This is a genomic window from Hamadaea sp. NPDC051192, from assembly GCF_040682475.1.
In the GTDB taxonomy this organism is placed as follows: Bacteria; Actinomycetota; Actinomycetes; order Mycobacteriales; family Micromonosporaceae; genus Hamadaea; species Hamadaea flava.
Window position 1 is genome coordinate 1 of sequence record NZ_JBFBAZ010000065.1, and the last position, 42,971, is coordinate 42,971.

At 70.0% G+C, this 42,971-nt stretch carries 37 protein-coding genes; 23 read left to right on the top strand and 14 right to left on the bottom strand.

The genetic code is table 11. The features are described 5' to 3' along the window. The first annotated feature begins 148 nt into the window (after positions 1–148). The 7 genes from AB0M47_RS25080 to AB0M47_RS25110 all read left to right on the top strand — a co-directional run bounded on the left by AB0M47_RS25080 (position 149) and on the right by AB0M47_RS25110 (position 9,506). Positions 149–937: a DUF4097 family beta strand repeat-containing protein gene (locus AB0M47_RS25080; protein ID WP_363418218.1), complete on the top strand. Its 789-nt coding sequence runs from the start codon at positions 149–151 to the stop codon at positions 935–937. 3 nt (positions 938–940) lie between these two features. Continuing rightward, on the top strand, positions 941–1,525 hold the full coding sequence (locus tag AB0M47_RS25085) for a PadR family transcriptional regulator (RefSeq protein WP_363418220.1): 585 nt from the start codon (positions 941–943) through the stop codon (positions 1,523–1,525). Positions 1,526–1,611: 86 nt separating this feature from the next. Beyond that, entirely contained in the window at positions 1,612–2,310 is a 699-nt protein-coding gene (locus AB0M47_RS25090) for a response regulator transcription factor (protein ID WP_253760466.1), read from the top strand. A gap of 19 nt (positions 2,311–2,329) precedes the next feature. Then, positions 2,330–3,871: a HAMP domain-containing sensor histidine kinase gene (locus AB0M47_RS25095; RefSeq protein WP_363418222.1), complete on the top strand. Its 1,542-nt coding sequence runs from the start codon at positions 2,330–2,332 to the stop codon at positions 3,869–3,871. A gap of 78 nt (positions 3,872–3,949) precedes the next feature. Further along, positions 3,950–5,335 (top strand): trypsin-like peptidase domain-containing protein, encoded by a 1,386-nt coding sequence (locus AB0M47_RS25100; protein ID WP_363418224.1) that lies wholly within the window; start codon positions 3,950–3,952, stop codon positions 5,333–5,335. A 222-nt stretch (positions 5,336–5,557) separates the two neighbouring features. Beyond that, on the top strand, positions 5,558–8,194 hold the full coding sequence (locus AB0M47_RS25105; protein WP_363418226.1) for a glycosyl hydrolase family 18 protein: 2,637 nt from the start codon (positions 5,558–5,560) through the stop codon (positions 8,192–8,194). A 112-nt stretch (positions 8,195–8,306) separates the two neighbouring features. After that, the gene (locus tag AB0M47_RS25110) at positions 8,307–9,506 is read left to right on the top strand and encodes an ABC transporter ATP-binding protein (protein WP_363418228.1); all 1,200 of its coding nucleotides are present in this window, start codon (positions 8,307–8,309) and stop codon (positions 9,504–9,506) included. A 14-nt stretch (positions 9,507–9,520) separates the two neighbouring features. Here AB0M47_RS25110 and AB0M47_RS25115 read toward each other — a convergent pair whose 3' ends face one another. Beyond that, positions 9,521–10,255, bottom strand: coding sequence for an extracellular solute-binding protein (locus AB0M47_RS25115; RefSeq protein WP_363418230.1), 735 nt, complete (start codon positions 10,253–10,255; stop codon positions 9,521–9,523). Next, a complete protein-coding gene (locus AB0M47_RS25120; protein WP_363418285.1) occupies positions 10,252–10,641 on the bottom strand; it encodes a helix-turn-helix domain-containing protein in 390 nt (129 codons plus the stop codon). The genes AB0M47_RS25115 and AB0M47_RS25120 overlap by 4 nt, the downstream gene beginning before the upstream one ends. A 59-nt stretch (positions 10,642–10,700) precedes the next feature. Between AB0M47_RS25120 and AB0M47_RS25125 the strand changes: the two genes are divergently transcribed. Next, complete coding sequence (locus AB0M47_RS25125; RefSeq protein ID WP_363418232.1) at positions 10,701–11,528, top strand: patatin-like phospholipase family protein; 828 nt, start codon at positions 10,701–10,703, stop codon at positions 11,526–11,528. Here AB0M47_RS25125 and AB0M47_RS25130 read toward each other — a convergent pair. Beyond that, a complete protein-coding gene (locus tag AB0M47_RS25130; protein WP_363418234.1) occupies positions 11,509–12,102 on the bottom strand; it encodes a DUF308 domain-containing protein in 594 nt (197 codons plus the stop codon). The genes AB0M47_RS25125 and AB0M47_RS25130 overlap by 20 nt on opposite strands. A gap of 63 nt (positions 12,103–12,165) precedes the next feature. Here AB0M47_RS25130 and AB0M47_RS25135 point away from each other — a divergent pair, with 63 nt between their 5' ends. Then, positions 12,166–12,528: a hypothetical protein gene (locus AB0M47_RS25135; RefSeq protein ID WP_363418236.1), complete on the top strand. Its 363-nt coding sequence runs from the start codon at positions 12,166–12,168 to the stop codon at positions 12,526–12,528. On the opposite strand, the gene AB0M47_RS25140 is transcribed toward AB0M47_RS25135, so the two are convergent. After that, positions 12,515–13,501 (bottom strand): helix-turn-helix domain-containing protein, encoded by a 987-nt coding sequence (locus tag AB0M47_RS25140; RefSeq protein ID WP_363418238.1) that lies wholly within the window; start codon positions 13,499–13,501, stop codon positions 12,515–12,517. The two genes, AB0M47_RS25135 and AB0M47_RS25140, sit on opposite strands and share 14 nt — an antisense overlap. 71 nt (positions 13,502–13,572) lie before the next feature. Here AB0M47_RS25140 and AB0M47_RS25145 point away from each other — a divergent pair, with 71 nt between their 5' ends. The 4 genes from AB0M47_RS25145 (at position 13,573) to AB0M47_RS25160 (ending at position 19,477) form a co-directional block, all read left to right on the top strand. Then, positions 13,573–14,025 carry a rhodanese-like domain-containing protein gene (locus AB0M47_RS25145; RefSeq protein ID WP_363418240.1) on the top strand — a complete coding sequence of 151 codons (453 nt, stop codon included), beginning with the start codon at positions 13,573–13,575 and terminating at the stop codon, positions 14,023–14,025. An 85-nt stretch (positions 14,026–14,110) separates the two neighbouring features. Continuing rightward, positions 14,111–17,971: a hypothetical protein gene (locus AB0M47_RS25150; RefSeq protein WP_363418242.1), complete on the top strand. Its 3,861-nt coding sequence runs from the start codon at positions 14,111–14,113 to the stop codon at positions 17,969–17,971. A gap of 21 nt (positions 17,972–17,992) precedes the next feature. Next, complete coding sequence (locus AB0M47_RS25155; RefSeq protein WP_363418244.1) at positions 17,993–18,391, top strand: SHOCT domain-containing protein; 399 nt, start codon at positions 17,993–17,995, stop codon at positions 18,389–18,391. A 48-nt stretch (positions 18,392–18,439) separates the two neighbouring features. Further along, positions 18,440–19,477, top strand: a complete 1,038-nt coding sequence (locus tag AB0M47_RS25160) for an FHA domain-containing protein (protein ID WP_363418246.1) — start codon at positions 18,440–18,442, stop codon at positions 19,475–19,477. A 142-nt stretch (positions 19,478–19,619) separates the two neighbouring features. Here AB0M47_RS25160 and rocD read toward each other — a convergent pair whose 3' ends face one another. The 3 genes from rocD to AB0M47_RS25175 form a co-directional block, all read right to left on the bottom strand. Beyond that, a complete protein-coding gene (rocD, locus tag AB0M47_RS25165; protein WP_363418248.1) occupies positions 19,620–20,819 on the bottom strand; it encodes an ornithine--oxo-acid transaminase in 1,200 nt (399 codons plus the stop codon). Next, a complete protein-coding gene (ddaH, locus tag AB0M47_RS25170; RefSeq protein WP_363418250.1) occupies positions 20,816–21,628 on the bottom strand; it encodes a dimethylargininase in 813 nt (270 codons plus the stop codon). Before ddaH ends, rocD begins: the two co-directional genes overlap by 4 nt. Positions 21,629–21,759: 131 nt before the next feature. After that, a complete protein-coding gene (locus AB0M47_RS25175; RefSeq protein ID WP_363418252.1) occupies positions 21,760–22,830 on the bottom strand; it encodes an AI-2E family transporter in 1,071 nt (356 codons plus the stop codon). 185 nt (positions 22,831–23,015) lie between these two features. On the opposite strand from AB0M47_RS25175, the gene AB0M47_RS25180 reads away from it, so the two are divergent. The 3 genes from AB0M47_RS25180 (at position 23,016) to fabG (ending at position 27,358) form a co-directional block, all read left to right on the top strand. After that, positions 23,016–24,689 (top strand): carbohydrate binding domain-containing protein, encoded by a 1,674-nt coding sequence (locus AB0M47_RS25180; RefSeq protein ID WP_363418254.1) that lies wholly within the window; start codon positions 23,016–23,018, stop codon positions 24,687–24,689. 329 nt (positions 24,690–25,018) lie between these two features. Then, positions 25,019–26,518 (top strand): sugar transferase, encoded by a 1,500-nt coding sequence (locus tag AB0M47_RS25185; protein ID WP_363418256.1) that lies wholly within the window; start codon positions 25,019–25,021, stop codon positions 26,516–26,518. Between the two features lie 93 nt (positions 26,519–26,611). Then, positions 26,612–27,358 (top strand): 3-oxoacyl-ACP reductase FabG, encoded by a 747-nt coding sequence (fabG, locus tag AB0M47_RS25190; protein ID WP_363418258.1) that lies wholly within the window; start codon positions 26,612–26,614, stop codon positions 27,356–27,358. Between the two features lie 62 nt (positions 27,359–27,420). Here the strand turns inward: fabG and AB0M47_RS25195 are convergent, their stop codons facing one another. Together AB0M47_RS25195 and AB0M47_RS25200 are read right to left on the bottom strand one after the other, a co-directional pair. Then, entirely contained in the window at positions 27,421–29,391 is a 1,971-nt protein-coding gene (locus AB0M47_RS25195) for a peptidoglycan recognition family protein (protein ID WP_363418260.1), read from the bottom strand. A 141-nt stretch (positions 29,392–29,532) separates the two neighbouring features. Continuing rightward, on the bottom strand, positions 29,533–30,138 hold the full coding sequence (locus AB0M47_RS25200) for a TetR family transcriptional regulator (RefSeq protein WP_363418262.1): 606 nt from the start codon (positions 30,136–30,138) through the stop codon (positions 29,533–29,535). Between the two features lie 81 nt (positions 30,139–30,219). On the opposite strand from AB0M47_RS25200, the gene AB0M47_RS25205 reads away from it, so the two are divergent. Beyond that, positions 30,220–31,710, top strand: coding sequence for an MFS transporter (locus AB0M47_RS25205; RefSeq protein WP_363418264.1), 1,491 nt, complete (start codon positions 30,220–30,222; stop codon positions 31,708–31,710). A 1-nt stretch (position 31,711) separates the two neighbouring features. Here the strand turns inward: AB0M47_RS25205 and dtd are convergent, their stop codons facing one another. From dtd to AB0M47_RS25230, 5 genes are all read right to left on the bottom strand, one after another. Beyond that, the gene (gene dtd, locus AB0M47_RS25210) at positions 31,712–32,134 is read right to left on the bottom strand and encodes a D-aminoacyl-tRNA deacylase (protein WP_253760512.1); all 423 of its coding nucleotides are present in this window, start codon (positions 32,132–32,134) and stop codon (positions 31,712–31,714) included. Between the two features lie 61 nt (positions 32,135–32,195). After that, positions 32,196–32,705, bottom strand: coding sequence for a hypothetical protein (locus AB0M47_RS25215; protein ID WP_363418267.1), 510 nt, complete (start codon positions 32,703–32,705; stop codon positions 32,196–32,198). A 137-nt stretch (positions 32,706–32,842) separates the two neighbouring features. Continuing rightward, positions 32,843–33,445 (bottom strand): TetR family transcriptional regulator C-terminal domain-containing protein, encoded by a 603-nt coding sequence (locus AB0M47_RS25220; RefSeq protein WP_363418268.1) that lies wholly within the window; start codon positions 33,443–33,445, stop codon positions 32,843–32,845. 37 nt (positions 33,446–33,482) lie between these two features. After that, on the bottom strand, positions 33,483–34,688 hold the full coding sequence (locus AB0M47_RS25225) for an MFS transporter (protein WP_363418270.1): 1,206 nt from the start codon (positions 34,686–34,688) through the stop codon (positions 33,483–33,485). 43 nt (positions 34,689–34,731) lie between these two features. After that, complete coding sequence (locus AB0M47_RS25230) at positions 34,732–35,883, bottom strand: helix-turn-helix domain-containing protein (RefSeq protein WP_363418272.1); 1,152 nt, start codon at positions 35,881–35,883, stop codon at positions 34,732–34,734. A gap of 82 nt (positions 35,884–35,965) precedes the next feature. Here AB0M47_RS25230 and AB0M47_RS25235 point away from each other — a divergent pair, with 82 nt between their 5' ends. From AB0M47_RS25235 to ctaD, 6 genes are all read left to right on the top strand, one after another. Continuing rightward, positions 35,966–37,045, top strand: a complete 1,080-nt coding sequence (locus AB0M47_RS25235; RefSeq protein WP_363418274.1) for an FAD-dependent oxidoreductase — start codon at positions 35,966–35,968, stop codon at positions 37,043–37,045. After that, positions 37,042–38,550, top strand: coding sequence for an NAD(P)/FAD-dependent oxidoreductase (locus AB0M47_RS25240; RefSeq protein ID WP_363418276.1), 1,509 nt, complete (start codon positions 37,042–37,044; stop codon positions 38,548–38,550). The genes AB0M47_RS25235 and AB0M47_RS25240 overlap by 4 nt, the downstream gene beginning before the upstream one ends. Next, positions 38,547–39,437 carry a dihydrodipicolinate synthase family protein gene (locus AB0M47_RS25245; protein ID WP_363418278.1) on the top strand — a complete coding sequence of 297 codons (891 nt, stop codon included), beginning with the start codon at positions 38,547–38,549 and terminating at the stop codon, positions 39,435–39,437. Before AB0M47_RS25240 ends, AB0M47_RS25245 begins: the two co-directional genes overlap by 4 nt. Further along, on the top strand, positions 39,427–40,428 hold the full coding sequence (locus AB0M47_RS25250; protein ID WP_363418280.1) for a proline racemase family protein: 1,002 nt from the start codon (positions 39,427–39,429) through the stop codon (positions 40,426–40,428). Before AB0M47_RS25245 ends, AB0M47_RS25250 begins: the two co-directional genes overlap by 11 nt. Positions 40,429–40,539: 111 nt before the next feature. Beyond that, a complete protein-coding gene (locus AB0M47_RS25255) occupies positions 40,540–40,878 on the top strand; it encodes a hypothetical protein (RefSeq protein WP_363418282.1) in 339 nt (112 codons plus the stop codon). Positions 40,879–41,058: 180 nt separating this feature from the next. Further along, entirely contained in the window at positions 41,059–42,750 is a 1,692-nt protein-coding gene (gene ctaD / locus AB0M47_RS25260; protein WP_363418284.1) for a cytochrome c oxidase subunit I, read from the top strand. Positions 42,751–42,971: the final 221 nt, after the last annotated feature.

Consider the following 42,971-nt stretch of genomic DNA (forward strand, 5'->3'; position numbering starts at 1 on the left):
CCCCGTTGATCATGGAGTTAACTGTGGTCTCGACGGTGTGTCGACGCCGGAAACTCCATGATCAACGCCTCGGAGCGAGGGAAAGGGGAGTCGCGATATATCGCGAGTTGGGTTAGTGTGGGCCTCGGGTACGGCGAAGGGGGTCCCGGTGACGCAGTGGACGGTGCAGGATCCACAACGGATTCAGCTGGACGGCGAGGTCGACCGCATCGACGTCAACCTCGTCATGGGCAAGGTCAGCATCGTCGGCGTACCGGGGGCGGCGCGGATGGAGGTCAAGTCCGTCGGCAAGAAGCCGGTGGATGTCCTGCACGACGGCCGTCGGCTCAAGATCTCGCACGGCTGGCGGAAGCGGTGGCCGTTCTACTGGTGGCTGTTCCATCGTCAGTACAACTGTGAGATCACCGTGGCGGTGCCGCCCGAGGTGGTCGCCTCGGTGACGGTGGTGTCCGGCCGCGTGTCGGTGGCGGGCCTGTTGACCAGCACCGACGTCGACGTCACGTCGGGCCGGGTGAGTCTGCTGGGGCTGGCCGGGCGGACGCAGGCCAAGCTGGTCTCGGGCCCGGTCGAGGCGCTCGGCGTGGCAGGTGAACTCGTGATGGAGGCCGTGTCGGGCTCGCTGACGCTCGCCCAGTCGGGGGCGGATCGCGTACAGGCGACGACGGTCTCCGGTTCGATCACCTGTGACCTCGATTCGACGACGCCGGCCGACGTCCGGCTGAACACGACGTCCGGGTCGATCACCATCCGCATCCCGGCGGAGGCGGATCTCGACGTCCGGCTGGACACGACGGCCGGCTCGATCACGACGGTGTTTCCGCTGGACCGGCAGGGCAAGCATTGGGCGGGCAGTGCCCGGGGGCGGCTCGGCGCCGGCAGCGGGCGGCTGAGCGCCACGACGACGAGCGGCAGCATCGCCCTCCTGGCGGGGGAGTGACGGATGCCGCCGATCTTCTCGCACGGCCGGCTGCGGCTCTACCTGCTCAAGCTGCTCGAGGACGGGCCGAAGCACGGCTACGAGCTGATGCGGCTGCTGCAGGAACGGTTCCAGGGCCTGTACGCGCCCAGCGCCGGGTCCATCTATCCCCGGCTGGCGAAGCTGGAGGAGGAGGGCCTGGTCAGCCGGGTCGCCGAGGGCAACCGGATGGCGTACACGCTGACCGGGGCCGGCCGGGCCGAGCTGGAACAGCGGGCCGGCGAGATCGCGGTGATCGACCGGGAGATCCAGTCGTCGGTGGACGACCTGTCCGGGCTGGCAGATCAGATCCAAGCCCAGATCAGCGGCGGGTTGAAGGACATCCGGCGGCAGTTGCAGGAGCAGACCCGGCAGGTGAAGTCGGGCGTACGCGTGACGCCGAAGCGGGAGCCCGCGCCGGAGAACGAGGCGCTGCTGCGCAAGCTTGACGAGTTCGCCGCCGAGGCGCGTACGCTCATCACCCGGGCGCGGCCGGTGACCGCACAGGCGAAGGCGGTGACGGCCACTCTCGACGCGACCCTGCGAACCCTCCGCGAGCTGCTGCGATAACGGCGTACAGCGGGTTCTCAGATTCTTACAGATTCCTCTCAGCCAAAGCGCAGGCACCGCGCAGCGTTCCTGGGTTCAATGGGGTCATGAACTCCGCCCAGGTCGAGGCCAAGCTGCTCGTCGTCGAGGACGACCCCAACATCGTGGAACTGCTGAGCGCGAGCCTGCGGTTCGCCGGGTTCGAGGTGCGTACGGCCACCAGCGGCAGCGCCGGCGTCACGGCGTTCAAGGAGGCGCGGCCGGACCTGGTCGTGCTCGACGTCATGCTGCCCGACCTCGACGGGTTCGAGGTGATCCGGCAGATGCGCTCGGACGGCGTGCGTACGCCGGTGGTGTTCCTGACCGCCCGCGACGCGACGGAGGACAAGGTACGCGGTCTGACCCTGGGCGGCGACGACTACGTGACCAAGCCGTTCAGCCTGGAGGAGCTGACCGCGCGCATCCGCGCCGTGCTCCGGCGTACGGCGGGCGAGCCGGCGTCGCCGAAGCTGACCTTCGCCGACCTCTCCCTCGACGAGGAGACGCACGAGGTCTACCGGGGCGGCAAGCTCATCCAGCTCTCGCCGACCGAGTTCAAGCTGCTGCGCTACCTGATGCTCAACCCGAACCGCGTGCTGTCCAAGGCGCAGATCCTCGACCACGTCTGGAACTACGACTTCCGGGGCGACGACAACATCGTCGAGTCCTACATCTCGTACCTGCGGCGCAAGATCGACACGGTGCAGCCGCGGCTCATCCAGACGTTGCGGGGCGTCGGCTACGTCCTGCGCAAGCCCGCGATGTGATCGGGCCCGTGACCCTTCCATGAAATTCGCCGCCGGGCTGCGCCACCCCATCCGCACCAAGCCGTTGCGCGTCAAGCTCATGGCGACCGTGCTCGCCTTGCTGGTCGCCGCGATGTCGCTGATCGCGGTGGCCAGCGTGACGGCGTTGCGCCGCTACCTCATGGCCGATCTGGACAGCGGGCTGATCACGCAGTCCGACGTCGCCGCCGAGCAGTTCAACCAGCACGGCGGCAAGCAGAGTCTGCCGCCGTCGTTCTATGGCACGACGTCGTCTCCCAGCGGTGGGTGGTTGCCGCCGGACAACATCTCCGACTACTACCGAGACGCCGACCTGCCCATGCTGCCCAGCGTCAGTGATGCTCAGAAGGATCTTCGCGAGCCGTTCACGGTCAGCTCGACCGGCACGGCCAAGCGCTGGCGGGTGGTCGCGACGAAGCTCGACAACGGGCAGATCCAGTTGATCGCGCAGTCGCAGTACGGCATCGATCACGCGGTGCAGCGGCTGATCACGATCAACCTCTTCGGCGGGATCTCCGTCCTGCTGTTCGCCGCCACGATCGGGGCGGAGCTGATCCGGCGGAGTATGCGGCCGCTGTCGCAGATCGAGAAGACGGCGAGCGCCATCGCCGCCGGCGACCTGTCGCAGCGCGTACCAGATCCAGAACCGGAGAATCCGCGGCCGGTGACCGAGGTGGGCTCGTTGGCCCGGTCGCTGAACACGATGCTCGCGCGGATCGAGACCGCGTTCACCGCGCAGGCCGCGTCCGAGGCGGCCGCACGGGCGGCCGAGCAGAGCGCGCGGCATTCCGAGGAGCGGATGCGACGGTTCGTCGCGGACGCGTCGCACGAGCTGCGCACGCCCCTCACCACGATCCGAGGGTTCGCGGAGCTGTACCGCCAGGGTGCAGTGAGCACGCCGGAGCAGACCGCCGAGGTGGTGCAGCGGATCGAGAACGAGGCCTCGCGGATGGGCCTGCTCGTGGAGGACCTGCTGCTGCTCGCGCGGCTCGATCGCGAGCGGCCCCTCAAACTCGCGCCGGTCGAGCTGCGCGTCCTCGCCGCCGAGGCGGTCGAGGCCGCGCGGGTGGTCGCGCCCGATCGTCAGGTGACGCTGTCCACGGCGCCCGATTCCGGGCATCTAGTGGTACGCGGAGACGACGCGCGGTTGCGGCAGGTGATCGGAAATCTGCTGAGCAATGCTTTGACCCACACTCCAGCGGGTACGCCGGTGATCGTGCGGCTGGCCAGCGACCCGACCGACGGGCCGACCGGGACGGCGATCGTGGAGATCCACGACCGTGGTCCGGGCCTGACGCCCGAGCAGCAGGAACGGGTCTTCGAGCGGTTCTACCGAGCCGATCCGGCCCGGACCCGCCGCGCGGACGGGACGGTCAGCACCGGCCTGGGTCTCGCCATCGTGGCTGCCTTGGTCGCCGCACACGAGGGTGTCGTGGAGGTGGAGTCGCAGCCCGGCGTCGGGGCGACGTTCCGCGTACGCCTTCCGCTGGTCGAAACCGACGACACGGGGCATGAAGAGGATGAAACCGAACAAGACTCGTAAAGTGCATCAGACAGGTTCACAGTTGAGTTTCAGCTTCGGCCAAGATGAACGTAAGAAATATCCGGAAGAATCATTGACATGAGCGACCCGCAGAGCAACTCCGAGCCGGCTGACCGGCAGAACCCGAACCCGTTCGCCGGCGCCGCCGACGCGTCGGCTGAGCGCCCGGCGACGCCCGAGCAGCCCTCTGCGGACCAGGCCGCGTCGGTCCCGCCGGCCGCCGCGCCCGCAGGGCAACCGGCTTACTCGCCACCTACGTACGGCAACTACCAGACCGCGCCGCAGCCGGCTGTCGTCGGCGCGCCGCCGGTCTCCGGTACGCCGGCCGGCTCGTACGGCCCCGACCCGCTGCGGCGGGAAGGCGCGCCGACGACTGGTCCGATGTGGATGCCGCCCGGCTCGAACCTGCCGCCGGGCTCGCCGTTCGGCGCCTCGCCGCCGCCGTCGAAGTCGCGCCCGTTCCTGAAGGTAGTGGCCGGGGTGGCCGCGGCCGGCGTGATCGCGATCTGCTCGGCGGTCGCCGGTGGCGTCGTCGGCGCGGCCGTGGTCGACAAGAACCCGGTCAGCACCACGACGGTCAACGCCGCGCCGGCGATCGACCGCTCCTCGCTGGCCGACATCGCGGCGAACGTGACGCCGAGCGTGGTCGCCATCAAGACCAGCTCCGGCGAGGGTTCCGGCGTGGTGTTCACCGCCGACGGCTACATCGTGACGAACAACCACGTCGTCGCGACCGCCTCCGGGAACACCGTGACGGTCAGCTTCTCCGACGGCACCAAGACCACCGGCACCATCGTCGGCACCGACGCCCGGTACGACCTGGCCGTGGTCAAGGTGAACAAGACCGGCCTGACGGCGGCCAAGTTCGGCAAGTCCGGCGACGTCCGGGTGGGCGACACCGTGCTGGCCATCGGCAGCCCGCTGGGCCTGGAGGGTTCGGTCACCGAGGGCATCATCAGCGCCAAGGACCGCACCATCACGGTGCAGAACTCGACGATGTCCGGCCTGCTGCAGACCGATGCCCCGATCAACCCGGGCAACTCGGGCGGTGCGCTGGTCAACACCAACGGCGAGGTCGTCGGGATCAACTCGTCGATCGCGACCGACGGTTCCAGCGAGGGCAACATCGGCATCGGCTTCGCGATCTCCAGCGACCGGGTGTCGGCGGTGGCCAACCAGCTCATCAAGGGTGAGAAGGTCAACCACCCGTACCTGGGCGTGAAGGCTTCCGACAACGAGTCGGGCGGCGCCAAGCTGACCGAGGTCGTCGCGGGCGGCGCGGCCGAGAAGTCCGGGCTGAAGGCGGGCGACGTGGTCACCAAGTTCGGCGAGTCCGTCGTGAACGACGCCGACGATCTGGTGAACGCCGTCGGTTCGCACAACCCGGGCGAGCAGATCACTGTGGCCTACACACGGGACGGAGCCACTAAGACGACAACCGTGACGCTGGGTTCGACGTCTTAACATCAAGCGCCGCGTCACGAGCGCGGTTCGCACAGCGCGTTACTCCTCCTCCCCATGTGGCGGCGGGTGACGGTAGGGCCGAGGGGGTTGGCCCGCCGTCACCCGCCGCTCTCTCTTGTTCATATCTGAGTTCGTCTCTTGCGTGACCGGGGCCACAACGTGTCTACTCTTAGCAAAGTTTGCTAACAGTTAACCGCTGCTGGCTCCTCAGGAGGCCTCCTCATGCGTAGAAGACCCCTGTTCCACCTGCTCACGGCGCTGGCGACGGGGGTGGCCGCGACCGGCCTCGCCCTCGCGGCCGTGGGCACCGCGCACTCCGCCACCGACCACGCCGCCTGTCGTCCGGACGGCCTCTACACCACGCCCGGGGTGGCCGTGCCGTACTGCGCGGCGTACGACACCAACGGGCGCGAAGCGATGGGCACCGACCACCCGCGCCGCATCATCGGCTATTTCACCGGCTGGCGGACGGGCAAGGACGGGACGCCGGCGTACCTGGTCAACCAGATCCCGTGGACGAAGATCACCCACATCAACTACGCCTTCGCGCACGTCGACGGGACGAACAAGATCTCCGTCGGCACGCCGACCGCGGCCAACAACGCCGCGACCAACATGACCTGGCCGGGCGTCGCCGGAGCCGAGATGGACTCCAGCTACTCCTACACCGGTCACTTCAACCTGCTGAACAAGTACAAGAAGGCCAACCCGAACGTGAAGACGCTGATCAGCGTCGGGGGTTGGGCCGAGACCGGCGGGTACTTCGACGACAACGGCAACCGCGTCGACTCCGGCGGCTTCTACCGGATGACCACCAACGCGGACGGGTCGATCAACACCGCCGGCATCACGACCTTCGCCGACTCGGTCGTGACCTTCCTGCGGACCTACGGCTTCAACGGCGTCGACATCGACTACGAGTACCCGACGTCCAACAACGACGCGGGCAACCCGCTCGACTTCTCGCAGGCCAACGCGCGGCGAGCCGGGCTGAACAAGTCGTACCAGACGCTGATGAAGACGCTGCGGGAGAAGCTCGACAACGCGGCGGCGGCCGACGGCAAGTACTACATGCTCACCGTCGCGGCGCCCGCCTCGGGCTGGCTGCTGCGCGGCGAGGAGGCGTACCAGACCACGCAGTACCTGGACTACATCAACATCATGTCCTACGACCTGCACGGCGCGTGGAACAAATTCGTCGGCCCGAACGCGGCGCTCTACGACAACGGCGACGACGGCGAGCTGGCGGCGGCCGGGGTCTACGGGGCGTACCAGAACATCGGGTATCTCAACACCGACTGGGCGTACCACTACTTCCGCGGAGCCGTCCAATCAGGACGGATAAACATCGGCGTCCCGTACTACACCCGGGGCTTCCGAAACGTCACCGGCGGCACCAACGGCCTGTGGGGCACGGCGGCGAAGACGGCCAACTGCCCCGTCGGCACGCAGAGCCCCTGCGGCGACGGCGCGGTCGGCATCGACAACCTCTGGCACGACCTCGACACCAGCGGCAACGAGGAACCGGCCGGCTCCAACCCGATGTGGCACGCGAAGAACCTGGAGAACGGGATCACCGGGGACTACCTCACGGCGTACGGGCTGACCCCGGCGACCGACCCCGACGACACCATCACCGGCACGTACGCCCGCAACTACTCGACGGCTCTCGTCGCGCCCTGGCTGTGGAACAACACGAAGAAGGTCTTCCTGTCGACCGAGGACGAGCAGTCCATCGGCACCAAGGCGGACTACATCGTGAACAAGGGCATCGGCGGCATGATGATCTGGGAACTCGCCGGCGACTACGCGTACGACTCGGGCAAGGGCGAGTACTTCATGGGCAACACCCTGACCAACCTCGCCTACGACAAGTTCAAGACGGCGTCGGCGTACGGGGCGGCCCGGGCCAACTCCGCGATGCCGACGACCACGCTGGACGTCGACGTGTCGCTGACCGGGTTCGCCCTCGGCGACGCGAACTACCCGATCAACCCCGAGGTCGTCCTCAAGAACAACTCGACGGTGACCATCGCGGGCGGCTCGAAGCTGGAGTTCGACTACGGCACCTCCGCGCCGGGCAACATGTCGCAGCAGTCCGGCTGGAGCATGTCGGTGACGGCCGGGCATACCGGCAGCAACATCGGCGGGCTGAAGGGCGACTTCCACCACGCCACCGTGACGATCCCGAGTTACCTCTCGATCGCACCGGGCGCGTCGGCGGAGTTCACCTTGAACTACGTCCTCCCGATCGCCTCGCCGTCGAACTACAAGCTGACGATCGGCACCACCACGTACGCCTTGAGCGTCGACCGGGCCCGGGGCGGGACGACCGCCTCGCCGACGGCCACCACCTCGGTCAGCCCGACGACGAGCACGAGCGCCAGTGCCAGCCCGTCGACCTCGACCGGCACGTGCACCGCGGCGGCGTGGGTCGCGACGCAGGCGTACAACGGCGGAGCGGTGGTCTCCTACAACGGCCACCAGTACACCGCCAAGTGGTGGACGCAGGGCAACCAGCCGGACCTGAACACCGGGGACGGCAAGCCGTGGACGGATAACGGGGCCTGCTCCGGCGGCACCACGTCGCCGTCCCCGTCGGTATCCGTGTCGCCTTCGGCGTCGGTGTCACCGTCCACTTCGCCGTCCACGTCGCCCAGCGCGTCGGCGTCGGCCTCGCCCAGCGCGAGCGTCTCGCCGACGGCGACCGGCAGCTACCCGGCCTGGACGGCGGGAACGCTCTACACCGCGGGCGCCCGGGTGACCTACGGCGGCAAGACCTATCAATGCCGGCAGACGCACACCGCGCTCGTCGGCTGGGAGCCGCCCAACGTTCCGGCGCTCTGGCAGGCCGTCTAGTCACGGTCGGCGAACAGTTGCGGCCCGGGTGCGAAGTCCACTTGCACCCGGGCCGTCGCCGGTTCACGATGTTGCTGCGTTAATAGTCCGGCAATCAGACGGTGAGCGGGCTGTGATCGAGACTCGGGAGCTGACCAAGGCCTACGGGCGCCGCGTCGTGGTGGACGCGGTGTCGATGGCGGTCGGCCCCGGAGAGTTCATGGTCGTGTTAGGACCATCGGGCTGCGGCAAGTCGACCATTCTGCGGATGATCGCCGGGCTGGAGGACCCCACCAGTGGTGAGGTCGTCCTCGACAACCGCGTCGCCAACCAGCTGTCCGCCCGTGATCGCGGCGTGGCCATGGTCTTCCAGGACTTCGCGCTCTACCCGCACCTGACCGCCCGCGAGAACATCGCGATGCCGCTGCGGATCGCGCACGCGGGCGCCCGATCGCTGGCCGACGACATGCGCCGGGTGGAGCAGGTCGCGGGCTACTTCGGGGTGGCCGACCTGCTCGACCGCAAGCCGGGTCAGCTCTCGGGCGGCCAGCGGCAGCGCGTCGCGGTGGCTCGGGCCATCGTCCGTGACCCCCGGGCCTTCCTCCTCGACGAGCCGCTGTCGCAAGTGGATGCTCACCTGCGCCAGCAGCTGCGGCGGGAGATCGCCCGGCTGGCCCGCCGGCTGCGGGTCACCACCCTCTACGTCACGCACGACCAGCAGGAGGCGCTGGCCCTCGCCGACCGGATCGTGGTGCTCGAAAGCGGCCGCGTCCGCCAGATCGGCACGCCGCAAGAGATCAGCTCCGATCCCGCAGACGTCTTCGTGGCTGGGTTCGTCGGGGCGGCCCGCACGACTCTGGTGCAGGGCGCGGTCTACACCGATCGCCGGGGCAGCTCCGTGCTGGATCTCGGGGAGCAGGCGCTGAACTCCGATCGCGTTCTCCCAGGGCATCACACGGACCGGGTCATCGTCGCGCTGCGGACAGACGCGTTGCGGCCGGTGCCGGTGGACGCCGAGGGCCCGGTGCTGCGGGGCACGGTGTCGTTCGTCGAGGATCTCGGCGCCGAGTTGCTCGTCCACGTCGCGACCGGTCTGGTCGGCGTGCCCGCCGCGTACGCCTCGCCCGACGCCCAGCGCTCGGGCGGCCGGGTGGCGCCGCACCAGCGCCGGCCGCTGGACGATCTCGAAGAGCCCTTCGGTGAACTGGTCGTCCGCGCTCCGGCCGGAACCCGGCCACGAGTGGGCGAGGCGTTCGCGGTGGAGGTCGACCTCGACCGCGTCTTCCTCTTCGACCGCGCCGGCGGCCGTATCCGCGTCGAAGCCGAAGCCTAGGGCCGCCGAGCTGGTCAGGGCTGGGTGAAGCCGAGGTCGGTGAACTGCGTACGCCCCTCGGCGCCGGTGAGCAGGTCGACGAAGGCGGTCGCGCCGGCCGGATTCGGGCTGCCGGACAGCGTCGTGGCCTGGAACTCCTGGGCCGTCTCGGCGGCTTCCGGGAAGTCGACCGAGTCGACCTGGCCGATGGCTGCGAGGGCGTCGGTCCGGTAGACCAGCGCCGCGTCGACGTCGCCGAGGGTCAGCCGGTCCAGGGCCTCCTTGATGTCGGCGACCTCGACCGGCTTGGCCAGCTTCACCGAGGCCTGGCTGAGCGCCTGCTGCGACGCCGTCCCGCAGGGCACCGCCGCCTGGCACACCGCCACCTTCACGGCGGCGAGGTCGGCCAGCTTCGCGATCTTCAGCGGGTTGGCCGGGCCGACCGCGATGACGAGCTGCGTACGCCCCAGCGACTTCGGCGAGACCTTGGCGACGGTGGCGACGGTGGCGGCCGGGGCGACCAGCACGTCGACCGCGGACAGCTGCGACGTGGCGCGTTTGCCGGCGGCGTACCCGATCACCACGTCGGTGCCGGGATGGGCCTGCTCGAAGGTGGTCTCCAGGGACTGCAGGATCGGCGCGAGCGCGGGATCGGCGACGACCGCGATCTTGCCGCCGTTGTCCCGGTCCGGCGTGGGCGGCTTGCCGCATCCCACGACCAGGCTCGCAGTGGCCAGGAGCGCGGTGATCACCGCGATCGCCCGCCTCATGCGCGTTCCACCACGACGGTCGTCGACTTGACCACGGCGACCGCCAGCGAACCGACCTCGAGGCCCAGTTCGTCGACGGCCTCCCGGCTCATCAAGGAGACCACCCGGAACGGGCCGGCCTGGATGTCCACCTGCGCCATCACCGCGTCCTTCACGATCGACGTCACGATGCCCCGCAAGCGGTTGCGGGCTGACGACTGTCCCGCGCGTTCGTCCGGGTCGCCGCCGAGCGACCGGGCGAACTCCGCCAGGCTCCGGCCGGGGATCATCCGGTGGCCCTGGGGGTCGCGAGTCGCCGGGAGGCGACCGCCGTCGACCCAGCGGCGTACCGTGTCGGCGCTCACGCCGAGCAACTCGGCCGCCTCGCCGATGCGGAAGTCGGTCACGTCGGGCGACTCTACCGGGCTCACCTTCGTGCCGCTCACCTGCGTGTACGGTGATCTTTATGGGATGCACGGCGTTCGTGCTGGGCGGCGGTGGGGTGCTGGGCGCGGTCGAGGTCGGCATGCTGCGCGCCCTGGCTCGCGCCGGGATCACGCCGGACCTGATCGTCGCCACCTCCATCGGCGCGATCAACGGCGCGATGGTCGCGGCCGATCCCACTCCCACCGTCACAGACCAACTGGTACGCCTCTGGGCGGCGCCCGAGATGGGCGAGGTGTACGGGGAGTCCATTCCCCGGCAACTTCGCCGGTTCGCCACGCGTACGCATCTGCACTCGCCGCTGCCGTTGCGGCGGCTGCTGGAGAAGGCGTTGCCGGGCAAGTTCGGGGAGTTGCGCGTACCGCTGCATCTGGGCGCGGTGAGCATCGAACGGGCCGCCGAGTCCTGGTTCTCGACCGGTCCGCTGCTGCCGGCGGTGATGGCGGCGGCGGCCGTTCCCGGCCTGCTGCCCCCGGTGGACCTCGACGGCGAGCACTACGTCGACGGCGGGATCGTCAACTCACTTCCGATCGCGCAGGCGGTCGAACTGGGCGCACAGGACATCTACGCCCTGCATGTGGGCCGGTTGGACAAGCCGCTCTCGCCGCCGCAACGGCCCTGGGAGGTCGCGCAGACGGCGATGGAGATCGGCCGGCGTGCTCGGCTCGCCCGGGACCTCGCGGCCGTGCCGGACGGGGTCTCGGTGCACGTCCTGCCGGTGGGGGAGGGCAACGACCGGGACGACAACCCGTGGGCGTACCGGGACGCGGCGGGGTTGCGCCGGCGGGTCAGCGCCGCGTACGCGGCGAGCCGGGACTACCTCGCCGAGCTCAGAAACCCTCCTCGATGACGTGGTACGCCGGGTCGTTGTCGGCCGCCTTGGCCGCCTTGCCGGCCTGCCAGGCGATGTAGAGCTGCACGAAGCCGATCACGATCAGCCAGATCGCGGTGATCCACACCAGCACGATCAGGGTGATGCCCGGCCAGAACAGCACGACGACACCGAGGGCCACGTTGATCAGGCCGAGCAGGATCGCGCCGAGCTTGGCGCCGCGTCCGCGTACGCGGGTGAAGCCGGAGACGATCTCGGAGACCCCGCTGAAGATCCAGATCAGGCCGATGAGCAGCGCGATGAACTTCAGCGACGCGTGCAGGTTGGCCAGCACCACGATGCCGGCGACGACGTAGATGACGCCGGCGAGGGCGCTGAAGCCCCGGCTGGCTCCGCCGAGTTCCCGGCCGGTGGCCGCGTCGGCGAGCCGGACGATGCCGAGGACGACGAGCCAGATGCCGAGCAGCGCGGCCAGCACGAGCAGGGTGCGGTCCGGCCAGATGAGCAGCACGATGCCCAGCAGGATGGCGACGACCCCGCCGATCAGGCTCAGCTGCCGCCAGGTGGACAGGACGGCGCTGCGTTCGTTCATAAAGCGAAGATATATCGCTGAATTCCCGCGAAGTGGACAATCCGCAGTATTTACCATTTCGGGATGGAGTCGGTCGAGTTCGTGGTCCTCGAGTTCACCGATCCCCAGCCGGGCGCGGACTTCGTCGCCCGGCTGCGCCGGATCGCCGCCGAGCAGGGTTTCCAGGTCGTGGACGTGCTCGTCGTGGCCAAGGCGCTCACCGGCGAGGTCACTCTGCTCGAAGAGCCCGGCGCCGAATTGATCCGCGATGTCGACGTCGACGACGTCGTCGCCGAGGTGGTGCCCGGCACCAGCGCCGCCCTGCTACTGCTCGCCCACTCCTGGCGCGTCGGTACGCGTACCGCGCTGCGCGAGGCGGGTGGCCGCGTGGTGCTCGCCGAACGGCTGCCCGCGTCGGCCGCCGACCACCTCGTCAGCGGCGCGTGAAGGCCCGCCGGTACGCCGACGGCGAAGTCCGCATCGAGCGCCCGAAGTGGTGCCGGAAGGTCACCGGGCTGTCGAACCCGACCGCCGCCGAGACCTGCTCGATCGGGGCGTCGCCGACCTCCAGCAACGGCAGGCTGGCCTGCACCCGGCGATCGATCAGCCACCGGATCGGGGTGGTGCCCGTCTGCCGGGAGAAGTTGCGCAGGAAACTGCGCTCGGACATGCGCGCCCGCTGCGCCATCGCGCCGACCGTGATCGGCTCGGCGAGGTGGTCCAGCGACCAGGCCATCGCGCGGGCGATCCCGTCGTCGTCGGTCACGTCGCGGACGCCGACCTCGATGAACTGAGCCTGGCCGCCGTCACGGTGGGGCGGCAGCACCAGCCGCCGGGCGACCGTGTTGGCCACGGCGGCCCCGTGATCGCGGCGGACGATGTGCAGCAGCAGATCCAGTCCGGCCGCGCTGCCGGCGCTGGTCAGCACCGGACCGTTGTCCACATAGAGCACATCCGGGGTCACCTCGACCTCCGGATACCGCTGCGCCAGGAGTCCGGCGTACCGCCAGTGGGTGGTGGCTTGCCGTCCATCTAGGACACCGGCACCGGCCAGGGCGAAGGCGCCCGAGCAGATCGACACGAGCCGGGCGCCTCGCGCGTACGCCGAACGCAGGGCGGCGGTGAGTGCCGGGGACGGCTCTGTGCGTACATCTGGAACTCCCGGAATGATCACGGTGTCGGCGGCAGCCAGCGTGTCGAGACCATGCGCGGCGAGGATGCTGAAACCCCCCACGACCGGGAGCGGGGCCGCCTGCTCGGCGCAGACGGAGAGCTCGTACCAGTCGATGTCGAGTTCGGGCCGGGGCAGGCCGAAGACCTCGACCACGCAGCTCAGCTCGAACGGCGCCATCCCCGCGAAGGCCAGGACGGCGACCTGGTGCCGGGGCCGGTCGTCAGGCGGGGCCAGCTCGATCAGCATGGCGGAATGTTAGCGCACAGCGGCGATACCGCCACTTCTGCGCGCGAAGGATCATCGGCAGGATTCTCGGCATGAGTGCAGTGCTGAACACCCCGCCCGCCGCCCCCGACGTCGCCGCCGCCCACTTCGCCGCCCGGCTGACCTTCGAGGCCGACGTCTCCGACGTCCACACCGACCTGCCGCTCGGCACCTTCGTGCTGGTGGACTCGCGCTCGATCGACGCTTGGGAGCAGGGCCACATCCCCGGCGCGGTGCACCTGCCGACCGCCGCCATCGCGACCGAGGCGGCCGGGCTGATCGACCGGGACAAGGTCGTCGTGACCTACTGCTGGGGACCGGGCTGCAATGGCGCCACCCGCGCCGCGCTCGCCTTCGCCCGGCTCGGCTACCAGGTCAAGGAGATGATCGGCGGCTATGAGTACTGGGTACGTGAGGGCTTCGGCACCGAGTCGCTGCTCGGCAAGCGGAGCAACGAGATCGACCCGCTGACCGCGCCGGTGACCGGGGTCTCCTGCGCCTGCTGAGTACCTCGGGAAAAGCTGAAAGCGCATCGCGAATGAGCTGTTTCGCTCAAGACCCGAGTACGCCCCGGTTGCGACCATCGCTGGCATGACGTCCTATCCGTGCCCGGCCTGCCTGACCGAAGCCTCGCTCGAGTCCGGCTGTCCCGGCTGCGGCCGCCCACCGGACCCGATCGCGGCCGAGGTCATCCAGCTCGACACGCAGATCGTGGAGCTGACCGCGCAGGCCGAGCGCGCCCGGCTGGCGTACGCCGACGTTTCGACCCAGCTCCAGGTGGCCCGGCAACGGCGGGCCCGGCTCGCGGCCCAGGTCTGGGCGCAGGCCCGGCCCGCTCCGCCCGTTGCGCCCGCCCCGCCAGTTGCGCCGGTCGGCCCGGGGGTTCCGGTCCAGCCTTCGGGTCGGCCGTCGGCTGCCGCTGGCGGTCCGGTTGTTCCCGGTGTTCCCGGTGTTCCGGCTGTTTCCGGTGTTCCGGCTGTTTCCGGTGTGCCGGCTTTTTCCGGAGTGCCGGCCGCGCCGGCTGTCCCGGCTGGGCAGCCGGTTCCGAGTCGGCAGCCGGCGGCGGCTCGGCCGGAGGCCTCGACGCAGACGGTCAAGAACATCCTGTTCGTCCTGGGCGGCATCCTGATCGGCATCGCGGCGATCGTGTTCACCGCGTTCGCCTGGGGCACCTTCGGGATGGCGGGCAAGGCGGCGATCCTGGCCGTCTTCACCGGCGTAGCGCTGACCGTGCCGCTGCTCGCCCAGCGCCGCGGCCTCCGCGGCACGGCCGAGACGTTCGCGGCGATCGGGCTGCTGCTGGTCATCCTCGACGGCTACTCGGTTTGGAACGTCAACCTGCTCCGCGTCCATGACTTCTTCTCCGGCTGGACCTACATCGGCCTGGTCGCCGCGGCGACGGCCTCGATCTCGCTCGGCTACGCCTGGCTCACCCGCCTGTCCGGCCCGGCCGTCGGCGGCTTCCTGCTGGCTCAGCCCGCGCTGCCGCTGCTCTTCGTCGACGTGGCCGACGGGCGTACCGGGGGATTCGCGCTGGTCTTCGCGACGGTCGCGGTCGGAAACCTGCTCGCCGTCTTCAGTCTGCGCCGGTTCGCGGGCCGCTCGCTCGCCGTGGTGCTCCAGATCCTCGCCTGGCTCGGGTACGCCGTAAGCCTGCTGGTCGCGCAGACCCTCGCGTTCGTCCGGCTGGCCGTCGCCGCCCCGATCGGTTCGGTCCTCGCCGGAGCGGCGTTGCTGCTCCTCGTCGGGGCAGTCGCGGTGGCCGCCGGTCCGGTGGCGCGCCTGCGCCCGCTGACCGTCACCGGGGTCGCCTGGTTCGTCGTGCTCGTCCTGATCGCCCAGGCGCGGATCGCTCGGGTGGTCGACGGCCACCTGCTGCTGTGGACGTCGGTATGCGTACTGGTGTTGGCGGCGCTCGGCCACCTCGTCCGGGTGGTGTCCCGGGCCGCCGCGCTGGGCGTGGTCATCGGGACCGCGATCGGTGGCGGTGTGGCGGCGCTGTTCGCCGGCACCTTCGCGGCGTGGACCGGGCTGGTGTCGCTCGGCGTCGACGCCCGGACGGCCCCGTACGACTGGGCGCTGCCGGTGTCGATCGCGCTGCTCACGCTGACCGCGGTCGTGTCGGTCCTGCCCCGGCCCTCGGTCGCGACCGCGGTCGCGGCGGCCGGCCTGGTGCCCCTGGCCCTCGCCGTCCCGGGACGTCCGCCGGTCACCGACTGGCTGCCGGCCGTCGCCGACCTCACCGCCGTCGCCGTGCTGCTCACCGCCGTCCTCATGCAGCGGCACCTGGCCGTCCGGCTCGTCGCCGGGATCGGCGCCTTCGGGCTGTCGGCGCACGCCGTGCTCAGCTCGTTGGCGTACCCGCCGCAGGCGGCCTGGACGCTGGGTGCCGTCCTCGTCCTGGCGCTCGCCACGGCAGTCGCGGCCCGGCCGGGGGACCGTACGCCGGGAGCGGTGAGCCTCGCGGCGGCTCCGCCGCTGCTCGTCCTGCTCGCCGCCGCGACCGCGAACGCGTCCGGCGTCTCCGACGCCGCCGTGCTCCACACGGCCGCGCTCACCGCCCTGATCCTGCCCGCCTTCGGGTGGCTGCTGCGCCGAGTCGACGCGTACGCCGTCGTGCTGAAGTGGGCCGTCTTCGGCACGGTGCTCGCGACCGTCTTCGGCGCGGTCCTCGCCGTTCCCGGGGACGGCTGGAGCAAGTCGCTGTACGTCGCCTTCGGGCTGCTGGCGCTCGCCCTCCTCCCCGCCGCCGGCTCTTCCCCCGCCGCTCCCGCCGCCGCGGGCTCTCCCGCCGCCGGCTCGCCGGCTGCCGCGGGCTCTTCTGCGGCCGGCCCGGGTTCCGGGCAGATCACGGATATGCCTGCTTCCGAGGGCCAAGATTCGACGCAGATCCCTGATCCGCTGCAAACAGGCCGCAGCGGGGCGTGGGTACCGAATGCGGTGGGGGTGACTGCGGAGCGCATCGTCGGCTGGGCGCTGCTGGCGGTCGCGCTGCTGCTGGCCCGGCCGCCGCTCGGCGTACTCGTCGAGTCGTATCGCTGGCTCGGTGAGGGGTGGGCGTCGGCGCCCGCCGGCTCCGGTCTCGCACCTGGTGACGGAACCGTCGTCGTCGGTGGTGACGTGCTCGCGTTCGTGGTGCTCGCGCTTGCTCTCGGCGTACAGCTCGGGTGGCGGGCGGCGGTGTCGGTCGCACCGATTCCGGCCGTTCTCGCGCTCGTCTGGCTCGACGTACGCTGGCCGGGCGTACCGCTGATCATGCTGCTCGCCGGGCTGGCCCGGCTCGTCCGCACCGGCCTGACCAAGCGGCCGACCGCCGTCGACGCCCTCATCGCGGCGTACGCGGCGATAATCGCGGGTTCGGGGTTGGCCGCGTTGTCCGCCACGAGCTGGTCGTCGATCCTCGGCCTCTCCCTGGCGACGGCGGCGTTCGTCGTGCTCGGCGGTTGGGGCGGCGCCGCCGGGGTTCGCTGGGTGGCCTGGCCGCTGGCCGGGATCGCCTGGACCGGGCTCGCCGCCGTCAGTGCGAACGCGGCCCACCTGCCGCCGCGTCCGACCGGCCTGGTCGTCCTCGCCGCCGCCGCGGTCCTCGTCGCGGTCAGCTTCCTCCCAACCCGGCCCGAAGTACCGACCCGCCCCGGAGCACCGACCCTCCCCGGAGCACCGACCCTCCCCGGTGCACCGATCCGCCCGGAGACGCCGCCGGGCCAGACCGCAACGGCCCAGACCGCAACGGCCCAGACTGCGGCGGCCCAGACCGCAACGGCCCAGACCGCAACGGGCCAGGCCCGGCCGGGCCGGGAGGTGCGGGCGCTGGAACCGCTGGCCCACCTCGTCGCCGCGCTGCTGCTGCTCTCGGCGTACACCATCCCGAGTCCGGCGATCCACGTCGCGAAGGTCTATCTCGGCTGGGGGCTCGTCGTAGGGGCCACCGTGCTGACCCGGCGACTCCCCGTTCTCCGCGCCGCCGTGGCCGCTGCGCTCGAACTTCTCGCGCTCTGGTCGCTGCTGTGGGCGTACGACATCAAGGCGATCGAGGCTTATTCCCTCCCGCTCGCGCTGATCGCGGTGCTGGTGGGCCTGCTGGCGATGCGCCGTGACCCGAGCCTGTCGAGCTGGCTGGGCTACGGCCCGGCGCTGGCGGCGGGGTTCGGGCCGACGCTGCTGGCGGTGCTGCCGGGGGAGGGCGACCCGGTGCGGCGGGTGGCGCTCGGCGTGGCCGGGCTGGCCGTGGTGCTGGCGGGGGCGATGCGGCGGCGGCAGGCGCCGGTCGTGATCGGCGGGACTGTGCTGGTGTTGCTCGCGCTGCACGAGCTGACCCTGTATTGGACCCGCCTGCCGCTCTGGCTGCCGATCGGCGTCGGTGGAGCGATTCTGCTCGCCCTGGCGATCACCTATGAGCGACGACTTCGGGATCTTCGGGTGCTTCGCACAAAGCTGGCATCTTTCCGATGAAAAGTCGGCAAAATGAATGCCATGGACTTCTGGGATACGTTTTGGCTTTTGCTGATCTTCATCCCGCTCCTGCTGGTCTGGGGCTTCGCGCTGGTGGACATCTTCCGGCGCGACGACCTGGCGGGCTGGCTGAAGGCGCTCTGGGTGGTCGTCGTGGTGATCGCGCCGTTCTTCGGCACCCTGGTCTACCTGATCTTCCGTCCGCCTGGCGCGACGCCCGACGAGCGCAAGGCGATGGACGAGGCGAGCCGGGACTTCGTGGAGAAGTACGCCCCGACCGATTCGGCCCAGCAGCTCGCCCTGCTGTCGGACCTGCACGACCGGGGCAAACTCAGCGACGACGAGTTCAACGCGGAGAAGAGCCGGGTCCTGGCGCACGACCCGAAATACCAAGGGCAGCACCAGTCGGCCTCTTCTTGACAAGTACCGCATCTGGCCGCTGCTGGCGCTGGCCAGTAGGGTTCCAGCATGCGGTTTGAGGTAAGCCATGTCCTGGATGCGATCGAGCGCCGCCTCACCACTGAGCCGGCGCTCGCTCGCGGTGTGCTGGACCTGGCGGAAGTCGTCCGCTACGTGGACCTCGACGGCGGCCGCCCGGCCACCCTCCTCCGCCTGGGGATGGTGGTCGACGCGCTCGCCCGCCACCTCGCCGAGGAAGGCATCCAGGTCTACTGCGTGGTCGACAAGCAGCTGCTCTCCGACCTCGATCAACCTTCCAGCGAGCGGATGGTAATCCGGCGCTGGGCCGACGACGGGCACGTGGAGGTCGTGCAGGGCGCCGGGATGCGCGTACGGGAGTTGAACGAGGTCGCCGGGCTGCCGATCATCTCGCGCAACCTGCCCGGATTCGCGGCGCTGCCCGGAGCGGGCGGCGCCGTCATCACGGTCCGTGGTCCGGTTCCGACCGCCCCGTCCGATCTCGGCCGTCGCCTGATGTCCCGGCGGTGGCGCTGCCCCGACCCGGAATGCGCGCTGTTCGCGGGCATGCGCGTGGCCGTGGGCCAGCCGCTGCCCAAGCTCCGGGGCAACCCGCTCTGCCCGCGCCACGACCTGCCGCTGGCCGACACCGGCCCCGCGCCGGCTCAGGACGTCCTGGCGGTACGCGTCAACGGCGTGATCAAGCAGCGTTTCCTGGTGACCGGGGCCGGACCGGTGACGGTCGGGCGCGCCCCCGAAGGCAACTGGGACAGCGACAGCCGGTCGATCGTCCTGGGCCCCTGGCTCGACGAAGGCGGCGTCAAGGCGGTCAGCCGCAACCACGTCGTGGTGGCGTTCGACCACTCCGGGCTGTCGGTCAAAGACGTCAGCATGAACGGGGCCTGGGTCTACCCGGGCGGCGACAAGATCACGCCACGGCAGCCCCGGACGCTCGGGCCGGCCGAATACATCGAGCTCTACCCGGGTGTGGAGATCGGGCGGCCGGGGAGCCTCGCCGCCGGCACCGGAACCGTCGGTTCCGTCCTGGTGGACGCCCCCACGATGTCCTTCCGCCTACCCCCCTCCTAACCCCCTCCCCGCCACTCGCCCTCCGCGCGACCGCCCGCTATCCCCGTTGATCATGGAGTTAACTGTGGTCTCGACGGTGTGTCGAGGGGGCAAACTCCATGATCAACGAGGCGGACGGTGGCGGGAGGGGAAGGGGAGGGCGTCAGGCGATGACGGAGTGGAACTGCTCCAGCGCCCAGTCGACCTCGTCGGCCGTGATGGTCAGCGGCGGCGCGAGCCGGATGGTCGAGCCGTGCGTGTCCTTGGCGAGTACGCCGCGCTCCATCAGCTGAACGGACGCGTCTCGCCCGGACATGAGCGCGGGGTCGATGTCGACACCGGCCCACAGGCCGCGGCCGCGTACTTCGGTGACGCCGTCGCCGATGAGCTTGGCGAGCCCGGTGTGCAGCCGCTCACCCAGTTCGCGGCTGCGCTCCTGAAACTCCCCGGTACGCAGCAGGTCGATCACGGCGATGCCGACCGCGCAGGCCAGCGGGTTTCCGCCGAAGGTGGATCCGTGTTCGCCCGGCTTGAGGACGCCTAGGACGTTCTGGTCGGCCGCGACCGCGCTCACCGGGACGATGCCGCCGCCGAGCGCCTTGCCCATGATGTACATGTCAGGTACGACGGCTTCGTCGTCGCAGGCGAAGGTGTCCCCGGTACGCCCGAGGCCGCTCTGGATCTCGTCGGCGAGCATCAGGACGTTGTTGCGCGTACACAGCTCCCGGACGCCGGGCAGGAATCCGGCCGGGGGCACGAGGACGCCGGCTTCGCCCTGGATCGGCTCGACGAGGACGCCGACGGTGTTCTCGTCGATCGCTGCTTCCAGCGCCGCGAGGTCGCCGTACGGGACGAGCTGGAAACCGGGCGTGTAGGGCCCGAAGTCGTCGCGTGCGTCGGGGTCGGTCGAGAACGACACGATCGTCGTCGTCCGCCCGTGGAAGTTGCCCTCCATCGCGATGATCTTCGCCTGCCCCGGGCGTACGCCCTTGACGAGGTAGCCCCACTTGCGGGCGACCTTGATCGCGGTCTCCACCGCCTCCGCGCCGGTGTTCATCGGCAGGATCAGGTCCTTGCCGGTGAGGTCGGTGAGCTTCTGGCAGAACTCCGCGAACTGGTCGTGGATGAACGCCCGGCTGGTCAGGGTGACCCGGTCGAGCTGGGCGTGCGCGGCCGCGATCAGCGCGGGATGCCGGTGGCCGAAGTTCAGCGCGGAGTAGCCCGCGAGGCAGTCGAGGTAGCGCTTGCCGTCGACGTCGGTCACCCAGGCGCCCTCGGCGTCGGCGATCACGACGGGCAGCGGGTGGTAGTTGTGCGCGGTCCAGCGTTCGGCGGCGGCGACGGCTTCCGAGGTCTTGCTCATGAACGCAGCTCCAGGGTGCAGCACTTGGGGCCGCCGCCGGCGAGCCGCAGCTCGCTGACGTCGACTCCGATGGTCTGGTATCCAGCCTGCTCCAGGGCGGCGGCGAGCGCCACCGCCTGCACCGGCAGGACGACGGTTTCGCCGTCGCTGACCGCGTTGAGGCCGAGCACCTCGGCGTCGGCGACGGTCGCGATGACGGCGTTCGGGAACAGCTGGCGGAGCACGGCCTGGCTGCCCGGCGAGAACGCCTCAGGCAGGTACGCCACATTCACCGGCTTGCCATGATCGCCATGCGACAGCACTGCGAGAGCGGTGTCGAGGTGGTAGAACCGCGGGTCGACGAGCTGCAGGGTGATGACCGGGCGGCCGAACAGCTCCTGGACCTCCGCGTGGGCGGCGTGCGAGGTGCGGAATCCGGTTCCGGCCAGGATGTAGTCGCCGGCGAGCAGGATGTCGCCTTCACCCTCGTTGATCGCCTTCGCCTCGGTGACCTCGAAGCCCGCGCTCCGGAACCAGTCGGCGTACGCCGGACCCTCGTCGGCGCGCTCGGCGTCGCGGAACTGCACGGCCAGCGCCTTGCCGTCGACGACGGTTCCGCCGTTGGCGGCGAACACCATGTCGGGCAGTCCGGGCAGCGGGTCGATCTCCTCGATCTGGTGGCCGAGGCTCTCGTAGACCCGCTTCAGCTCGGTCCACTGCGAAATGGCCAGGGCGGTGTCGTACGGGGCGGCGGGATCCATCCAGGGATTGATCCGGTAGGTGACCGCGAAGTGGGTCGGTCGGCACATCAGGTAACGGCGTGTCGGCATGCGAACCAAGTTAGGCCGGTTGAGCAGCGCAAACCAGGCGCGAAGGTTGCGTACGGCGCAACAACGTTGCGCAGTTCGCACGGCTCGCGGCGATTCGTAAACAGCGGTTCTCCGGCAGGTTTCGTAGGCGGCTAGAGCGAGTCCTGCCGGGGATGGACGACCTGCCGGATGATCAGCTGGATCGCGGCGTACCCGGGGACGGCGATGAATACGCCCATCACGCCGAACATGGCGAACCCGATGAGCACCGAGACGATCGCCGCCAGGTTGGAGATCTGCACCGCCTGCCGCATCACCCTCGGATAGATCAGCCAGTTCTCGAGCTGCTGGTAGACCACGAAGAAGATGATCGTGGCGATCGCGACGCCGAGGCCGCGCGCCCCGAAGGCCACCAGGGTCACGACCGTCGCGCCGAGGGTGGCCCCGATCTGGGGGATGAGGTCGCAGACCGCCACGACCAGGGCCAGCAGGAGGGCGTACGGGACGCTGACGATCCAGAGGTAGATCAGCGCGACGGTGCCGGCGACGAACGCGATGCTCAGCGAGCCGACGAGGTAGCCGCCGACCTTGTCGAGGATCTGGTCGGCGATCCCCGCGACGCGGTCGCGCCGGCTCAACGGGATCAGCTGGTACGCGCCGTCCCGGAGCCGGTCGAAGCCGGCCAGGATGAAGAACATCAGGATGAACGCGGTCACGAAGTTGAAGATCCCGGCCGCGACCGTGGTGGCCCCGCCGACGAGCCCGCCGAGGACGCTGCTGATGTTCGCCGGGGTGATCAGCTGTTCCACCTTCGCCACGACGTCCTCGTTGCTGGTCAGCTCCTGGACCCGGGGATCGTCGAGGACCTGCTGGATCCAGCCCGGAACCGCGTTGATGACCGAACCGAGCTGGCTGATCGCGACCGGGATGAGCAGCGCGAGGAAGCCGCAGGCCAGCAACAGGAACCCGATGAACAGCAGCAGGACGGCCAGTCCCCGGGACATGCCGCGGCGCATCATCCACTTCACGACCGGGTTGAAGCCGATGGCGAAGAACCCGGCGGCGGCCACGATGGTGAGCACGGTGCCGGCCGCCTGAACCAGGTTCGCGGCCACCATGACCAGGAGCAGCGCGAGTCCTATCCAGAGCCCGATCTTGAACGGGTGGCCCGTCGCCGCCGCGGCCAGCGGTCGTGTCTGGTGCGGGGGCGGAGTCTCGGGCATACCCGTTCAACGACCAGTCGATCTCCACGATCCGCCGAGCTGTCACGCAGCCGAGTAGGCACTGTTAACCATATTTACTGTTAGGACTTTTTCCTTTAAGGTTCATCTGCGTTCGTAGTTCCATCGATCTCTGTGTGCCGGCTGCCCGGGGGAAACGGCGCGCGGAACTGATCTAGGAGAGTCCCATGTACCGACGCATCTTGGCGGTCGCCGGCGCCGTGCTGCTGGCCGGCGCCGCCGTGCTCGTCGCATCCACCTCCGCCTCGGCCGCGAACATCCTGTCCAACCCCGGCCTCGAGAGCGGAACCCTGAGCCCGTGGTCGTGCTCGGGGAATCTCGGCTCGGTCGTCACCACTCCTGTCCACAGTGGCAGCCGAGCCCTCCAGGGCGCGGCGTCCGCGGCGGACAACGCCAAGTGCACGCAGACGGTGGCCGTCCAGGCCAACACCGCGTACACGCTGACCGCTTGGGTCCGGGGCGGCAGCGGCTACGTCTACCTCGGCGTCACCGGCGGCAACCAGGTCTGGAACCCGTCCGCCGCGAGCAACTGGGTCCAGCTGTCCGTCGCGTACACCACCGGCGCTTCGCAGACCTCGCTGCAGATCTTCGTGCAGGGCTGGTACGGCACGGGTACGTATTACGCCGACGACTTCTCGCTCGACGGCCCCGGCGGCAACCCGTCGCCGAGCCCCACGACGTCGGCTCCGCCCGGCGTACCGGGGACTCCGGGCACGCCGTCGGTGACCGGCACCACCGCGTCGAGCATCTCGCTGTCGTGGAGCGCCTCGTCCGGCACCGTCACCGGCTACCGGGTCTACGAGGGCACCACCGTACGCGCGACGGTCACCGGCACCACGGCGACCATCTCCGGTCTGGGGGCGTGCGCCAGCCACACCTACACCGTGGCGGCGTACAACAACTCCGGTGAGTCGGCGAAGTCCGGCGCGACGACCGGCAGCACCACCGGTTGTACGAGCACGGGTGCGATGGCCGCGCCGTACTACTACAACGGCTGGGGCAGCCCGCCGTCGATCACGACCGTCATGTCGGCGACCGGCATCAAGCAGTTCACCATGGCGTTCATGCTCTCCGGCGGCGGCTGCACCCCGGCCTGGGACAGCTCCCGTCCGCTGACCGGCGGCGTCGACCAGCAGACCATCAACGCGGTCCGCGCGGCCGGCGGCGACGTCGAGATCTCCTTCGGCGGCTGGTCGGGCAACAAGCTCGGCCCGAACTGCTCCAGCGCGACCGCCCTGGCGGCGGCGTACCAGCAGGTCATCTCGGCGTACAACCTGAAGTACATCGACATCGACATCGAGAACACCGACGAGTTCGAGAACGAGGCCGTGCAGGACCGGATCCTCGGCGCGCTGAAGATCGTCAAGGCGAACAACCCGGGCATCAAGACGATCGTCACCTTCGGCACCTCGACGACCGGCCCGACGTACTACGGCACGCGGCTGATCAACCAGGCGGCGGCGCTGGGCGCGAACATCGACGTCTTCACCATCATGCCGTTCGACTTCGGTGGCGGGGCCGACATGTACAACAACACCGTCAACGCGGCCAACGGCCTGAAGAACGCGCTGAAGACGGCGTTCGGCTGGACCGACGCCCAGGCGTACGCGCACCTCGGCATCTCCGGCATGAACGGCTACTCGGACCAGTCCGAGATCACCACCACCGCCATCTGGACCAACATCCGGAACTGGGCCAACACCAACCACATCGCGCGGCTGGCGTTCTGGTCGGTCAACCGGGACCGGGGTTGCGCCGGCGGCGGCGTCCAGGAGTCCTGCTCCGGCATCGCGCAGTCGGACTGGGCGTTCACCAGCATCACGGCCGGGTTCACCGGCTGACACCCGAGCGGGCTTGTTGTCGCCCGTCCGGGCGGCAGCGGATCGGCTCACCGGGTGAAATCTGAGTGAGTGAAAGGCGACGGCGGATGCGGAACCAGACGATGGGACCGTTTCCGCCGTCGCCCTTTCGGTCTCCATAGGACGGAGCAAGTGGACGCAATCGCAGCTCGCGCACAGCATCTGCGCTGGTGACCGATAGGCAACGGGCCGATCGGGCAGACCCGGATCATGCGTCCGTCGGCAACTGACAGGTTCCCGTCTCACCGCCCGTAACGGGTGGGCGGCACGCGACGATGATGCCCTTACCGGACAGGCATCGAGGGGGTGCGATGACCACGGCTTCCGTATCCGCCGCGCTGCGTGACGCGTCCGCGTCCACAGCCGCGGATGAGGTGCGCCGGCTCGCCGAACGGCGCCGCATCTATGTGCGTACCCTTGTCGCCTGCGACGCGGTGGTGATCGCGGCCGCGATCTTCGGCGGCTACCTGGCCCGGTTCTCCACCGCGAGTCCGCCGCGTATCGACGTCCCGTATGGACTGATCGGCGTGACGCTGGGCTTGGCCTGGCTGATCTGGCTGCGGACCGTGCGGTGCTACGACGAGCGGGTGCTCGGCTACGGCACCGACGAGTACCGCCGGGTCGCGGGCGCCAGCGCGCGGCTCGCGGGCACCGTGGCCATCCTCGGCTACATCGTCAACATCGGCGTCTCGCGCAGCTTCCTGGCCATCGCGTTCCTGATGGGCACGGTCGGGCTCATCACCGCCCGCTGGGTGGCGCGCAAGCGCCTGCACCGCGCGCGGTCCCGCGGCGCCGGCTGGTCGCATCGGGTCCTGGTGGTGGGCGACGCGGCCCATGTCCTGGAGCTGGTACGCCAATTGCGACGCGAGCCCTACACGGGCTACCGGGTGGTCGGCGCGTGCATCCCGGACGGCCTGCTCGTGCCCCGGACGGCCGGAGCGCCGCAGCAGCGCCTCGGCGACGTGCCCGTGGTCGGGTCGTTCCGCAACATCGTGGAGGCGGCGACCGGAGCCCGGGCCGACACCATCGCCGTCACCGGGTCGAACGAGCTGACCGCCTCGCGGCTGCGCCGCCTGGGCTGGCAGCTGGAGGGCTCCGGGATGGAACTCGTCGTGGCGCCCGCCCTGGTCGACGTGGCCGGGCCGCGCATCCACACGCGCCCGGTCGCCGGTCTGCCGCTGATCCACGTCGAGCAGCCCGACTTCGCCGGCGGCACCAAGATCGTGAAGAACGTGGTGGAACGCATCCTGGCGATCGGCGGACTGCTGGTCGCCCTGCCCGTCCTGGTCCTCGTGGCGATCGCCGTGAAGCTGGACAGCCGGGGACCGATCCTGTTCCGGCAGCGCCGGGTGGGCCAGCACGGCATCGAGTTCGACGTCTTCAAGTTCCGCACCATGGTCGTCGACGCCGACCAACTGGTGGAGACCATGACGGGGCTCAACGAGACCAACGGCCTGATGTTCAAGATGCGTCAGGATCCGCGGGTCACCCGGGTCGGCCGGATCCTGCGCAAGTACTCGTTGGACGAGCTGCCGCAGCTGGTCAACGTCGTCCGCGGAGACATGAGCCTGGTCGGGCCGCGGCCGCCGCTGCCCAAGGAGGTCGCCAAGTACGACGGTGACGTGGCGCGGCGGTTGCTGGTCAAGCCGGGCATCACCGGGCTGTGGCAGGTCAGCGGGCGGTCCGATCTGTCCTGGGAGGACGGCATCCGGCTCGACCTCTACTACGTCGAGAACTGGTCGCTGACCTCGGACCTGTCGATCCTCTGGAAGACGGTCGGCGCGGTCGTCCGCTCGCGGGGCGCGTACTGATCGCCTCCCGATAGTTAAACTACCGCCGGTAGTTAAGTTGGCTACCGGCCGGTAATGTCGCGGGCAGCGTTGCTGGCGACGAGGGAGGCATACATGCGAGTGGCGATCGTGACCGGGGCGGCCCGGGGGATCGGTGCGGTGACGGCTCAGCGGCTGGCCGCCGACGGGATGAAGGTCGCGGTCGTCGACCTGGACGAGCAGTCGTGCCAGGCGACCGTCGACGAGATTCGCAAGAACGGCGGCGAAGCCGTGGCGATCGGTGCGGACGTCAGTGACACCGACGCCGTGGCGGCGGCGGTCGACCGGGTGGCCGAGCAGCTCGGCGCGCCCACGGTGCTGGTGAACAACGCCGGGGTCATCCGCGACAACCTGCTGTTCAAGATGACCGACTCGGACTGGGACAGCGTGATCTCCGTGCACCTGCGGGGCGCGTTCCTGATGACCCGGGCGGCGCAGGCGCACATGACGCAGGCGAAGTACGGCCGGATCGTGAACCTGTCGAGCACGTCCGCGCTGGGCAACCGGGGTCAGGCGAACTACGCCGCCGCGAAGGCCGGCCTCCAGGGCTTCACCAAGACGCTGGCGATCGAACTCGGCCCGTTCGGCGTCACCGCCAACGCGGTCGCGCCAGGCTTCATCGTGACCGAGATGACCGCCGCGACCGCCGCCCGGGTCGGGGTGGACTTCGAGCAGTTCCAGGCGGCCCGCGCGGCTGAGACCCCGGTACGCCGCGTCGGCTACCCGGCCGACATCGCGCACACGATCTCGTTCCTCGTCAGCGAGGGCGCGGGGTTCGTCACCGGCCAGGTCATCTACGTCGCGGGCGGCCCGCGCGGCTGATCGGGAAGCAAAGAACGCGGCCCCCGACCTCATTGTCGGGGGCCGCGTTCGCCGGTGGGGACTTAGACCACCGCGGGACGGATGTCGACGTCGGCCAGGTTCACGAACATGATCCGGTGGCCGAACTGGATCTGGACGTACTTCGTCTCGCCTCGGACGACCGTCCAGTCACCGGGGCTCGACCCGTCGAAGGTCACCGCGCGGTAGTACTCGCTGGGCAGGATGTTGCCCACGACGTACTTCTGCCCGGCGGCCAGGGTGTATCCGGTCAACGGCGCGATCGCCTGCACCGGTACGCCGGCCGGGTACGCCGCCGCCTCCGGGTACGCCCGGCCGTAGACCGGGATGGTGGCCTTGCCCGCCTTGGGGGTGATGACGAAACCGGTCGACCACACGGCGGCCGGGTTCGACGGCGGGTTGTAGAACCAGCCCTTCTGGCCCAGGTACCAGATCGCGACCCAGTCGCCCTGCCGGTCGGCGATGGCGTACTGCTGGCCGGTCTCGACGCGGGCTCCGTGGTCGGAGATGTGCATCGTGGCGGGCTTGGTGCCGTTCAGGTAGAAGTCGGTCAGCAGCGGCGCGTTGGCGTCCGGCGCCGTACGCAGCACGACCGAGCCGGAGCCGTGGGCGGCGCACAGCACGCCCTTCTTGACGCAGCCCGTGAAGGCCGGCTGGTTGGTGGCGTAGTCCGGCTTGATGGTCACCATGCCGCCGTGGGCGGTGCCGATGCCCCGGATCGGAGCCTTCAGCAGCTCCATGTAGCGCGCCCAGTCCCAGTAGGGGCCCGGGTCCCAGTGCATGCCGCCGACGTTGGCCGGCGTGATGCCGGGGACGTTGTCGTGGCCGATGATGTGCTGGCGGTCCAGCGGGATGCCCAGCCGCAGGGCCAGGTACCGGACCAGCTTCGACGAGGTGCGGTACATCGCCTCGGTGTACCAGGCGCCGTTGGCGGCGAAGCCCTCGTGCTCGAGGCCGATCGACTTCGAGTTGACGTACCAGTTGCCGGCGTGCCAGGCCACGTCCTTGGCCTTGACGTGCTGCGCGATGTGACCGTCGACCGAGCGGAGCGTGTAGTTCCAGCTCACGTAGGTCGGGTCCTGCACCATGTTGATGACACCCGGGTAGTAACCCTCGGTGTCGTGGATGACGATGTACTCGATCTTCTGCTGCGCCGGGCGGTTGCCCAGGTCGTGGTTGCCGTAGTCGTCGCCAGGCAGCACCTGGTAGGGCGCCGGAATCCACTCGCAGTCCAGGTTGACCGGGCACTCCAGGCCGTCGGGCCGCTGCAGGTGCCGCAGGCCCAGGCCGTTCAGCCACTGCCGGTTCGGCGTGGTGGCGCGCGCGGTGAGGGCCAGCGCCTGACCGTCGTCGGTGGTCCGGGCCGCGCCTTCGGCCAGCGTCGCGTACACCTCGTCCGCGAAGGCGGCCGCGGCGGCGTCGTCGGTCGCGCCGCTGTAGCGGGCCACCGCGCCGTACCAGTCGGCCACGTCGCTGTTCGCGCCGGTCGGTGCGGTCAATTCCTGCTGGTACGCCGAAAGCAGCGCCGCGCCGCCACGGATGTTGGCCGTGACGTCGGTCCGCAACTCCTCCTTGGACAGACCGGTCGCCGTGGCGGCCGCGTCCAGTGTCTGCAGGGCGGCGGGGTCGGCACCGGCCTCGGCCGGCTGCTCGATCGGAGCCTTGACCGTCGTCCGCGAGTCGTCGCCTCGGGAGTCCTCAGCCGGCGCGTCGGTCGCCTCCTCCTCCCGGGGGAGCGACGTCACGTAGGCCGCGTCGGTCAGGTGCATCGGGCCGAACCCGGCGCTGGTGCTGGGCAGGCCGCCGTTGACGTCCCAGCGGGACTCCAGATAGGAGACGGCGAGCAGGATGTCCGCCGGTACGCCGAACTCGGCGGCGGCGTCGGTGTAGGCCTGTTGTCTGGATGAGGCCGTGGTCTCGGCGGCGGCACCCGGGGTCGCGGCGAGTCCGCTCGCGACGAAGGTGAGTGCGCTCAATGAGGCCAGCAGCCGGAAACGGCGCTGTGGGGGTTGCATCGTGCCTCCGGCGGAAGATGGAGTGATCCTCTTCGGGCCAATCTGGACCGGCCGGAGGGGAGAGTCAATCGTTTAGGGGTGCCGTGTTGTTAAATCTTTACGTGGACGGCTCCCCTGACGAGAAATCCTCACGGAGCGTACTCATTCAAGGAGATCGAATCCCCGTTCGGCGAGGGTGACGGCCTCCGGGTAGACGGCGTCCGGCTTGTCACCGGCCAGGACGCGGGCCACGTTGTGCTCGACGAGGGCGCTGATCACGCCCATGATCTGGCGCGCGCGTACGTGGTCGAACGGGGTCGTCGGGCCCGGCTCGGCCAGGGCGTCGGCCAGCGTGTTCGCCCGGGTCAGCTCGTAGTGCAGGGCGCGGGCCAGTAGGGACGGCGTACTGCGGGCGAGCCGTTGCATCAGCATGACCGGTTCGCTGTCGCTCAGTCCGGTCGCGGGATCTCTCGCGGCCAGCGCCGCCAGGAACTGTGTCCGCAGCGCCTCGATCGCGGACTGCCCGTCGGGGCGGGCGCGGACGACCCGGGCCGGCTCGTCGATGTGGTCCTCGACCGGCATGAGGATCAGGTCCTCCTTGGTCGGGAAGTAGTTGAACAAGGTCATCTTCGAGACGTCAGCGGCGGCCGCGATCTCCGCCGTGGACACGGCGTCGAAGCCCCGTTCGGCGAACAGGTCCAGCGCCGCGCGCCAGAGCCGTGCGGAGGTCTCCTTCTTCTTGCGCTCGCGCAGCCCCGGCTCTCCCATGAGCCGGAAATATACCAGATACAAAAACTGACTCAGCAAAAGTATTGACCGAGTAAAAGTTTGACGAGCATGCTGGACCGCATGACGGAACGACAGAAGAAGATCGGGATGCTGCTCTGCGTCTTCACGATCGTGATGGCCGTGATCGACAACAACATCGTCTCGGCGGCGGTCGTCCCGATCGTCCGGGAGCTGGACCCGGTGCACGGCGTCGATCGGCTGCCGTGGCTCGTCAGCGCCTTCGCGCTGGCCGCGACGGCGATGCTGCCGCTGTACGGGAAGCTGTGCGACGTCTTCGGCCCCAAGCTGGTCTACCTGGGCGCGATCGCGACCTTCCTCGCCGGTTCGGCGCTCTGCGGCGCGGCCCAGAGCATGGGGCAGCTCATCGCCTTCCGAGCACTCCAGGGCGCCGGCGCCGGTGGGCTGATGAGCGTCACGATGGTGGTGCTGGCGCACCTCGCCGGCGGTCCGGGCAGCGGCAGCGCGCGCGGCGGCAACTTCGGTGGCGTCGTGGCCGGCGCGGGCATGGCGCTCGGGCCGTTTCTCGGCGGCATCCTGGCCGACCACGGCCAGTGGCGCTGGATCTTCTACCTCAACCTCCCGATCGGGCTGCTCATCCTGATCGTCTCGGCTCGGCTGCTGCGGCTGCCCAAGAGCGAGCGCACGCACCGCATCGACTTCCTCGGCGCGGGGCTGGCCGCGGCGTTCGCCGTCGGGTTGCTGCTGATCAGCGAGTGGGCCGGCAAGGAGTACGCCTGGGACTCGCCGACGATCCTCGGTCTCGTGGTCGCCACGCTCGCACTGCTGGGCGCGTTCCTCTGGCGGCAGGCGGTCGCGGCCGAGCCGATCCTGCCGCTGAGCCTGTTCCGCAACGCCACGATCAGCCTCGGTTTCGCCATCCAGGGCCTGATGGGGCTGACCATGATGGGCTCGATGGTCTACGTCATGGTCTACCTGCAGGTGGTCCGGGGCGTACCGGCCGCGCAGGCGGGCCTCTACCTGATCCCGATGGCGGCCGGGCTGACGGTCGTCGGGATGGTCGCGGGCAAGCTCAGCGAGTCCGGAGTCTCGCGTAAGGGGCTGCTCGTCTCGGGCACGGCGATCGGGACGCTCGCGATCGGCTCGCTCACCTTCGTCGGGGCGGACACCAACCTCTGGTACGTCCGGGGTTCGCTGTTCGTCCTCGGCATCGGCTTCGGGCAGCTGCTCGGGCTGCTCATCGCGGTCGTGCAGCAGGCCGCTCCGCGTACGCAGCTGGGCGTCGCCACGACCGCGATCCGGTTCTTCCAGAACCTCGGCGGGGCGTTGGGAGCCGCCGTCCTCGGGACGATCCTCAGCCGCGCCTTCACCGCCCGGATGCCAGGGATGTCCACCTCGGCGGTCGCCACCATGACCGGCGACGTACGCACGGCCGCCGTGAACGCCCTCGTCCACAGCATGGATCTGGTCTTCATGGTCGCGACGGGCGCGATGGCGGTGAGCGTGGTCCTGGCCCTGATGCTGCGGATGCCCGTGGCGACGCCGGAACCGGCGGCGCAGACGACGCTCGCCCCGGAGCCGGCGAAGGCCTGAGCTACAGGTCGACGATGACCGTGTTCGGCCCGACGTTCACGCTCTCCACCAGCATGTGGGTCCGGAATCGTCCAGTCTCGACAGTCGCACCCCGCGCCCGCAGCGCCTCGACGAACGCCGTGAACAGCGGCTCGGCGACGGCGGCGGGTGCGGCGGCGCTCCAGCCCGGGCGGCGGCCCCGGCTCGTGTCGGCGTACAGGGTGAACTGGCTCACCACCAACAGCGGCGCGCCCAGGTCGGACGCGGACTTCTCCGCCGGCAGGATCCGCAGCTCGTGCACCTTGCGAGCCATCGTGGCGGCGGTCGCCTCGGTATCACCGTGGGTCACTCCCACCAGGACCAGGAGACCGTCGGAGACCTTGCCGACGACTTCGCCGTCGACGGTCACGCTCGCCCGGGAGACCGTCTGCACCACAGCACGCATCGTCCCAGCCTGCCATGGCGCATGCCGGGACGATGCGTGAGGTTCAGACGATGCGTGCGGTTCAGCGGACCGCGGACCTCCGGACGAGACGGGCGCCGCCGAGCAGGGCCACCCCGATCGCGAGCAGGATCGCCCCGAAGAGGGCGAAGCTGCCCGTACGCGAGCCCGTGGTGGGCAGGGTGGAGACGGTCGGCGAAGCCTCGGTGGGCGAGGCCTCGGTGGGCGAGGCTGACGTAGGCGAAGCAGTCGGCGACGCCGAGGTCGGCGTCGGAGATGGCGAATGGGACTTGGATCGGGTCGGCGACGGGGAGACCGACGTCGGCGAGGACGATGGCGAATGGGACTTGGTCCCGGTGGGGTACGGCGAATGGGACTTGGTCCCGGTGGGGTACGGCGAATGGGAGTAATTCCCGTTGCCGTGCCCCCCGCTGTAGCCGGCTTGAACAACGGCCGGCTCCGCGCCGGCGGTGCCGGCGGCGAGGGCCGCGATGCCGCTGACGAGAGCCGCCACGGCGAATGTGGCCATAGTCGCGCCGAGGGCGCGTCGGATACGCGTGGTCGATTCCTGCATGCACCTGAAACAGGGCTGTGCGCCTGTCCGTGACGCCCTATATCGGCGAGTCTCCATATTCTGTCAGGCATCTGACAAATTGGTCCCGAAAGGGGGAATAGGGGGGATATGCAGGGGTTTCTCGGGTTGCCCGGCTGTCAGACGAGGGCTGCCGGATCGATGCCCACCTCTTTGGCGGTGGCCGTACGCACCCAGTCCGTGGCCTGCTTCTGGGACAGCACCTTGTCGTGCACGGTCAGCTGCACCGCCAGCCCGTCCACCATCGCGTTGATCCGCCACGCGGCGCCGGCCGGGTCGTCACAGGTGAACGAGCCGTCGTCGGCGCCGGCGGTGATGACCGCGGTCAGCGCCTCCTTCCAGCGCAGATCCATGCGCCGGGAGACCTTCTCCAACTCCGGTACGCGCATGGCCTCGGACCAGCCGTCGATCCAGATCGCCCAGGACTTCGACCGGCCGCTCGGCGCGAGGTGGCGCAGCAGCTTGGCGAGCTTCTCCGGCGGGCTGGCCTTGGACTCGATCACCGCCTGCATCCGGGCCAGATCCTGCTCCGCGACGTACGCGAAGGCCTGGGTGAGCATCGCGTCCTTGCTCGGGAAGTGGTAGTAGACCAGCGACGGGCTGACTCCGGCGGCCGCCGCGACGTCAGCCGTACGAGTGCGGGCGAAGCCGCGTTCCACGATGACGTCTGCCGCGATGCGCAGCAGGGCGTCAAGCCGGAGTTCGGCGGAACGGCGAGTCACCTTGCCTACGGTATGGCATCCGGGGTGGACGTGGGGGTCACCGCGTTCGCCGCATCATCGTCGCAGCCAGCACGGTTGCGGCAGCGACCAGCGCGGTGGCGGTGAGCGCGGCCGCGATCAGCCCGCCGCCCCGCGCGGCGACCAGCCCGGCGAGGGCGGCTCCGGCGGAGTAGCCGACGAAGACCGCGGTTCCCGCCCAGGTGAACGCCTCCGTTCGGCGAGCGAGCGGAGCGAGCGACGTGACCAGCCCCATCTCCACCGCGGTCATGGGTGCGATCACCAATCCGCCCAGCGCCAGGATCGCGCCCAGACTCGGCAGCCCGGCGCTGAGGCAGATCAGCGCGAATCCGGTCGTGTTCAGGGTGGCGAGCAGGAACAGCAGCCGCCATCGGGACATCGTCGGGTTCGCCCCGGCGAACCACAGGCCGCCCAGGATGGACCCGGCGCTCCACGCGGCGATCACCGCGCCCGCTCCGGCCGGGCTGCCCTGCCCGGCGGCGTACGCCGGGATCGCGACCTCCATGAGGCCGTAGGCCGCCGCCTCCAACCCCGCGACGGCGAGCAGGATCGTGAGCGCGACGGTCAGCAGCCGCGGCCGTTCGCTGACTGGCGATTCAGCGTCGGGCACGGCGACGCGATAGCGGGCGGCGGGCGCGGCGGCGAGTCCGACCGCACCGGCGGCCGACATCGACGCCGTCAGGGCGACGGCCGCGTACGGTCCGGCCACCGCGCTGATCACGGCGATCAGGGCCGGTCCGACCACATAGGTCAACTCCGAGCAGACGGCGTCGAGGGCGTACGCCGTGCTCGCGTGGCCGGGCGCGAGCCGGGGCAGCACCACCCTGGTCACGGCCGACACCGGCGGGTTGGCCGCACCGGCGGCGGCCATGACGGCGAGGATCACGCCGACCGGTGCGTGCCCGGCCAGCACCGTGATCAACGCGGTGAGCAGCAACGCGTTCACGACCCCGGTGGCGGCCAGCACCGTCGGGGCATGCCCGCGGTCGGCCAGCCGGCCGAGCCAGGGTGCGCTCAGCGCGGTCGCCGCCGAGTTGACCGCGGTGGCCAGCCCGGCGACGGCGTACGAACCGGTGCCGTGGTGCACCGCGAGCACGAACACCAGCGTCGACATCCCGTAGGGCAACCGGCCCACCAGAGACGGAACCGTGACGCGGGTGACGCCCGGTACGCCGAAGAGCGCACGGTACCGCCGGGCGGCGGTGACCACGGCGAGACCAGACATCCGGCCAGCCTACACTGACTGAACCGTCAGTCAGTTATCGCGGTCAGCTCGCCAGATGGATCGCCTTCAGGGCAAGATGAAGCTGCAGCCGCTGGAGGCCGTCCCGGAGATCGACGCCGCACAGCTCGGCCGCCCGGGACAGCCGGTAATACAACGTCGTGCGATGAATGCGCAGGTGCGCCGCGGTCGCGGCGGCGTCCCCCGCAAGATCCAGGTACGCCTCCACCGTCGCCGCCAAGTCCGCCGGCAACCGGTCGACGCCCGGATACAGCTCGGGCGCGGTCAGCCCGGCCGCCGCGAGCACCCGGTAGACGCCCAACTGCGACCACATAGCCACCCGCTGCGGCGATGTTCCGGCGGGGACGGGACCGGCGCCGGGGGCGGTGGGCAGGGCGATCGCGGGGAGGGCGAGCGCTTGGGTGGCTTGGGCGACGGACTGGTGGACGTCGGCCAGCCGGGCCACGGGGTCGCCGACGCCGACCCCGGAATCGGCCTGCTCGGCGAGGTGGGCCGCGGCGTCGGCCGGGGCGACCGAGCCCGACCGCAGCAACAGCAGACCCTGCGTCGGGCGTACGAGGTGGACCGCGTAGCGGTGGCCGCAGTAGCGGCGGGTTGCTACGAGCGCCTGTTCGACGACAGCGGCCTCGCCGACCGAGACGACGAGAGCCGTGCACGGCCCGTCCGACTCCAGCATCTCCGCGCCGACGATCTTGGTGGCGGCATCTGCCCGGACCGCCGGATCATCGGCCAGCAGTCCGCGTACGGCGTCGGCCTCCCGCCGGGCGGTCAGCTCGCCGAGCAGGTTCACCCGGTACAGCGCCAGCGCCAGATCCTCGGCCAGCCCGACCGCGCGATTCACGTCAGCGGCGGACAACTCCGGGGAGTCGACGAACCAGACGAAGCCCAGCAACAGGTCGCTGTGCCACACCGGTACGCACACCCGGGGCAGCAGGCCGAGGGCGGGCTCCGCCGGAGTGCGTACGGGGTGGCGGGCGCGCGTGATCTCGAAGCGCGCGAAGAACGAGATTACTTCGGCGGTGGTGCTCCGGCGCAGGATCGAGTCACGGCGTACGTCGTCGAGCGGTTCGGCCTGCGCGGAGTAGCAGACGACCCGTTGCCGCCGGTCCTCGACCAAGACGGGCCGGCCCATCCGGTCGGCGATCCGGTCCACGAGCAGCTGCAGTTCATCGCGCACTCGACAAGTGTAGGAACCCTGGCTCGACAGATCCGACACGTGATGGAAGACCGGCGGCCCGGCCGAGCATAGGGTCATAGGCGTGAGAGTGACGGTGATCGGGGCCGGCATCGTGGGCGCCGCCTGCGCGTACGCCTGCGCCCAGCGCGGGCTGAAAGTCACCGTCCTCGATCGTGGCGGGCTCGTCGCCGGCACGACCGGTTCCGGTGAGGGCAACATCCTCGTCTCCGACAAGGAACCCGGCCCCGAACTGGATCTCGCGTTGCGGTCCAACGCCCTCTGGCGGGACTGGGAAGCAGAACTCAATCGTCACGTCGGCTGCGACGCAGATGGCGGCATTCAGCTCGAACGCAAAGGCGGGCTCATCGTCACGCGTACCAGTCGGGGAATGCGAGCCCTGGCCGAGACGACGGGCGAGCTGGTCGACGAGCGAGCTGTCCGTGAGCTGGAGCCGCATTTAGCCGCGGACATCCTGGGCGGAGCGTTCTTCCCGCAGGACATGCAGGTGCAGCCGGCGCGTGCGGCGGCGGCGATGCTGGCCGGGGCGCGGGAGCACGGCGCGGAGGTCCGCCTGCGCACCGAGGTACGCGACCTGCCCGCCGACGCCGACGCCGTGATCAACGCGACCGGGGCCTGGGCGGCCCAGTTCGGGATCGCGCTGCCGGTCGAACCGCGCCGCGGGTTCATCCTGGTCACCGAGCCGCTGCCGGTGCTGATCCGGCACAAGGTGTACTCGGCGGAGTACCTGGAGAATGTGGCGAGCGGCGACGCCGACCTGCAGACCTCGACCGTCGTCGAAAGCACCCCCGGCGGTCCGGTGCTGATCGGGGCGACCCGCGAACGCGTCGGCTTCGACGCCACCCCGAACCGGGCGGCGCTGCGGAAGCTGGCGGCAGGTGCGGCGGCGCTGTTCCCGTTCCTCGCCGACGTGCGGATCATGCGCACCTATCATGGCTTCCGCCCGTACGCCGCCGACCATCTTCCGGTCATCGGGCCGGATCCGCTGACGCCCCGGCTGTGGCACGCCCACGGACACGAAGGAGCGGGCATCGGGCTCGCCCCGGCCACCGGCGAGCTGATCGCCGACCTGCTCACCGGATCGGCACCCGCGCTCGATCCCGCACCATTCTCGCCCGCGCGATTCCCGGAGGTGGCGGCGTGAGTGTGTTCTGCGGCATCGGGGTGTGCCAAGCGTGCGTCGCACCCGACGGCACGCGCCCCTGCCTCACCACCACCGCCCCCGCGTCGCCCGACCCGGGCGCGCCCGATTCCCAGCAGATCACGGATACGCAGGCTAAAACCGCGCCGGGAAGCATGCACAACCGTGATCCGCAGCAAGAAGAGGAGCTGGTGGTGGTGGGGGCGGGGCCGGCCGGCCTGAGCGCCGCGCTGGCGGCGGCGGACGCGGGCGTACGCGTGCTCGTGGTGGATCGGGGTGGCAAGCCCGGTGGGCAGTATCTGCGCCAGTCCACTGTGCGCGAGAACACTCCGCCCGCGCTCATCCAGCGCGCCCAGGCGCATGAGCGCATCCGATTCCTGCTGGGGCACGAGATCTGGCGCGCGACCAGGGAGCAGCTGGAGATCGCCGACGTCGAGGGGCGTACCACCCGGGTCGTCCGGGCCGCGACGATCGTGCTGGCCACCGGGGCGTACGACCGGGTCGTGCCGTTCCCCGGCTGGGAGCTGCCCGGCGTCGTCACCGTCGGCGGGGCGCAGGCGCAACTCAAGGGGCTCGGCATCAAGGTCGGCCAACGCGTACTCGTGACGGGCACCGGTCCACTGTTGCTGTCGCTCGCCGTCTCGCTCGCGGAGGCAGGCGTCGAGGTGGTCGCGGTTGCCGATCCCGTCCGGTCCCGTGCCTGGTTCCGTCACTTCACCACGGTGGTACGCGCACCGCGCAAGCTGCTGCAGGCGGCGGCGTACCGGGGTCGGCTGCTGCGGCATCGGGTGCCGGTGTGGGCCGGCTGGGAAGTGCGAGAGATCACTCCCGACCGGGATGTCATGATCGCGAAACTGCGATGTGGCACAAAGGAACGTGCGGAGATCGTTGACACGATCGCCGTCGGCCACGGCTTCACCCCACAGGTGGAGCTGGCGAGCGCGTTGGGCTGCGCACTCCTCGTCGACCCGAGGGATGGCAGCCCGATCGCGCAGGTGGACGCCGACCTGCGGACCTCGCAGGCGGGCGTCTTCGCGGCGGGTGAGCTCGCCGGGGTGGGCGGGGCGGACTCCGCGTACGCCACCGGCACCCTGGCTGGGCTCGCCGCCGCACGCCACCTGGGGCGCCTCGACGAATCGGCGTACCAGGTGGCCTCGAAACCCTGGCGACGGCGGGCGGCTGCGGCCCGCCGGTTCGCCGACGCCCTGCACAAGGTGCACGGCTTCGCCCCCGGCTGGAGCGCACGGGTCTCCGACGAGACCGTCCTGTGCCGCTGTGAGGGCGTCACCTTCGGCGCGGTCCGGGCCGCTCAGGCGCTCGGCGCCGACGACCCCCGCGCCGTCAAACTGCTGACCCGGGCCGGCATGGGCCGCTGCCAGGGCCGGCTCTGCGGATTGTCCGCCGCCGACGTGCTCGGCTGCGCCCCGCTCCCGTACGCGAACCGTCCGATCGCGACACCGATCCCGTTGCGCCTGCTCATCTCGCAAGACCAGTTGGAGGAATCATGACCAAGCCGTGGAACGGGGTACTGGTGGCGATCGCCACACCCTTCCGGGAAGACCTGTCGATCGACTACGACCGGCTGCAGGAACACGTCGCCTGGCTCGGCGCGAACGGCTGCCACGGCATCGTGCCGAACGGGTCGCTGGGGGAGTATCAGACGCTCACCGAGGAGGAGCGGGCGCGCGTCGTCACCGCCGTCGTCGAGGCGGTCCCGGACGACGTCACCGTGGTGCCCGGCGTCGGGGCGTACGGGGGCCATCAGGCGCGCCGGTGGGCCGAGCAGGCCGCCGAGGTGGGCGCCGACGCGGTCATGTCGTTGCCGCCCAACGCGTACGCCGCTGCCCCGGCCGAGGTGGTCGCGCACTACGAGCAGGTCGCGGCGGCCGGGCTGCCGGTGGTGGCGTACAACAACCCGTTCGACACCAAGGTCGACCTGACCCCGGAGCTGCTCGCCGAATTGCACGGTCAGGGGCTGATCCAGGCGGTCAAGGAGTTCTCCGGCGACGTACGCCGAGTGCACCGCATCCATGAGCTGGCGCCCGGGCTCGACGTGCTCGCCGGGGCCGACGACGTGCTGCTGGAGTTGGTGTCGCAGGGCGCGGTCGGCTGGATCGCCGGGTTCCCGAACGCCCTGCCCGAGCAGTCCGTACGACTCTACAACCTCTGTGTCGACGGCAACCTCGCCGAGGCGCTGCCGTTGTACCGGCAGGTGCACGCGGCGTACCGGTGGGACTCCCGGCCGTTGTTCGTCCAGGCGATCAAGCTCGGTATGGAGCTGGCCGGGCGCTACGGCGGTCCGTGCCGCCCGCCGCGCCTGCCCCTCGCGCCGGAGCTGCACGCACAGGTGACAGCCGACATGAAGAAGGCCCTGGGAGAGCCGGATGTTCAGTAATAAGGTCTTTCACGCGGTCGACTCGCACACCGAGGGCATGCCGACCCGGGTCATCACCGGCGGCGTCGGCGTCTTCCCCGGCGCGACGATGGCCGAACGCCGCCTGTTCGGCATCAAGGAACGCGACGATCTGCGGAAAATGCTCATGTGCGAGCCGCGTGGGCATTCCGCGATGTCCGGCGCCATCCTGCAGCCGCCGGCCCGGCCGGACGCCGACTGGGGCGTCCTCTATATAGAGGTGTCCGGATGGCTGCCGATGTGCGGCCACGGCACCATCGGCGTCGCGACCGTCCTGGTCGAAACCGGGATGGTCGAGGTGGTCGAGCCGGTCACCACCATCCGGCTCGACACCCCCGCCGGCCTGGTGGTGGCCCAGGTCGAGGTCCGCGCGGGTCGCGCGGTGGGAGTCACCATCCGCAACGTCCCCTCCTTCCTGCATTCCCAAGATGTACGCCTGGAGGTGCCGGGCCTCGGGGAGGTGGTCGTCGACATCGCCTTCGGCGGCAACTTCTACGCGTTGCTGCCGGCCGAACAGCTGGGTCTGCCGGTGACCCGGGAGAACATCCCGGAGCTGCTCGGCAAGGGGCTGAAGATCATGGACGCCGTCATGGAACAGGCGGCCCCGACGCACCCCGTCGACCCCGCGATCGACGACTGCCGCCACGTCATCGCGTACCAGTCGGGAGAAGACGGCGCCGACGCGCGGGCCGCGACGCTGATCCACCCGGGCTGGGTGGACCGCTCGCCGTGCGGGACCGGAACGAGTGCGCGGATGGCGCAGCTGTACGCCCGCGGCGAGCTGGCGCTGGACCAGCCGTTCGTGAACGAGTCGCCGCTGGGCACGCGGTTCACCGGCCGGCTGGTGGAGCAGACCACGGTCGGCGACCGGACCGCGGTCGTGCCCACCGTGACCGGCCGGGCCTGGATCACCGGCACCGCCCAGTACCTGCTGGACCCGACCGATCCGTTCCCGGCGGGGTTCGAGCTCTGACGGGTTCGGCCGAGCGGCGGGCGCGGTACGACGGGAGGGTCGGCCGCGCCCGCTTCCTTTACCCTGTCCTTCATTTGCGCGGGGGACTCTTTTGGGGAGGGAGAAGTCTCGATGAACTCGATGGCGGATTGGATCGGTTTCACCATGGCGCTGCTCGGCGCCGTGCTCGTGCTCGCCGGCGCGACCCTGATCTTCCTGCACGCCCGGGGCCAGCTGCGGCCCACCAGCACCTTCGGCGCCGACACGACGGTCACCTCGGCGGCCGCACCGGAGGCGAGCGGCTTCGGCTTCGTCCGGCGGGTCTTCAAGGCCGTCCGGTCGCTGCCCGACGCCGACCACCTCATCGCCTGGGGCCTGGTCCTGCTGATCCTCGGCGCCCTGGCAGCCGGTGCCATCAAGTTCGGCATCGCGTTTGAGCTGGGCACATTCAATACGAACGTTATTCGCTGATGCGTTCCCCGCGCCTGCTCACAGGTGCGGGACCGGCGCGTCCAAGGCACCCCACGCGTCCTGGTGACGCGTGGGGGACTATTCTGCGTCCGTGGTACGCCCCGCCGATGATCCGCTCACCCTCGCGGATGGTGGGACGCCCGAACAACACCAGCTGGTGAACAGCACAGGAGGCCGCTCGTGACAACCGTCGCACCGAAGCCGATCGAGACCAGGCAGTGGCCGGTCCGACCGAACGTCAAGGGCTCGGCGATCGCACGGATCATCCGAACGACCGACGCGAAGCAGATCGGGATCATGTACCTGATCACGGCCTTCGCCTTCTTCATGATCGGTGGCCTGATGGCCCTGCTCATGCGGACCGAGTTGGCCCGCCCGGGGCTGCAGTTCCTCTCCCCGGAGCAGTTCAACCAGCTGTTCACCATGCACGGCACGATCATGCTGCTGTTCTTCGCGACGCCGATCGTCTTCGCGTTCGCGAACTTCATCGTCCCGATTCAGATCGGCGCGCCGGACGTCAGCTTCCCGCGGCTGAACGCGTTCGCGTACTGGCTGTATCTGTTCGGCGGAACGCTGGCCGTGGCGGGCTTCATCACGCCGGGCGGCGCCGCCGACTTCGGCTGGTTCGCGTACGCCCCGCTGAACGACGCCATCAACTCACCCGGCCCGGGCGGTGACATGTGGATCGTCGGTCTGGCGATCTCCGGTCTGGGCACGATCCTCGGCGCCGTGAACATGGTCACCACGATCCTGACCCTGCGCGCGCCCGGCATGACGATGTTCCGGCTCTCGATCTTCACCTGGAACATCCTGGTGACCTCGCTGCTGGTGCTGATGGTCTTCCCGCTGCTGGCCGCCGCGCTGTTCGCGCTGCTGGCCGACCGCCGGCTCGGGGCGCACGTGTTCGACGCCTCCACCAACGGTCCGATGCTCTGGCAGCACCTGTTCTGGTTCTTCGGCCACCCCGAGGTGTACATCGTCGCGCTGCCGTTCTTCGGCATCATCAGCGAGGTCATCCCGGTCTTCAGCCGCAAGCCGCTGTTCGGTTACAAGGGCATGGTGCTGGCGACGCTGTCCATCGCGGCGCTGTCGATGAGCGTGTGGGCGCACCACATGTTCGTCACCGGCCAGGTCCTGCTGCCGTTCTTCTCGTTCCTGAGCTTCATGATCGCGGTGCCGACCGGTATGAAGTTCTTCAACTGGATCGGGTCGATGTGGCGCGGCAAGGTCACCTTCGAGTCACCGATGCTGTTCGCCATCGGCTTCCTGGTGACCTTCCTCTTCGGTGGTCTGTCGGGGGTGCTGCTGGCCAGCCCGCCGCTGGACTTCCAGGTGTCCGACTCGTACTTCGTCGTCGCGCACTTCCACTACGTGCTGTTCGGCACGATCGTCTTCGCCGTGTACGCCGGGATCTACTTCTGGTTCCCGAAGATGTTCGGCCGGATGCTCGACGAGCGGCTGGGCAAGCTGCACTTCTGGCTGACGACGATCGGCTTCCACGGCACGTTCCTCGTGCAGCACTGGCTCGGCGCGGAGGGCTTCCCCCGCCGGTACGCCGACTACCTGCCGTCGGACGGGTTCACCACGCTGAACACGATCTCCACCATCGGCGCGTACGTGCTGGGCATCTCCACGCTGCCGTTCCTCTACAACGTGTGGAAGTCCTACCGGGCCGGTGAGCTGGTGACGGAGAACGACCCGTGGGGCCACGGCAACTCGCTGGAGTGGGCGACCTCGTCCCCGCCGCCGCTGCGCAACTTCGACACGATGCCGCGTATCCGCTCGGAGCGGCCCGCCTTCGACGCGAAGTTCCCGCACCTGGCGCTCAACACGACGGTCACGACGCCGAAGGCGTTGGAGCCCGAGGAGTGACCTGCTTCACGCTGTACGCATGAGCCCCGCTTCGGCGGGGCTCTTCGCGTTCTGGGGCGCGTTCCCAGCTCTGGCTGAGCGGGGCCGGACGCTTAGCGGGCCGGATGCTTAGCGGGGCCGGATCAGGGATGTGGGTCGAATTCATGCGCCGAGTTGCGGCCCACATCCCTGATCCGACGGGTACGGACTCAGGCCGGGAGACCTTTCCGAGTCCGGTCGGC

Coding starts and splice junctions, on each gene's coding strand:
- dtd (WP_253760512.1), bottom strand. CDS start 32,134: ATGCGTGCTGTGGTGCAGACGGTCTCCCGGGCGAGCGTGACCGTCGAC.
- AB0M47_RS25180 (WP_363418254.1), top strand. CDS start 23,016: ATGTACCGACGCATCTTGGCGGTCGCCGGCGCCGTGCTGCTGGCCGGC.
- ddaH (WP_363418250.1), bottom strand. CDS start 21,628: ATGCCGACACGCCGTTACCTGATGTGCCGACCGACCCACTTCGCGGTC.
- AB0M47_RS25085 (WP_363418220.1), top strand. CDS start 941: ATGCCGCCGATCTTCTCGCACGGCCGGCTGCGGCTCTACCTGCTCAAG.
- AB0M47_RS25255 (WP_363418282.1), top strand. CDS start 40,540: ATGAACTCGATGGCGGATTGGATCGGTTTCACCATGGCGCTGCTCGGC.
- AB0M47_RS25090 (WP_253760466.1), top strand. CDS start 1,612: ATGAACTCCGCCCAGGTCGAGGCCAAGCTGCTCGTCGTCGAGGACGAC.
- AB0M47_RS25200 (WP_363418262.1), bottom strand. CDS start 30,138: ATGGGAGAGCCGGGGCTGCGCGAGCGCAAGAAGAAGGAGACCTCCGCA.
- AB0M47_RS25215 (WP_363418267.1), bottom strand. CDS start 32,705: ATGCAGGAATCGACCACGCGTATCCGACGCGCCCTCGGCGCGACTATG.
- AB0M47_RS25105 (WP_363418226.1), top strand. CDS start 5,558: ATGCGTAGAAGACCCCTGTTCCACCTGCTCACGGCGCTGGCGACGGGG.
- AB0M47_RS25155 (WP_363418244.1), top strand. CDS start 17,993: ATGGACTTCTGGGATACGTTTTGGCTTTTGCTGATCTTCATCCCGCTC.
- AB0M47_RS25225 (WP_363418270.1), bottom strand. CDS start 34,688: ATGTCTGGTCTCGCCGTGGTCACCGCCGCCCGGCGGTACCGTGCGCTC.
- AB0M47_RS25130 (WP_363418234.1), bottom strand. CDS start 12,102: ATGAACGAACGCAGCGCCGTCCTGTCCACCTGGCGGCAGCTGAGCCTG.
- AB0M47_RS25250 (WP_363418280.1), top strand. CDS start 39,427: ATGTTCAGTAATAAGGTCTTTCACGCGGTCGACTCGCACACCGAGGGC.
- AB0M47_RS25185 (WP_363418256.1), top strand. CDS start 25,019: ATGACCACGGCTTCCGTATCCGCCGCGCTGCGTGACGCGTCCGCGTCC.
- fabG (WP_363418258.1), top strand. CDS start 26,612: ATGCGAGTGGCGATCGTGACCGGGGCGGCCCGGGGGATCGGTGCGGTG.
- AB0M47_RS25140 (WP_363418238.1), bottom strand. CDS start 13,501: ATGCTGATCGAGCTGGCCCCGCCTGACGACCGGCCCCGGCACCAGGTC.
- AB0M47_RS25150 (WP_363418242.1), top strand. CDS start 14,111: ATGACGTCCTATCCGTGCCCGGCCTGCCTGACCGAAGCCTCGCTCGAG.
- rocD (WP_363418248.1), bottom strand. CDS start 20,819: ATGAGCAAGACCTCGGAAGCCGTCGCCGCCGCCGAACGCTGGACCGCG.
- AB0M47_RS25175 (WP_363418252.1), bottom strand. CDS start 22,830: ATGCCCGAGACTCCGCCCCCGCACCAGACACGACCGCTGGCCGCGGCG.
- AB0M47_RS25095 (WP_363418222.1), top strand. CDS start 2,330: ATGAAATTCGCCGCCGGGCTGCGCCACCCCATCCGCACCAAGCCGTTG.
- AB0M47_RS25205 (WP_363418264.1), top strand. CDS start 30,220: ATGACGGAACGACAGAAGAAGATCGGGATGCTGCTCTGCGTCTTCACG.
- AB0M47_RS25245 (WP_363418278.1), top strand. CDS start 38,547: ATGACCAAGCCGTGGAACGGGGTACTGGTGGCGATCGCCACACCCTTC.
- AB0M47_RS25100 (WP_363418224.1), top strand. CDS start 3,950: ATGAGCGACCCGCAGAGCAACTCCGAGCCGGCTGACCGGCAGAACCCG.
- AB0M47_RS25145 (WP_363418240.1), top strand. CDS start 13,573: ATGAGTGCAGTGCTGAACACCCCGCCCGCCGCCCCCGACGTCGCCGCC.
- AB0M47_RS25160 (WP_363418246.1), top strand. CDS start 18,440: ATGCGGTTTGAGGTAAGCCATGTCCTGGATGCGATCGAGCGCCGCCTC.
- AB0M47_RS25115 (WP_363418230.1), bottom strand. CDS start 10,255: ATGAGGCGGGCGATCGCGGTGATCACCGCGCTCCTGGCCACTGCGAGC.
- AB0M47_RS25125 (WP_363418232.1), top strand. CDS start 10,701: ATGGGATGCACGGCGTTCGTGCTGGGCGGCGGTGGGGTGCTGGGCGCG.
- AB0M47_RS25135 (WP_363418236.1), top strand. CDS start 12,166: ATGGAGTCGGTCGAGTTCGTGGTCCTCGAGTTCACCGATCCCCAGCCG.
- AB0M47_RS25195 (WP_363418260.1), bottom strand. CDS start 29,391: ATGCAACCCCCACAGCGCCGTTTCCGGCTGCTGGCCTCATTGAGCGCA.